Annotated in this window: 45 protein-coding genes and 2 tRNA genes (1 of these 47 cut by a window edge); 33 read left to right on the top strand and 14 right to left on the bottom strand. The window is 59.0% G+C overall.

Going from position 1 to position 55,552, the window contains the following annotated elements:
• The 4 genes from ARCT_RS0118310 to nagA form a co-directional block, all read left to right on the top strand.
• A protein-coding gene (locus ARCT_RS0118310; protein ID WP_027241372.1) for an alpha/beta fold hydrolase crosses the window boundary here: on the top strand, positions 1-936 show its 3' portion. The gene continues 30 nt to the left of window position 1, outside the view; only the last 936 of its 966 coding nucleotides appear in the window; the start codon falls outside the window, past its left edge; the stop codon is at positions 934-936.
• A 124-nt stretch (positions 937-1,060) separates the two neighbouring features.
• Positions 1,061-1,137 (top strand) — tRNA-Met (locus ARCT_RS0118315).
• 164 nt (positions 1,138-1,301) lie between these two features.
• Entirely contained in the window at positions 1,302-2,210 is a 909-nt protein-coding gene (locus ARCT_RS26490; protein WP_051360873.1) for a BadF/BadG/BcrA/BcrD ATPase family protein, read from the top strand.
• Positions 2,207-3,370, top strand: coding sequence for an N-acetylglucosamine-6-phosphate deacetylase (gene nagA, locus ARCT_RS0118325; RefSeq protein WP_027241373.1), 1,164 nt, complete (start codon positions 2,207-2,209; stop codon positions 3,368-3,370). Before ARCT_RS26490 ends, nagA begins: the two co-directional genes overlap by 4 nt.
• A gap of 111 nt (positions 3,371-3,481) precedes the next feature.
• Here nagA and ARCT_RS0118330 read toward each other — a convergent pair whose 3' ends face one another.
• Positions 3,482-4,372, bottom strand: a complete 891-nt coding sequence (locus tag ARCT_RS0118330; protein ID WP_240476338.1) for a LysR family transcriptional regulator — start codon at positions 4,370-4,372, stop codon at positions 3,482-3,484.
• 209 nt (positions 4,373-4,581) lie between these two features.
• Here ARCT_RS0118330 and ARCT_RS0118335 point away from each other — a divergent pair, with 209 nt between their 5' ends.
• The 3 genes from ARCT_RS0118335 to ARCT_RS0118345 all read left to right on the top strand — a co-directional run bounded on the left by ARCT_RS0118335 (position 4,582) and on the right by ARCT_RS0118345 (position 7,981).
• A complete protein-coding gene (locus tag ARCT_RS0118335) occupies positions 4,582-5,208 on the top strand; it encodes a glutathione S-transferase family protein (protein WP_027241375.1) in 627 nt (208 codons plus the stop codon).
• 144 nt (positions 5,209-5,352) lie between these two features.
• Positions 5,353-7,473 (top strand): 2Fe-2S iron-sulfur cluster-binding protein, encoded by a 2,121-nt coding sequence (locus ARCT_RS0118340; RefSeq protein ID WP_051360875.1) that lies wholly within the window; start codon positions 5,353-5,355, stop codon positions 7,471-7,473.
• A 40-nt stretch (positions 7,474-7,513) separates the two neighbouring features.
• Positions 7,514-7,981, top strand: coding sequence for a nuclear transport factor 2 family protein (locus ARCT_RS0118345; RefSeq protein ID WP_027241377.1), 468 nt, complete (start codon positions 7,514-7,516; stop codon positions 7,979-7,981).
• Positions 7,982-8,029: 48 nt separating this feature from the next.
• Here ARCT_RS0118345 and ARCT_RS26495 read toward each other — a convergent pair whose 3' ends face one another.
• Positions 8,030-11,134, bottom strand: a complete 3,105-nt coding sequence (locus ARCT_RS26495; RefSeq protein WP_051360877.1) for an efflux RND transporter permease subunit — start codon at positions 11,132-11,134, stop codon at positions 8,030-8,032.
• A 1-nt stretch (position 11,135) separates the two neighbouring features.
• On the bottom strand, positions 11,136-12,422 hold the full coding sequence (locus ARCT_RS0118355) for an efflux RND transporter periplasmic adaptor subunit (RefSeq protein ID WP_161631335.1): 1,287 nt from the start codon (positions 12,420-12,422) through the stop codon (positions 11,136-11,138).
• A gap of 460 nt (positions 12,423-12,882) precedes the next feature.
• On the opposite strand from ARCT_RS0118355, the gene ARCT_RS0118360 reads away from it, so the two are divergent.
• The 6 genes from ARCT_RS0118360 to ARCT_RS0118385 all read left to right on the top strand — a co-directional run bounded on the left by ARCT_RS0118360 (position 12,883) and on the right by ARCT_RS0118385 (position 20,295).
• Positions 12,883-13,908: a BMP family protein gene (locus ARCT_RS0118360; RefSeq protein ID WP_027241379.1), complete on the top strand. Its 1,026-nt coding sequence runs from the start codon at positions 12,883-12,885 to the stop codon at positions 13,906-13,908.
• 15 nt (positions 13,909-13,923) lie between these two features.
• Positions 13,924-15,468 carry an ABC transporter ATP-binding protein gene (locus ARCT_RS0118365; protein ID WP_027241380.1) on the top strand — a complete coding sequence of 515 codons (1,545 nt, stop codon included), beginning with the start codon at positions 13,924-13,926 and terminating at the stop codon, positions 15,466-15,468.
• On the top strand, positions 15,458-16,507 hold the full coding sequence (locus tag ARCT_RS0118370) for an ABC transporter permease (protein WP_027241381.1): 1,050 nt from the start codon (positions 15,458-15,460) through the stop codon (positions 16,505-16,507). Before ARCT_RS0118365 ends, ARCT_RS0118370 begins: the two co-directional genes overlap by 11 nt.
• 1 nt (position 16,508) lies before the next feature.
• A complete protein-coding gene (locus ARCT_RS0118375) occupies positions 16,509-17,453 on the top strand; it encodes an ABC transporter permease (RefSeq protein WP_027241382.1) in 945 nt (314 codons plus the stop codon).
• Positions 17,453-18,733, top strand: coding sequence for an amidohydrolase family protein (locus tag ARCT_RS0118380; RefSeq protein WP_027241383.1), 1,281 nt, complete (start codon positions 17,453-17,455; stop codon positions 18,731-18,733). The genes ARCT_RS0118375 and ARCT_RS0118380 overlap by 1 nt, the downstream gene beginning before the upstream one ends.
• 173 nt (positions 18,734-18,906) lie before the next feature.
• A complete protein-coding gene (locus ARCT_RS0118385) occupies positions 18,907-20,295 on the top strand; it encodes an MATE family efflux transporter (protein WP_027241384.1) in 1,389 nt (462 codons plus the stop codon).
• Between the two features lie 72 nt (positions 20,296-20,367).
• Here the strand turns inward: ARCT_RS0118385 and ARCT_RS0118390 are convergent, their stop codons facing one another.
• The 5 genes from ARCT_RS0118390 to ARCT_RS0118410 form a co-directional block, all read right to left on the bottom strand.
• Complete coding sequence (locus ARCT_RS0118390) at positions 20,368-21,057, bottom strand: ABC transporter ATP-binding protein (RefSeq protein ID WP_027241385.1); 690 nt, start codon at positions 21,055-21,057, stop codon at positions 20,368-20,370.
• A complete protein-coding gene (locus ARCT_RS0118395; RefSeq protein WP_027241386.1) occupies positions 21,054-21,818 on the bottom strand; it encodes an ABC transporter ATP-binding protein in 765 nt (254 codons plus the stop codon). Before ARCT_RS0118395 ends, ARCT_RS0118390 begins: the two co-directional genes overlap by 4 nt.
• On the bottom strand, positions 21,811-22,794 hold the full coding sequence (locus tag ARCT_RS0118400; protein ID WP_027241387.1) for a branched-chain amino acid ABC transporter permease: 984 nt from the start codon (positions 22,792-22,794) through the stop codon (positions 21,811-21,813). The genes ARCT_RS0118395 and ARCT_RS0118400 overlap by 8 nt, the downstream gene beginning before the upstream one ends.
• A gap of 1 nt (position 22,795) precedes the next feature.
• Positions 22,796-23,716, bottom strand: a complete 921-nt coding sequence (locus tag ARCT_RS0118405; RefSeq protein WP_027241388.1) for a branched-chain amino acid ABC transporter permease — start codon at positions 23,714-23,716, stop codon at positions 22,796-22,798.
• Between the two features lie 62 nt (positions 23,717-23,778).
• Positions 23,779-24,915: an ABC transporter substrate-binding protein gene (locus ARCT_RS0118410; RefSeq protein WP_027241389.1), complete on the bottom strand. Its 1,137-nt coding sequence runs from the start codon at positions 24,913-24,915 to the stop codon at positions 23,779-23,781.
• Between the two features lie 921 nt (positions 24,916-25,836).
• On the opposite strand from ARCT_RS0118410, the gene ARCT_RS0118415 reads away from it, so the two are divergent.
• A complete protein-coding gene (locus ARCT_RS0118415; protein WP_027241390.1) occupies positions 25,837-26,526 on the top strand; it encodes an NnrU family protein in 690 nt (229 codons plus the stop codon).
• 56 nt (positions 26,527-26,582) lie between these two features.
• Here ARCT_RS0118415 and ARCT_RS0118420 read toward each other — a convergent pair whose 3' ends face one another.
• From ARCT_RS0118420 to ARCT_RS0118430, 3 genes are read right to left on the bottom strand one after another with little or no spacing between them, the layout of a single operon-like run.
• Positions 26,583-27,281 (bottom strand): GntR family transcriptional regulator, encoded by a 699-nt coding sequence (locus tag ARCT_RS0118420; RefSeq protein WP_027241391.1) that lies wholly within the window; start codon positions 27,279-27,281, stop codon positions 26,583-26,585.
• The gene (gene argE, locus ARCT_RS0118425) at positions 27,282-28,436 is read right to left on the bottom strand and encodes an acetylornithine deacetylase (RefSeq protein WP_379574805.1); all 1,155 of its coding nucleotides are present in this window, start codon (positions 28,434-28,436) and stop codon (positions 27,282-27,284) included.
• 5 nt (positions 28,437-28,441) lie between these two features.
• Positions 28,442-29,626, bottom strand: a complete 1,185-nt coding sequence (locus ARCT_RS0118430; protein ID WP_027241393.1) for a M24 family metallopeptidase — start codon at positions 29,624-29,626, stop codon at positions 28,442-28,444.
• A gap of 163 nt (positions 29,627-29,789) precedes the next feature.
• On the opposite strand from ARCT_RS0118430, the gene ARCT_RS0118435 reads away from it, so the two are divergent.
• The 3 genes from ARCT_RS0118435 to ARCT_RS0118450 all read left to right on the top strand — a co-directional run bounded on the left by ARCT_RS0118435 (position 29,790) and on the right by ARCT_RS0118450 (position 31,848).
• Positions 29,790-31,166 carry an aspartate aminotransferase family protein gene (locus tag ARCT_RS0118435; protein WP_027241394.1) on the top strand — a complete coding sequence of 459 codons (1,377 nt, stop codon included), beginning with the start codon at positions 29,790-29,792 and terminating at the stop codon, positions 31,164-31,166.
• A 297-nt stretch (positions 31,167-31,463) separates the two neighbouring features.
• The gene (locus ARCT_RS0118445; protein WP_407691459.1) at positions 31,464-31,748 is read left to right on the top strand and encodes a hypothetical protein; all 285 of its coding nucleotides are present in this window, start codon (positions 31,464-31,466) and stop codon (positions 31,746-31,748) included.
• A 10-nt stretch (positions 31,749-31,758) separates the two neighbouring features.
• Positions 31,759-31,848 (top strand) — tRNA-Ser (locus ARCT_RS0118450).
• A 799-nt stretch (positions 31,849-32,647) separates the two neighbouring features.
• On the opposite strand, the gene ARCT_RS0118460 is transcribed toward ARCT_RS0118450, so the two are convergent.
• A complete protein-coding gene (locus ARCT_RS0118460; RefSeq protein WP_027241397.1) occupies positions 32,648-33,259 on the bottom strand; it encodes a glycine zipper 2TM domain-containing protein in 612 nt (203 codons plus the stop codon).
• A 789-nt stretch (positions 33,260-34,048) separates the two neighbouring features.
• Between ARCT_RS0118460 and ARCT_RS26505 the strand changes: the two genes are divergently transcribed.
• The 15 genes from ARCT_RS26505 (at position 34,049) to ARCT_RS0118540 (ending at position 52,597) form a co-directional block, all read left to right on the top strand.
• Positions 34,049-35,551, top strand: a complete 1,503-nt coding sequence (locus tag ARCT_RS26505) for a B12-binding domain-containing radical SAM protein (protein WP_051360879.1) — start codon at positions 34,049-34,051, stop codon at positions 35,549-35,551.
• Positions 35,538-37,217, top strand: coding sequence for an AMP-binding protein (locus tag ARCT_RS0118470; RefSeq protein ID WP_084300901.1), 1,680 nt, complete (start codon positions 35,538-35,540; stop codon positions 37,215-37,217). The genes ARCT_RS26505 and ARCT_RS0118470 overlap by 14 nt, the downstream gene beginning before the upstream one ends.
• A 2-nt stretch (positions 37,218-37,219) precedes the next feature.
• Positions 37,220-39,385, top strand: a complete 2,166-nt coding sequence (locus tag ARCT_RS0118475; protein WP_027241399.1) for a cytochrome P450 — start codon at positions 37,220-37,222, stop codon at positions 39,383-39,385.
• A 10-nt stretch (positions 39,386-39,395) separates the two neighbouring features.
• Entirely contained in the window at positions 39,396-39,653 is a 258-nt protein-coding gene (locus tag ARCT_RS26510) for an acyl carrier protein (RefSeq protein ID WP_084300902.1), read from the top strand.
• Positions 39,650-41,347: a carbamoyltransferase family protein gene (locus ARCT_RS0118485; protein ID WP_027241400.1), complete on the top strand. Its 1,698-nt coding sequence runs from the start codon at positions 39,650-39,652 to the stop codon at positions 41,345-41,347. Before ARCT_RS26510 ends, ARCT_RS0118485 begins: the two co-directional genes overlap by 4 nt.
• A complete protein-coding gene (locus ARCT_RS0118490; RefSeq protein WP_027241401.1) occupies positions 41,332-42,342 on the top strand; it encodes a hypothetical protein in 1,011 nt (336 codons plus the stop codon). Before ARCT_RS0118485 ends, ARCT_RS0118490 begins: the two co-directional genes overlap by 16 nt.
• Before the next feature lie 241 nt (positions 42,343-42,583).
• Positions 42,584-43,009, top strand: coding sequence for a MerR family transcriptional regulator (locus ARCT_RS0118495; RefSeq protein ID WP_027241402.1), 426 nt, complete (start codon positions 42,584-42,586; stop codon positions 43,007-43,009).
• 28 nt (positions 43,010-43,037) lie between these two features.
• Positions 43,038-43,367 (top strand): carboxymuconolactone decarboxylase family protein, encoded by a 330-nt coding sequence (locus tag ARCT_RS0118500; protein WP_240476340.1) that lies wholly within the window; start codon positions 43,038-43,040, stop codon positions 43,365-43,367.
• A 566-nt stretch (positions 43,368-43,933) separates the two neighbouring features.
• The gene (locus tag ARCT_RS0118510; protein ID WP_027241405.1) at positions 43,934-46,168 is read left to right on the top strand and encodes a NosR/NirI family protein; all 2,235 of its coding nucleotides are present in this window, start codon (positions 43,934-43,936) and stop codon (positions 46,166-46,168) included.
• Entirely contained in the window at positions 46,161-48,104 is a 1,944-nt protein-coding gene (gene nosZ, locus ARCT_RS0118515) for a TAT-dependent nitrous-oxide reductase (RefSeq protein WP_027241406.1), read from the top strand. Before ARCT_RS0118510 ends, nosZ begins: the two co-directional genes overlap by 8 nt.
• Positions 48,104-49,432, top strand: a complete 1,329-nt coding sequence (locus ARCT_RS0118520) for a nitrous oxide reductase family maturation protein NosD (protein WP_027241407.1) — start codon at positions 48,104-48,106, stop codon at positions 49,430-49,432. The genes nosZ and ARCT_RS0118520 overlap by 1 nt, the downstream gene beginning before the upstream one ends.
• Positions 49,407-50,291: an ABC transporter ATP-binding protein gene (locus ARCT_RS0118525; RefSeq protein WP_027241408.1), complete on the top strand. Its 885-nt coding sequence runs from the start codon at positions 49,407-49,409 to the stop codon at positions 50,289-50,291. The genes ARCT_RS0118520 and ARCT_RS0118525 overlap by 26 nt, the downstream gene beginning before the upstream one ends.
• A complete protein-coding gene (locus ARCT_RS0118530) occupies positions 50,291-51,118 on the top strand; it encodes an ABC transporter permease (protein ID WP_036785141.1) in 828 nt (275 codons plus the stop codon). The genes ARCT_RS0118525 and ARCT_RS0118530 overlap by 1 nt, the downstream gene beginning before the upstream one ends.
• Positions 51,115-51,678, top strand: coding sequence for a nitrous oxide reductase accessory protein NosL (locus ARCT_RS0118535; RefSeq protein ID WP_027241410.1), 564 nt, complete (start codon positions 51,115-51,117; stop codon positions 51,676-51,678). Before ARCT_RS0118530 ends, ARCT_RS0118535 begins: the two co-directional genes overlap by 4 nt.
• Position 51,679: 1 nt before the next feature.
• On the top strand, positions 51,680-52,597 hold the full coding sequence (locus tag ARCT_RS0118540; protein WP_027241411.1) for an FAD:protein FMN transferase: 918 nt from the start codon (positions 51,680-51,682) through the stop codon (positions 52,595-52,597).
• A 165-nt stretch (positions 52,598-52,762) separates the two neighbouring features.
• Here ARCT_RS0118540 and ARCT_RS0118545 read toward each other — a convergent pair whose 3' ends face one another.
• Entirely contained in the window at positions 52,763-53,959 is a 1,197-nt protein-coding gene (locus tag ARCT_RS0118545; RefSeq protein ID WP_027241412.1) for an NnrS family protein, read from the bottom strand.
• 152 nt (positions 53,960-54,111) lie between these two features.
• Between ARCT_RS0118545 and ARCT_RS0118550 the strand changes: the two genes are divergently transcribed.
• Positions 54,112-54,804 carry a Crp/Fnr family transcriptional regulator gene (locus tag ARCT_RS0118550; RefSeq protein WP_027241413.1) on the top strand — a complete coding sequence of 231 codons (693 nt, stop codon included), beginning with the start codon at positions 54,112-54,114 and terminating at the stop codon, positions 54,802-54,804.
• Here the strand turns inward: ARCT_RS0118550 and ARCT_RS27655 are convergent.
• Entirely contained in the window at positions 54,755-55,024 is a 270-nt protein-coding gene (locus tag ARCT_RS27655; protein ID WP_084300903.1) for a DUF1858 domain-containing protein, read from the bottom strand. The genes ARCT_RS0118550 and ARCT_RS27655 overlap by 50 nt on opposite strands.
• Between the last annotated feature and the right edge of the window lie 528 nt (positions 55,025-55,552).

A 55,552-nucleotide genomic window follows, 5' to 3' on the forward strand; every position in this document is an offset into this window, starting at 1 on the left:
GCCCTCGCTGCCCCTGCGGCGCTGATGGGGGCCTCGCATCTCAAAACCCGCAAACTGGCACGCGAGGCACGGCAATTGGTGCCGCCCATCGGCCAGTTCTGCAACACGGTGCAGGGGAAAATCCACTATATCGACATCGGTCCGCGCGATGCCCAACCTCTGGTGCTGATCCACGGGTTGAGCGGCCAATTGCAGCATTTTACCTATGCCCTGGCCGAAGCCCTGGCCAAGGATCACCGGGTCATCGCAGTGGACCGGCCCGGCTGCGGCTATTCCACCCGCGCCAGTGATGCGATGGCGCGCCTGCCGGAACAGGCAAAAACCCTGCTGGAGGTACTGGACAAGCTGCAGGTCCACCAGCCGGTTCTGGTGGGGCACTCGCTGGGCGGCGCCGTCTCGCTGGCCATGGCGCTGCAGGCCCCGGAGAAAATTCGCGGCCTGGCCCTGCTGGCACCGCTGACGCATCCCTCACAGCAGGGGGCCGAGGCCTTTAAAGGGTTGATTGTCCATACCAGCATCATGCGCCACCTGATGGCCCAGACTGTGGCAGTCCCTACAGCACAACGCACCGCAGAACCGGTTCTGCAACAGATCTTTGCCCCCGAGACCTGCCCGGATGATTTCCTGATCAAGGCTGGTGGCGCCCTGGGGCTGCGCCCCGAGAGCTTTGTCGCCGCCTCGGCGGATGCATCCTTTCTGTACCCGGCAATCGAGATCCAGGCCGCCCGCTACGCAAAAGAGCTCAGCACACCAGGGTCGATTCTCTTTGGGGCCGAGGACGCCATCCTCGACCCTCAGTCTCAGGGCAAAACAATGGAAACCTATGGTTTGAGCTGCCAAATCGCCCCGGAACATGGGCATATGTTGCCAATCACCGCCCCGGCGCTGTGTAATGACTTCATCCGCGCCACTTTGCAGGCCCTGCCCAGCACCTGACAACGGGTTGAAAACTCCAAAAACTGTCGGCGCAGGTGAAAAAACATTCCCGAAAGCCGGTTTCCCCTGCATTTGCGCCTTGACCCCAGAGGCGCCATTCCGTAAATCGCCCCTCACAGAAGATGGCGCGGTAGCTCAGTTGGTTAGAGCGATCGACTCATAATCGATAGGTCGGGAGTTCAAGTCTCCCCCACGCCACCATTTTTCCTCTGTAAGATCCCACTAGATTTCCCCTTTCAAATCAATGCGCTGCGCCTATTTCCCTGACCCAGGTCCGCTCCATTTTGTCCCGCTAGACCCCCTGCGGCCCGCTGCGGAAAATCTGGGACTGGCTCCCTTTTGGCCGGCCCCCTATACCTGTGCCCATGAAACAGAGCCCAACCACCGGAATACTTGCCATAGATGGCGGCGGAACCCGTTGCCGGTTCGCGCTGGAGCGGGCCGGTAAGGTCATTCGGGTCGACAGCGGGCCTGCAAATGTCTCCAGCGATTTTGACGGGGCTCTGGCGCAGATCCATCTGGGGCTGGAGCGCCTTTGCGCCAGCGCAGAGCTGCCGCTGGCGCAACTGGCCAAGCTCCCCGCCTTTGTTGGCCTGGCCGGGGTTGTCAGTGCTGACATTGCCCAGCGGCTGCAGCAGCACCTGCCCCTGACCCGGACCCGCATCGCAGACGACAGACCCGCCGCTCTGCGTGGGGCGCTTGGCCGGGCCGAGGGGGCAATTGCCCATTGCGGCACCGGATCCTTTCTGGCCAGTCAGATCAAGGGAGAGCGCCGCATTATTGGCGGCTGGGGACAGCAGCTTGGCGATCAGGCCTCGGCGCAGTGGCTGGGGCGTCTGGCCCTGGCGCGCACATTGGATATGGTGGATGGCCTGGAGCCCGCCGCGCCCTTAGCCACGCAGCTCCTCGCCAGGTTTTCAGGCTCTGCCGGGATTGTCGCCTTTGCCGCTCAGGCCAGCCCGATGGAATTGGGGGCACTGGCCCGGGATGTCACCCGCCATGCCAGCCAGGGCGATACGCTGGCCATTGATCTGATGCATCAGGGCGCGCGCTACCTTGCCGATACCCTGCCACGGATCGGCTGGACAGCCGGTCATGCGCTCTGCCTCACTGGCGGTCTGGCGCCGCAGTACCAGGCCTATCTGCCCCGGCAGATGCAGGATGCGCTGCAACCGCCCCAAGGCGACCCTGTGACCGGGGCACTGGCGCTGGCACGGGAATTCGCCACCGCCCCCCCTACTGTGGCAGATCCCGCCACCAGGACCTCACCATGAGCCAGCAAAGCATCGTTTACGGAGGTGGCCCGATCTTTGATGGCCACAGCCTGCAACAGGGCATGAGCGCCCGTTTTGAGGCCGGGAAACTGGTCAGCCTGACGCCGGGCAGCCCCCGCGCAGCAGATGCGCCCTATGTAGATCTTGCCGGGGATATCCTCAGCCCCGGGTATCTGGATCTGCAGGTCAATGGCGGCGATGGCATCATGCTGAACGCCGAGCCCAGCTGTGCCGGGCTTGCGCGCATTGCCAGGGCGCACCGGCGGCTAGGCGCGGTGCAGATCCTGCCGACGCTGATCACCGACACACCGCAGAAAACCGCCCAGGTCATCGCCACCACCCAGCAGGCCCTCACCGCCGGAGTGCCCGGTATTGCCGGGTTGCATCTGGAGGGGCCGCATCTGGCGCAGAGCCGCAAAGGCGCCCATGATGCGGCTTTGATCCGGAGGATGACCCCGGCGGATCTGGAGGTGCTTCTGGCAGCGGCAGAGCTCCTGCCGGTGCTGATGGTCACCCTGGCGCCAGAAAGCGTAAATCTGGACCAGATCAGAGCGCTGCGCCGTGCCGGGGTGATCCTGTCGCTGGGGCATACGGATGCGCCCTATGAACAGGCGATGAACTATGCCGAGGCCGGTGTCAGCTGTGTCACCCATCTGTTCAACGCCATGAGCCCGCTTGGCCACCGCGCCCCCGGCCTGCCCGGTGCGGCGCTCATCAATCCGCAGCTATATGCCGGGCTGATTGCCGATGGCATCCATGTGCATCCTGCAACGCTGCGCGCCGCCTGGGCTGCCAAGATGGGAAATCCCAGCCCCAGGGGCAAGATCTACCTGGTCAGTGACGCCATGGCCCCGGCAGGCAGTGAGATCACCTCGTTCCAGCTGGAAGGCCGCCAGATCCTGCGCCAGAACGGGCGGCTCACCCTGGGGGATGGCACTCTGGCGGGCGCGGATCTTGACCTCACCACAGCGCTGCGCGTGCTCGTCACCCACTGCGATATTCCGCTGGAAGAGGCCCTGACAGCCGCCGTAACCACCCCGCGACAGGTGATCGGCCAATGGGCACAGGACTGCTCCGTGCTTGGCCTGGCACAAAGCGATTTTATCCGTATTCAAAGCGATCTCAGCACGGCACAGCCTATCTGCGAGATCGCAGGCTAGCCGGACGGACAGCCTGATCCTGGCCCAGTCACAGCCCAGTCACGGCCCCGCTCACGGCCCCAGTCACAGCCCCGCTCACGGCCCCCAGTCACAGCCCCGCTCACGGCCCAGTCACGGGCCCCAGAGGTTCTGCTCGGTTGACTGGAACCATTTGGCCAGATGTTCGATCAAGGCCCGAATGCGCGCTGTGAGGTGGCGGCTTGGCGGATAGACCACATAGAGCGGCAGCGGCGCGTCTTCGCGATCTGCAAACAGCAACTGCAGGCGCCCCGCTTCGACCAAAGGTTTCACCGTGTAATAGGGGCAGCGGCCAATGCCCTGGCCACCTGCTGCCATATGGGCCACCGCGCGCGGAGAATTGGCCCGAAAGCTGCCGCTCACCAGCACAGAGGTCACTTTGCCTGCCTCGTTGAAGCGCCAGCGCTCAGGCTGCGCCGAGGATTGCAGCATCAGGCAGTTATGGGTCGCCAGGGCCTTGGGGTGGCCCGGCTCGCCGTGACGTGCCAGATAATCCGGCGCCGCCACCACCACCAGACGCATATCGCAGAGTTTACGCGCCACCAGAGTCGAATCCTGCAGCTTGCCAAAGCGAATGGCCAGATCAATGCCCTCTTCAACCAGGGGTGCGTGATAGTCCGACAGCAGCATTTCGATCTGCACCTTGGGGTGGCTTTGCTGAAACGGTGTCACCGCCTGCACCAGCTCGCGGCTGCCAAAACCCGTGGGCGCAGTGAGCCGGATTGGCCCGGCCAATTCGGACTGGCGCTCCTGGATGACCCCTTCCATCTCATCAATCTGGTCCAACACCGGCAGGCAGCGCTCCAGATAGGCCTGGCCGGTATCGGTCAGGGTGACCGAACGGGTGGTGCGGTTAAACAGCTGCGCGCCCAGGCGTTCTTCCAGCCGGGCCACATATTTGCTGGCCAGTTTGGTGCTGATGCCGATCTGGCGCGCCCCACCCGTAAAGGAATGCCGCGCTGCAACCGCAACAAAAGTTCGCATGCAATCCAATGTGTCCATCGCTTGGCCCCCGGCTCCTGTCCTGCCCCTTCTGGATAGTCAATTATCGCCTCCGCGTACATACTCACTCCACAAAAATGAGCATTATCACCTGTTCGTTCTGAATGTATCTCTTCCTCACCGAAACAGCGGCCCCACCCAGCCGCTCCCCGCTCCCACCGCATAAGCGGTAAACTTCTGAGGTACCTCCAATGTCCAATACTCTGCGCATCCACAGTTTCCCCCTCTCGGGTCACGGTCACCGGGTTGAACTTTTTGCCAGCTTGGCTGGCATCGCCCATGAGGTCATCACCGTCGATCTGGCCAAAGGTGAACAACAAGGAGAGGCCTTTCTGGCACTGAACCCCGTCGGCCAGGTGCCGGTGATCGAAGACGGCGATACCGTGATCAGTGATTCCAACGCCATCCTGGTCTATCTTGCCCGCAAATATGCCCCTGCCTATCTGCCCAGCGATCCGGTTGCCGAGGCCGAGGTGCAGAAATTCCTGACCCTGGCTGCCGGCGAAGTGGCCTTTGGTCCTGCCGCCGCGCGTCTGATCAATGTCTTTAACGCGCCCCTGGATGCGGATTTCTGCAAAACCATCGCCGCGCGCGTTCTGGGCAAGCTGGAGGCCCATCTGACAGGACGTGACTTCCTGGTCGGCACCGCGCCCACCATCGCGGATGTGGCGATCTACTCCTATGTGGCCCATGCCCCCGAAGGCGACATCTCGCTGGAGCCCTACCCGAATGTGCGCCGCCTGCTGAGCAACATCGAAGGGCTGAAGGGCTTTAAACCCATGCCCGTCACCCCGGTTGGTCTCTCCGCCGCGGCCTAGATCTGCCCCACTCACGATAGCCTCCGGGGCGGGTCACCCGCCCCGGATATATCCAGCCTGCAGACAGCCCGCAGACAGCCTGCACAGGCGCTCTCCTTCCCGCTTCCCCCGTGCCCCGCCCCACCAACCGTGACGAGATCCGCCATGCCCCCTGCCATCCCCGCCCAGATTGGCAACATCCAAACCGCCTCGCCCTTCCATGCCGGCGAGCGGCAATTGCAAAGCGAGAACGGCAGCCGCGAGAGGATGGAGCAATTTGGCAGCAAGGTGATCCGCCCCTACCTGCCAGAGCAGCACCGGGCGTTTTTTGCGCAATTGCCCTTTGTGGTGGTAGGAGTCGTGGATGCCGAGGGTTGGCCCTGGGCCAGCCTGTTTCCCGGCGCCCCCGGATTTGCCCAGAGCCCGGATAAAAGCCACCTCAACATTGCCTTGCAGGGCGCTGAGTCAGATCCGGTGCGACGTGCGCTGCACCCTGAGGCGCCGCTGGGGGTGCTTGGGATTGAGATGCACAGCCGTCGCCGCAACCGGATGAACGGGCGGATCTCCTCACTGGGGGAAAGCCAGATGCAGTTGCGGGTGGACCAGTCCTTTGGCAATTGTCCGCAGTATATCCAACACCGCGACATCACCTTTCTGCGCCAAGCTGATGACAGCACCCCGGCGCGGGCCTCAGCCGGGTTCCGCCAGTTGGATGCCGCCGCGCGCCGGATGATTTCCGGGGCAGATGTCTTTTTTGTCGCCAGCGCGGTTGCGGCCCGCGACAATCCCACCGTTGAGGGTGTCGATGTCTCCCACCGGGGGGGGCGGCCAGGGTTTGTGCAGGTTGATGGCAATAGCCTGATTATTCCCGATTTCCCCGGCAACAACTATTTCAACACCTTGGGGAATTTCCTGCTCAACCCCAAGGCGGGGCTGGTGTTTCCCGATTTTGAAACCGGCGACCTTTTGATGCTCACCGGCGGGACCGAGTTGCTGGCAAAAGAGGCGCCGGAAATGCGCGGCTTCCACGGTGCCGATCGTGGCTGGCGTTTCACCCTGGATCACGGGGTTTGGCTGCGCGATGCGCTGCCGTTTCGCGCCAAACTGGGCGCCTTTTCCCCACATTCGCTGATGGCAGACACCTGGGAGGAACGCGCCGCCCGCGCCCAACAGGAAGCGGGACGCAACGCCTGGCGCCAGTTCCGGGTGGCCCGCGTGCAACAGGAAAGCACGGTCATTCGCTCCTTCTATCTGGAACCTGCCGATACCGCGCCGCTGTTGTCGTTTGAGGCCGGTCAGTTTCTCACCCTGCGGGCCAGATCAAAGACCCAGGGGCCGGGACAAGCCAGCGGTCAGATCCTGAGCCGGAGCTACACCGTCTCTTCTGCCCCCGGCGAGCACTACTATCGGATCTCTGTCAAACGCGAAGACCAGGGGCAGATGTCGCGCCTGTTGCATGACCAGATCATGCCCGGCGATATTGTCGAGGTCAAAGCACCGCGTGGCGCCTTTTATATTGATCCCGCCGAAACCCGTCCGGCGGTGCTTTTGGCCGGGGGTGTTGGCATTACGCCGATGATTGCGATGGCCAACCATGTGCAGCGCGAAGCCATCCGTACCCGCCATCTGCGTCCGCTCACGGTGCTCCATGCCAGCCAGGACAGCGCCCAGCGCGCCTTTGCGGATGAGTTCCGCGCCCTGCAGCAGGCGACACAGGGGCAGATCCGCTACCTGTCTCTTGTTGCCACCGCTGGTGAGGGCGAAAAGCCCGGAGTGGAGTATAACGGCACCGGCCGGATCAGCGATGACACCCTGCGGCAGGTGCTGGCGCTGGACGACTATGATTTCTTCCTCTGCGGTCCGCCACCCTTCATGCAGGGGATCTATGACAGCCTGCGTCGCCTTGGGGTACGGGATGCCCGGATCTTTGCCGAAAGCTTTGGCCCCGCCGCGCTGAGCCGCGCCCCCGATGTCTCTGCCGCCTCCCTGCCAGCGGATCCCCCCGCCAAAGACGAAGCAGAGGCGGCCGATGTCAGCTTTGCCAGTCTTGCAGGGGCAACAAAATGGCGCGCCAAAGACGGATCTTTGCTGGAATTGGCAGAGGCCCAGGGGCTGACGCCCAGTTTCAGCTGCCGGTCCGGCGCCTGCGGCAGCTGCGCCACCAGGATAACCCAAGGCAGCGTCAGCTACCGCAGCCCGCCCCAAGCCGAGATCCCCCCCGGCAAGGCGCTGCTGTGTTGTGCCCGCCCCGCCAAGGGCAGCGCACCACTGAAACTCGACCTCTGATCTCACCTCCCCTTCTCACTTCACAAAAAGGACGCTCACCATGGATACCCGCCCACCCCTGCCGCCCTTCACCCGAGACAGCGCCATAGACAAAGTACGCCTGGCCGAGGACGGCTGGAACAGCCGCGACGCGGCCAAGGTGGCCCTGGCCTATACCCCGGATACAAAATGGCGCAACCGCGCCACCTTTGTCAGCAACCGCGCCGAGGCCCAGGCTTTTCTGGAGGCAAAATGGATCCGCGAGTTGGACTACCGGCTGATCAAGGAGCTTTGGGCCTTTACTGAAAACCGCATCGCCGTGCGCTATGCCTATGAGTGGCATGATGACAGCGGCAACTGGTATCGCTCCTACGGCAATGAAAACTGGGAGTTTGCTGAAAACGGCCTGATGCAGAACCGCTTTGCCTGCATCAATGACCTGCCGATCAAGGAGAGCGACCGCAAGTTCCACTGGCCGCTGGGGCGGCGCCCCGATGATCACCCCGGCCTGTCGGATCTGGGGCTCTGAAAGGCCAAAGGCGGCACCTCCATTGCGGGTGCCGCCTTTATGTTTGGGTCAGAACACATTCTCACTGCGCTGGAATTGATCCACCCATTTGCGCACGTCAACCACGTCAAAATAGACCGCAATCAGCGCCGGCAGAACCAGCAGGACCAACACCATCGAGGCCAACAGGCCAAAGGCCACCGAGACCACAACGGGAACCAGCGTCTGCACCTGTGGGCTGGTCTCAAACAGGATTGGCACCAGCCCCGCAATGGAGGTCGAGGTCGACAGCAGGATTGGCCGGAAGCGGGCGCGCACCGCATCCAGCGAGGCGGCGACATAGTCATCCCCCTCGAGGTGGGTCTGGAAAAACGTCAGGAACAAAATCGCGTTGTTGACCACAATCCCGGCCAACGAGGCAAAGCCGATGAGGCTGGGCATCGACATATCCAACCCCATTCCCCAATGGCCCAGAATGGTGCCAACCAGTGCAAAGGGGATCGACAACATCACCACAACCGGCAGCGAATAGGACCGGAACTGAAAGGCCAGAACCATAAAGACGCCCACAAGCCCCAACAGCAGGAGTTTCATAATCGAAGCCTGCGACTTGGCCTGTTCGGCAGTGGCCCCCGAAATGCCGATCTCGACACCGGGAAAGCGCTTTTGCAGCTCCGGGCCCAGCTCTTTGGTGATCACTGCCGAGACCTGCGCCGAGGTCACATTGGCCGTGTCGATCTTTCCGCGAATTCGTGCCAGCGCCTTGCCATTCTTGCGGGTGATCGTCGGATAGCCCTGCGACAGGGTTATCTCGGCGACGGTGGACAGCGCCACCAGCTTGCCGCCCGCCACCAAGATGGGAAAGCGCTCCAGCTCAACCAGATTGGCCACTGTGTCCCCCAGTTTGACTCGCACCGCCATATCGGACTGGTTGGAGCGGAAGCTGTCCGTCTCGGTGCCCTGAAAGGCGCTGCGCAGCTGGTCCGAGACCGCCTGGGGCGTCAGCCCAACCAGATAGCCATATTCATTCAGCGCCAGTTGCACCTCCTGTCGGCCGCCATAGAAATCCTGAAAGGCCTCAACCACATCAGAACGTGCCAGCAGATTATTGCGCAGCTCGGTCGAGGCCGCCTCCAGCTCTTCCAGATCATAGCCGGTGAGTTCAACATCCAGATCAAAGCCTCCCGGCCTCAGTTCAGCCTGCGCAAATGAAGACTGGACCAGATCCGGGATTGGACCCGCCGCCGATCTCCAGGCCTCAAGCACCGCATCGGCGCTCACATTGCGTTCAGAGCTGCTGAGCAGATCGACGGTGATCGTGGCGGTGTTGGAGCCATTGTCATAGACTTCGCTGTTGACCGCGTAACGCACCAAGATCCGCTCCACCAAGGGCGCGCCTCCTTGGGTTTTGGGGGTAAGCTCCGCATCCACCTGGCGCAGCCCCTCCAGCAATTGCTCAACGGTCGCGACAGTGCGCGCGCGGTTGATCCCGGAAGTCAGCGAAAAACGGATCGTCAGGGTGTCGCTTTCGGTGGAGGGAAAGCCGATCATCTTGACCGTACCGGACGCAATCAGGCTGATCGACAGGATCAAGACAGCAAAGACCGACCCCAATGTCATATAGCGCCAGGACACCAGCCAGGCGGCAATTGGCAAGACACAGCGCTCTTTGATCCAGTTCAGGCCCCGTTCGGCCAAACGGGTCTTGTGAACTGTTTGCTTTGCAAGTCTCCCATGGCTCAGGTGATGCGGCAGAATGAAAAAACCCTCAAACAGCGATATCGCCAGGGTGATCAGCAGCACCATCGGGATAAACCGCAGGATCTGCCCCATGTCGCCCGCAACAAACAGCAAGGGGCCAAACACGCAGGCGGTTGTCAGAAAGGACGACGACACACCGGGCAAGACTTCCAGCGCGCCACGGGACGCGGCCTCGGTCGGACCAACACGGGTGCGCCATTTGTCGATGTTTTCCGCAATCACGATGGAATCATCCATGATCAGCCCAACCGCCATCAGCAGCGCCACCAGGGAAATCATGTTGATGGTGATCCCCAGCAGGCTCATCACAAACAAGGTTCCCAGAAAGGAAACCGGCAGGGCCGCTGAAATCCACAGGGCCTCGTTCAGGGAAAAGAACAGCCACATGGTCAGAAACACCAGAACCAGACCAACGGCGATATTTTCCGAAATCAGGTTCAGCCGTTCCTCTACCAGCTCGGTCATGTTGTTGGTCACGGTGATCCGAAACGGATCGGGATTGGCCGCCCGTTCGGCGCTGAGGATCTGATCCACCGCCTCAAACACCCGGATACTGTCGGTGTTCTTGGATTTGGACACCGAAATGATCGCCGCCTGATCGCCATCAATATACGAGGCGATATTGTCGTCGGTATCCATCATCCGCACCTCGGCCAGATCGCTGAGCCGGACAAAGCTGCCAGAGTCGTTTTGCAAGACGATCAGATCTTCGAGATCGGCAACCGAACGACGGGTATCTGCGTAGCGCAGCACCAGGCTGTTTTCGTCCAGATCGGCACTGCCAAGTGGTTGGCTCAGGCTTCGGGCCTTGATCGCATCAACGATATTGCGCGGTGACAGGCCAAACCGGTGCAGCGCGCCCTGATCAAACACCACTTGCAGCTCGCGGTCGGTAATGCCCGAAACCGCGATCTCAGCCACACCGGGCAACCCGCGCAGACGATCCGCCAGCTGATCGGCATATTCTATCAACCCCTGTTTGCCAGAAATCCCGGAGACCGCCACCAGGGCCACCAGATCGCTGCGTGCCTGAATTTCCACCGTGGGAGTTTCAGCATTCAGGGGGAAATCATTGATGCTGGAGACCGCCGAAAAGACATCGTTGAAAAACAGCGTCAGATCGCCGCCCTCCTCCAGCTCGGCGGTGGCGGTCGCCATACCGTCAACCGACAGGCAGGTGAGCTCGGTCATTCCGGAGGTGCCGGTGAGCGCCGCTTCCAGCGGTGTGCAGATTTCCTCGTCCACATCCCGCGCCGAGGCGCCGGCATAGACAACTCTGGCCGCCACGGTTGAGGCGGTGAACTCGGGGAAGGTCTCGCGCTCCAGACTGCTGAGGACACCAATCCCCAGAATGCAAAGCAGCGCCATGATCAGGTTTGAGGCAACCGGGTGGCGCACAAAATAAGGGATCATGTCAATTGCCTTCCGCCGCAGCAAAAACCGGCACCAATGCCAGCTTCATACCCGGAACAGGCGGGCTGGGCAGGCCCAGCACCAGGCTCTCGCCGCCGGTCAAGCCAGACTGGATGGTCACCTCGCTGCCAATGACATGCCCTGGCAGCACCTCACGGATGGCCAGTCGGTTTTCCTGGTCGGCCAGATAGACAAAGGGCTTACCGTCATCACTCATGTGCAGCGCATGGCGGGGGATCGCAACGCTGTCCGGCTTGGGCGCGCTGGAGAAGACAACCCGCACAAAGCTGCCTGTATGCAGCGGCGGCCGCCGCAGCCCCTGTTCCGCCACCAGCGGATCTGCAACTCTGACAACAATTCCCATGGTTCCTGTCGCTGCATCCATCGTGCCACGCAGGCGCACAATTTCGGCCTCCCAGGGCTCAAACCGGTCCGGGGTCGAGAGCTCCACATGGGCGCGCACCCCGGCCCGGCGGAGGGCTTCGGTGAATTGGCTGGTATCAAAACTGCTATTTTGCACAAACGGATCCTGAACGCCTGACAAGACAACGGGACCAAAACTGCTGGGCTGAACTTCAGCCGTCACCTCGGCGGCGGCAGTACTGTCCAGGGACAAAAGCGTGTCCCCCGTTCTGACAAATTGCCCAACTTCGATGCTCTTGCTGGCCACCCGCCCCCGGAATGGTGCGGTGATAACAGATTTCTCCAATGCCCGCTCAGCCTCGGCCAATTCAGCCTGCCGCACCGCCAGAGTCGCAAGGAGCGCATCGCGCCGGGCAGGGAAAAGCGACAGCGTATTGGTCAGATTGGTCACCGAGGTCTGCTGCGCCAGATAGGATTTTTCTGCCGTATCCACGGTGGCTTGTGTTCCCGCCCCGCGGTCCAGCAAGGCGGTCACCCGCGCCAGTTCAGCCTGGGCCACCTCCAGGATGCGTTGCTCGACCAAAAGCAGCCGTTGCGCGTTCTCTTCCTCGCGGGAAAGTTCGGCCAGGTCGGCCTCGACGGCTGCAATATTGGCCAGTGTCTTTTGCCGCAACAGCTCGTTGTCGGTCTGGTCGATCTCAACCAGGACAGTGCCCGCTTCGACGATGCTGCCGGTGTTCAACCCCACAGCCACCGTCAAAACACGGCCCTGCACCTCAGAAATTGCCGCCCAGCTGTGTTCTGCCTGAACCCGGCCAAACCCCTCGGCGCGGACGATGATCGCCCGGCGCACCACCGGCTGAACGCGGACCGCCAGTTCGGCCTCGGGCGGCGCGCCAACCTGCGGGTCCGGGCGCGTGGTCATCCAGATAAAACCCAGAATACCTAGGGCAAGGGGCGGCAAGACAAGAAGAGGGCGGAGATTCATTACGGCTACCTTTATGACAGGCTCTGGCATGGCCCCAAGCGGGCAACAAAGTATAAACGGTAAACCAGGTGGTTTCCGTCGCTCGCAGTCTGGCCTTTTTCCGTGGGGATTCCTACCGTTAAACCAAACCCCGCCAAAACCTGCCCCGGCTGAAGAACCTGTTGCGGCCCTATGCGCTCCACCCGGCGTCCACGGAGATTTTTACCGGTGCCATCGGCGTGAAATTCTTTTGCAAAACACCAAAAATGCCAAACCGGGTACAGAGATGTGCAAAAATTGATCAACCTTCCCAAGATGCTACCGAATCTGCAAATGCGCCCTTGCCAGAACGGCGCGAAATTTTTACCCTTTGGACAAGATCTGCAAAGGGTCGACCTTTCAACACAGGGGAATTTTAATGACCAAATCCACTTTGGGCGCGCCGTCACGCCGTCATTTTCTAGCCAGCAGCGCAGCGCTCGCCCTCACAGCCGGTGCCGCACTCTCCCCTGCTAAACTCCTGGCAGCAGAGCCCATCAAAGTGGCCGGCATCTATACCGTCCCGGTTGAACAGCAATGGGTAAGCCGCATCCATGTGGCCGCGCTGGTGGCGCAGGATCGCGGCGACATCAGCTACAGCTATTCCGAAAACACCTCGAACTCTGACTATGCCCGCGTGATGCGCGAATATGCCGAGAGCGGCTACAAGATGATCATCGGTGAGATTTTTGGCGTCGAGGCCGAGGCGCGTGAAGTCATGGCGGACTACCCGGATGTTGCCTTCCTGATGGGCTCCTCCTTCAAAGAAGACGCCGCCGTGCCCAACCTGTCGGTCTTTGACAACTACATTCAGGATGCCGCCTACCTGTCGGGTATCATCGCCGGGGCAATGTCCAAATCCGGCAATATCGGCATGGTTGGGGGCTTTCCGATCCCGGAAGTGAACCGCCTGATGCATGCCTTCATGGCCGGCGCCCAGGAAATGAACCCGGAGATGAAGTTCCAGGTCTCCTTTATCGGCTCCTGGTTTGATCCCCCCAAGGCCAAGGAAACCGCCTTTGCCATGGCTGAAAATGGCGCCGATGTGCTTTATGCTGAACGCTTTGGCGTCTCGGATGCGGCCAAGGAAAAAGGCCTCCTGGCCATTGGCAACGTGATCGACACTCAGTCTGACTACCCGGACACGGTCGTGGCCTCGGCGATCTGGCATTTTGAGCCCACCCTGGACGCCGCCATTGCCGCTGTGCAGGCCGGCAGCTTCACCGCCAAAGACTACGGCATCTATTCCTTTATGGCCAAAGGCGGCTGTTCCCTGGCGCCCTATGGCACCTTTGAAGGCAAGATCCCGCAGGCAGCACTTGATCTCATTGCCACCCGCACTGCGGCGATCAAGGATGGCTCCTATACTGTTGCCATCAACGACGAAGAGCCCAAGTCTTCTTGATCTGGGCCTGATCGCATGACCACAGTAACAAAGGCGCAGGTTGTCCTGCGCCTTCAAGGCATTACCAAACGATTTGGTCCGGTCACGGCCAATGAAGAGGTGAGCTTTGATTTGCATCGCGGTGAAGTCATCGCGCTTTTGGGCGAAAATGGCGCGGGCAAGACCACGCTGATGAATATCCTGTTTGGCCAATATACCGCCGACGCCGGATCGGTTGAGCTGTTTGGCCAGCCGCTGCCCCCTGGTGCGCCCCGTGCGGCACTGGATGCGGGCGTCGGCATGGTGCATCAGCATTTCACCCTGGCCGATAACCTGACGGTCTGGGAAAATATCGTTCTGGGCGTTGATCACCTCGCTGGGCTGTCGCTGAAACCCCGACAGGTCAAATCCCGCATTCGCGCCCTGTCGCAACAGTTTCATCTGAAAGTGGACCAAAATGCCAAGGTTGGCCGCCTGACGGTGGGCGAACGCCAGCGGGTCGAGATCCTCAAGGCACTGTACCGCGACGCCAAAATCCTGATCCTGGACGAGCCCACCGCGGTACTGACCCCGCAAGAGGCCGAGGCGCTGTTTGCCACCCTACGCGAGGCGATTTCCACCGGCCTGTCGGTGATCTTCATCAGTCACAAGCTGCACGAGGTCATGGCGATCTCGCACCGTGTTGTTGTGCTGCGGCATGGCAGGTTGGTAGCGGAACGCGCCACCGATGCCACCAACCGCGAAGAACTGGCGGCGCTGATGGTGGGGGCGGAAGTCACCGCGCCCAGCATTGAAAACCGCGCACCCGGCGCGCCCCTGTTGTCCCTGCGCCGGGTCTGCACCCCGGATCACGGCGCGGCACCGGGGCTGAAATCGCTCACCCTCGACCTAGCGGCGGGGCAGATCACCGGGCTTGCCGGTGTTTCCGGCAATGGGCAGGCGGCGCTGTCTGATCTGCTCTCTGGCTTGATCAGCCCGGCGCGTGGCGACATGCAACTGGCGGGGAAGCTGGTGAAAAACTGGTCCCCCCGCACCGCCATCGCAAATGGCATCGCCCGCATCCCCGAAGACCGGCACAAAACCGGCACCATCGCCGATTTTGACCTCACCGAGAACGCCATTCTGGAAACCTATGCCAGCCGGTTCAGCCGTCGTGGCTGGATGAACTGGGCTGCCGCCCGCGCCTTTACCAAGGATCTGATCAAAACCTATGATGTGCGCTGCCCCGGCCCCGACATTCGCATTCGCCTGCTGTCGGGCGGCAATATGCAAAAGCTGATCCTGGGGCGCGTGCTGGAAGAAGCCCCCCAGATCATTCTGGCCAACCAGCCAGTGCGCGGCCTGGATATTGGCGCGGTGAACTATGTGCATGGCGAACTGGCCAAGGCCCGTGATCGCGGCGCGGCTGTCTTGCTCATCTCGGAGGATCTGGATGAAATCATGCAGCTTTCCGATGTGATTCACGTGATTTCTGAAGGGCGGCTTAGCCCAGGTTTTGCCCGTGGCACCAAGCGCCCCGAAGAGCTGGGCGCCTGGATGGCCGGCCATGGGTTTGACACGGAGGCCCCTGATGCGGCTTGAACCTATTGCCTCCCCCAGCCCGGCGCGGCGGATTGTGCCGCCTGCGCTGGCCATTGCCGCGACCTTTCTGGTCGCCGCGCTGTTGGCCCTGGTGGCCGGGGGCAATCCCTTTGCGGTCTTTGGCCTGATCCTGAAAGGCGCCTTTGGCTCGAAATTTGCCCTGCTGGAGACCCTCAACAGCGCCACGCCGCTGATCTTTACCGGGCTGGCCATTGCCGTCGCCTTTCGCGCCAAACTGTGGAACATCGGTGCCGAGGCGCAGCTATATGCCGGGGCGGTGCTGACCGTGATCCTTGGCACCGGTGCGCTGGGGCTGCCCAGCTATCTGATGCTGCCGCTCTGCGCTCTGGCCGCCATGCTGGCGGGCGCCTTGCTGCTGCTGGGGCCTGCCTTGCTGAAAACCCGGCTGGGCGTCGATGAGGTGGTGACAACCCTGTTGTTCAACTTCATCTTCCTGCTGTTTGTTTCCTACCTGCTCGAAGGGCCGCTGAAGGATCCCATGGGCATGGGCTGGCCGAAATCCGCCCGCCTGACACCAGAGGCCCGGCTGCCGCGTATCGTCGACGGCTTGCGGCTACATTGGGGCTTTGCCCTGGCGCTGGCCGCCGCCTTGGTGGTCTGGGTGATCAACACCCGCACCACGCTGGGATATGAGATGCGCGCGGTGGGCCAAAATGCCGAGGCCGCGGGGTTTGCCGGCATTCCCGTCACCCGCGTCATCCTGAAAACTGCGCTGCTGTCTGGCGGCCTGGCGGGGCTTGCGGGTTTCTCCGAGGTCTCGGGCCTGAAAGGCGCGCTGACGCTCGATCTGTCGCCCGGCTTTGGCTATACCGGCATCGTGGTTGCCATGCTGGCGCTGCTGCATCCCCTGGGTGTGGTGGTGGCGGCGCTGTTTGTCGCTGCCATTTTCGTGGGCGCCGACAGCATGAGCCGCGCCGTTGGCGTACCCAGCTATATTGCCGATATCATGCTGGCCTCGGCCCTGTTGTTCATGGTGCTGGCGATCCTGCTGACCAAATTCCGTGTGCGGAGAGACTGATATGGATCTGTTCGATATTCTGCTCTCTGCCAGTTTCTGGGCCGCCGCCATCCGCATTGCCTCGCCGCTAATCTTTGCCACCCTGGGCGAGCTGATCTGCGAGCGCGCCGGGGTGCTGAACCTTGGCATTGAGGGCATCATGGTGGCCGGCGCCTTTGCCGGCTGGATTGCGGTCTGGGCGGGCCTGCCGCTGTGGGGCGGTGTGGCGGTGGCGATGCTCACCGGCATGATGCTGGGGCTGGTGCATTCCATCCTCAGCGTGCCCTTTGGGCTCTCGCAACATGTGGTGGGCATTGGCCTGACACTGCTGGCGACCTCGCTGACCTTCTACACCTATCGCGTGGTGCTGCCCGAGGTGTCATCGCCGCCCAAAATCACCGCCTTTCAACCCTATGAAATTCCACTGCTGTCGGATCTGCCGCTGGTTGGCCCGGCGCTGTTTTCGCAAACGCCGCTGACCTATGCCGGGTTTATCCTTGCGGCGCTGACGGCGCTGGTGCTCTACCGTACCCCGCTGGGGCTGGCAGTGCGCGCCGCCGGAGAGAACCCCGCTGCCGTGGCCGCACAGGGCCTGTCGGTGACCGCAATCCGCATGGGGGCGGTGATTGTTGGCTCTGGCTTTATGGCTGTGGGCGGTGCGTTTTTGACCCTTTCGGCCTTTGACAGCTTCTTTTTCGATATGGTGAACGGGCGCGGCTGGATCTGTATTGCACTGGTGGTCTTTGGCGCCTGGAAACCCGGCAAGGCGGTGATGGGCGCCATTCTGTTTGCCGCCTTTGATGCGCTGCAAATCCGCCTGCAACAGACCGGCATTGGCGCCGTGGTCCCCTATCAGGTCTTTTTGATGTTGCCCTATTTCCTGTCCATTCTGGCCCTGGTGGTGATGTCACGCCGCGCCGAGATCCCAGCGGCGCTGATGGTGCCCTTCAACAAGGGAGAGAGATGATGTTTGACCTGCTGATCAAGGGTGGCACCCTGCCCGACGGCGCCCAGCGCGATATTGCCATCACAGGCGACCGGATTGCCGCCATCGAGCCAAAGATCGAGGCGCAGGCGCAAGAGGTGATCGACGCGACGGGCGATCTGGTGGCGCCGCCCTTTGTCGATCCACATTTCCATCTGGATGCAACGCTGTCTTATGGGCTGCCACGGGTGAATGCCTCTGGCACCCTGCTGGAAGGCATCTCGCTGTGGGGAGAGCTGCGCGATCAGACATCGGTTGACGAGATGGTCGAGCGGGCCCTGACCTATTGTGACTGGGCTGCCAGCCTCGGCCTGTTGACCATCCGCAGCCATGTAGACACCACGCCGGATCACCTCAACACCGTCACCGCCATGCTGGAGGTGCGCGATAAGGTGAAAGACTACATCGACCTGCAATTGGTCGCCTTCCCACAAGACGGGTTATACCGCAGCCCCACGGGGCGGGAAAACCTGCTGCGCGCACTGGATATGGGCGTCGAGGTTGTCGGTGGCATCCCGCATTTTGAGCGCACCATGGCCGATGGTGCCGCTTCGCTACGCGATCTATGCGAGATCGCTGCCCAGCGTGGCCTGATGGTGGATATACACTGCGACGAGAGCGATGATCCCCTGTCGCGCCATATCGAGACCCTCGCCTATGAGGCTCAGCGGCTGGGACTGCAAGGACGGGTTGCCGGGTCACATCTGACCTCGATGCATTCGATGGACAATTACTACGTCTCCAAACTGCTGCCGCTGATCGCCGAGGCCGGGATCTCTGCCATCCCCAACCCGCTGATCAACATCGTTTTGCAGGGCCGCCATGACAGCTATCCCAAACGGCGTGGATTGACACGGGTGAAGGAAATGCAGGCGCTTGGCATCCCGGTTGGTTGGGGGCAGGACTGCGTGCGCGATCCCTGGTACTCTCTGGGCACCGGCGACATGCTGGACGTGGCCTTTATGGGGCTACATGTGGCGCAGATGACCCACCCGGATGAAATGGCCCGCTGTTTCACCATGGTGACCGAGACCAACGCCCAGATCACCGGTGCGCAGGACTACGGGCTCAAGCGCGGCGCGCAGGCCTCTTTGGTGGTGCTGGACGCCGCCAATCCCACCGAGGCCGTCCGTTTGCGCCCCGCCCGTCTGGCGGTGGTGGCAAAGGGCAAGGTAATCGCCCGCAGCCCCCGTGGTGATGCCAAGCTGTCGCTGCCCGGTCGCCCGACCTCAGTACGGCGGCGTCATAGCCCCGGGGCTTGACCCCTCAGCAAATGCAGCCTAGCTAAGAGGCAGGCCGTAGACGCCTGCCTCCCGCTGACGCTTTGTCTTGGTAAAGCTCTACAACGTCCAATGACGATCTCTTTCCGCCAATCGCGCGGATGGCAACGCGGGACCCATCTTCACCTAGGCGATTGACTTGAGAGATATGGGATATGACTGACACCCCCACCAATACCTTCACCAATGGCCCATTGGCGGCCATCTATGTCAAAACTGCGCTGCCGATCATTCTGGTGATGGGCATGAATGGCCTGCTGTCGGTGACCGATGCGCTGTTTCTGGGCATCTATGTCGGGCCGGATGCGCTGGCTGCCGTCACCTTGATGTTTCCAATCTACATGCTGATTGTGGCGCTTTCGACGCTGGTCTCAAACGGCATGTCCAGCCTGCTGGCGCGGGCCTTTGGGGCGCAAGACCTTACCCGCGCGCGCGGCATATTTGCCGGCGCGCATGGGCTGGCGCTTGGCCTTGGGCTGGGGCTAATTACTCTGTTCTTCTTTCTCGGCCGCCCCATGGCGCTGCTGGTTGCAGGGGGGGCAGAACACTTGGCCCAGATGGGGCTGATTTACCTGCAAATCACCGTGTTTTTCTCGCCCCTGCTGTTTGTGCTCTCGGTCAATTCGGACGCGCTGCGCAACGAGGGGCGGGTTGGTTTTATGGCACTGATGAGCCTGCTGGTCTCGATCGCCAATATCGGCTTCAACTATGTGCTGATTGCCCTGCTTGATATGGGCGTGGCCGGGTCGGCCTATGGCACGGCGGCGGCGCAGGCGCTGGCCTTTGCCATCATCCTGTGTTTCCGCCTCATCGGCCCAACCGAGCTGCGCCCGGCAGTGCTGCTGCGCAATTCCATGCTGCGCCACTGGGGGCGAATTCTGGCGCTGGGGGCACCGCAAAGTCTCAACTTTCTGGGGCTCGCGCTGGGGTCTGCGGCGATCATCACGGCGCTGCAGTGGTTTGGCGGCGCCAACTATCCAGACACGGTATCGGCCTATGGCATCATCACCCGCGTTATCACCTTTGCCTTCCTGCCGCTTTTGGGCCTGTCCTTTGCGATGCAGACCATCACCGGCAACAACTATGGCGCAGAGCTGTGGCACCGCTCTGATGCCAGCCTGCAGATCGCGCTGGTCGCCGCCTTTGTCTATTGCACCCTGGTCCAGGTGGTGGTGATGAATTTGCCGGCGCAGATCGCCGGTGCCTTTGTCGAAGACCGGGCCGTGATTGCCGAGGTGGCCCGCATCCTGCCGGTGATGACCTGTGTTTTCTTCCTGATGGGGCCGCTGATGATGATGGCCAGCTATTTTCAGGCCATCGGCTCTGCCACCAGAGCCGCCATCCTGGGGCTCAGCAAGACCTATGCCTTTGCCATCCCACTCACCTTTTTGCTGCCGCTGCAGTTTGGCGAGATCGGCGTCTGGTATGCCGGGCCCCTGGCCGAGGTGATGCTCTGCCTTCTCACCGTGCTGGTGCTGTGGAAACTGGCGCAAGGCAGCCCGCTGCGGTGGGGGCTTTTTCATCCACACAACGGCGCGCCTTAGGCCCAGCACAAAACAGAATAACGGCCGTGGGAGCCTATGCCCCACGGCCGTTCTGATCCGTCTGTGGAGGTGTCAGACGCCGAGGAAACGATCCGTCAGCTCGGGCGTCAGCTCTGCCATGCTGCCCGACCAAACCGTTTCGCCCTTGTTCAGGATCACTGCGGTGTCCGCCACCTGGGCCAGCTCTTTCAGGGTCTTATCCACCACCAGAATCGACATCCCGGTCTGCGATTTCAGCTGTGCAATCGCCGCCCAGATCTCTTGTCGCACCACCGGGGCCAGACCCTCGGTGGCCTCGTCCAGGATCAACAGGCGCGGGTTGGTCATCAGGGCGCGCCCGATGGCCAGCATCTGTTGCTCGCCCCCCGACAGCGAGGCCGCCTTTTGATCGCGCCGCTCTGCCAGACGTGGAAACAGCGCGGCCACCCGGTCAAAATCCCAATCCCCCGGACGCGCCGCAGCACTCAGGTTTTCCTCCACCGTCAAGGGCGCAAAGCAGCGGCGCCCCTCGGGCACCAGGCCAACCCCGAGCCGGGCAATGCGATGTGATTTCATCTGGCGCAGATCGGCCCCGGCAAACTGCAGCTCCCCGGTCGCGGCCGCCAGCATGCCGCAGATCACCTTGATCGTGGTGCTTTTGCCCATGCCATTGCGCCCCATCAGCGCCAGAACCTCGCCCTCACCAATCGACAGATCAACACCAAACAAGGCCTGCGACGGACCATATGAGGCCGTCAGCCCCAGAACTTTCAACAGGCTCATGTCAGCTCCTCCTCCCCCAGATAGGCCCGGCGCACCTCTGGGTTGTTGCGGATCTCATCGGCGGTCCCGGTGGCGATCACGGTGCCATAGACCAGAACCGAGATCCGGTCAGCCAGGGCAAAAACCGCGTCCATATCGTGCTCTACCAGCAGGATCGGAGCCTCCTGGCGCAGACTGTCCAGAAAGGTGGTGAGATCTTTTGACCCGCTGGCGCCAAGTCCTGCCATGGGTTCATCCATCAGGAACAAACGTGGTTTTAGAGTCAGCGCCACCGCCACCTCCAGCTGGCGGCGCTGGCCATGGGACAGATCAGCGGTACGTTGCTGCCCGGCCTGCGCCAACCCGACCCGCGACAGGGCCTCCTGCGCGGTGGCCAGCAAAGCCGCGTCCTTCATTACATTGCGAAACAGACCCAGCCGACCGCCGCGGGCGCGGCGCGCGCCAAGCGCGCCAAGAACCGCGTTTTGCAGCACCGAGAATTCCATCGCCAACGAGGAAATCTGGAAAGTCCGCCCCAGCCCCATCCGCGCCCGTGCAACGGTATCCAGCGCGGTGACATCCCGCCCCAGCACCTCGATACGTCCGGAATCTGGGTGCAGCCCGCCCGAAATCTGTTTGATCAGGGTCGATTTCCCAGCCCCGTTGGGGCCGATCAGCGCGTGGATTTCTCCCGGGCGCAGATCCAGTGAGACATCATTGCTGGCTTTCAGCGCGCCAAAGCTTTTGCACAGGTTGTGGACCTGCAGAACCGGATCAGTCATGCGCCACCTCCCGGCCCAGCAGGGCACCAATCAACCCACCGCGCGCAAACAGCACCATGCCCAACAGCAGCAGCCCCAGGAAGATCTGCCAATATTCGCTGATCCCACCAAGAAGATGTTCGAGCAGGATATAGACCGCCGCGCCCACAACGGGTCCGTAAAGCCGCCCCACCCCGCCAAGAATGACAAAGATCATGATCTCACCGCTGGTGTGCCAGCTCAGCATCGTCGGGCTGACAAACCGGTTGAGATCAGCAAACAGCGCCCCGGCCAATCCGGTGATCGCGCCCGAGATCACAAAGGCCATGAGCCGCAGTTTGAACGGCGCCAGGCCAACAGTTTGCACCCGGTCCTCTGATTGACGGGCGGCAGAGAGCGCCAGACCAAAGCCAGATTGCGCCAACCGCGCAGAGATCCACAGCGTCAGATAGAGGAGCCCAAAGGCAACAGCAAAGAACTGGATCGGGTCAAGCGTATTCAGCCCCGGCATCTCGTTGCGGACCCAGATCGACAGGCCATCCTCGCCGCCATAGGCAGACCAGCTGATGGCGAAATAATACAACATCTGGCCAAAGGCCAAGGTGATCATGATGAAATAGACCCCCGAGGTGCGCAGCGACAGCGCCCCGATCACCAGCGCCGCGGCGGCGCTTGCCAGCACGGCCACCAGCCAGATCAGCGGCATCTGATTGCTGCCCTCAAACAAAAACGGCCAGGTAAACAGCGGCTCATAATTCTGCGCATGCGAGGCCAGAATGCCCATGGCATAGCCGCCGATGCCAAAAAACGCCGCGTGGCCAAGGCTGACCAGGCCGCCCAGCCCCAGGGCGATGTTCAACCCGACGCCCGCCAGCGCCAGGATGGCAACCTTGGTTGCCAGGGTGATGACAAAGGGGTCGTCCATTTGCCAGGCCATCAGCGGCACCGCCAGCAGCGCCAGCAGCATCGCTGCATTAAACAGTCTCTCGCGCCCCATCTTATGCGCTCCCCCCGAATAGGCCGGATGGGCGCACCAAAAGCACAGCCGCCATCAGGATATAGATCAACATAGAGGCCAAAGAGGCCCCCAACGAGGCAGCCGCAGCAGGCTCCATCAACAGCGCAAACAGCCGTGGCAGGAACACGCCGCCCAGGGTATCCGTCAGCCCCACCAAAAGCGCGCCAACCAGCGCCCCCTTGATCGAGCCGATACCGCCGATGACAATGACCACAAAGGCCAGGATCAGCACCGGCTCCCCCATGCCAACCTGCACCGACTGGATTGCGCCAACCAGCGCCCCCGCCAGACCAGCAAGCGCGGCGCCCAGCGCAAAGACCAGCGTGTAGAGTTTGGAGATATCAACGCCCAGTGCCGCAATCATCTCGCGGTCGGCCTCGCCAGCGCGGATTTGCACGCCGATGCGGGTCCGCGCAATCAGCCAGAACAAGCCAGCACCGACCACCAGACCAATGACGATGATCGCCAGACGGTAGAGCGGATATTGAATTCCCCCCGGCAGCATCACCGGGCCAGACAGATAGCTCGGCACATCCAGAAACAGCGGAAAGGAGCCAAACAGCCAGCGGGTGCCCTCAGAAAAGATCAGGATCAGCGCAAAGGTCGCCAAAACCTGATCCAGATGGTCGCGATCATACAGGCGACGGATGACCGTGACCTCCACCAGCGCACCAGCAGCAGCGGCAGCGGCAAGACTGGCCATCAGCGCCAGCACAAAGGAGCCGGTCCAGCCTGCCACAGCGGCGGCGGCAAAGGCTCCCACCATATACAGCGCACCATGGGCGAGGTTGATCAACCCCATGACACCAAAGACCAGCGTCAGACCAGCAGCCATCAGGAAGAGCATGACCCCGAACTGCAAACCGTTCAGGACCTGCTCAAGAATGAGAATAAGAGACATGAGGGGATTTCTTTCCTTGGGTCGGGGCCACGACAGCGCGCGGCCCCACCTTTCAAGGTCGTTTACATATTGCACTCGGATGCGTAGGCGTCCGCGTGATCGGTCAGGCCGGTGGCGATGATCTTGTTGGTAAAGACATCGCCTTCCTGGATCACTTCGCGCACATAGATGTTTTGCACCGGGTGGTGGTTGTTGCCAAATTTGAAATCACCACGCACCGAGTCAAACTCAGCAGCTTCCAGGGCCGCGCGGAAGGCGTCCTGATCTTTGACATCGGCCTTGTCCAGCGCGCTGAGGATCAGGTTGGCGGTGTCAAAACCCTGGCTTGCATAGAGCGACGGCAGACGGCCGTATTTGGCCTGGAAATCCGCAACAAAGGCCACATTGGCCGCATTGTCGATATCCTTGTTCCACTGCGAGGTGTTCTTGATGCCCAGCGCCGCGGCGCCCACCGCCTGCAGGATACCCTGATCAAAGCTGAAGGCCGGGCCGACAACTGGCAGGTCGACGCCGCTGTCGGCATATTGCTTGAGGAAGGAAATCCCCATGCCACCGGGCAGGAAGAAATAGACCGAGTCCGCACCTGAGGCCCGGATCTGCGCGATCTCGGCGGCATAGTCGGTCTGGCCCAGCTTGGTGTAGATTTCACCCGCCAGTTCCCCGCCATACATGCGCTTGTAGCCGGTCAGCGCATCCTTGCCCGCCGGATAGTTCGGCGCCAGAACAAAGCTGTTTTTCAGGCCCGCATCATTGGCATAGGCACCGGCAGCTTCGTGCAGGTTGTCATTCTGCCAGGCGACGTTGAAATAGTTCTTGTGGCAGCGCTTACCCGCCAGCGCCGAAGGACCGGCATTCGGAGAAAGGTAGAACACCCCCTGTGCGGTTGCCGCAGGCACCACCGCCATGGCCAGGTTCGACCAGATGATCCCGGTCATGATATCGACCTTTTCGGACTGGATCATGCGGTCGGCAATCTGCACGGCGCTTTCGGGTTTGCGCTGATCGTCCTCGATCACCACCTCAACATCGTCGCGCCCTGCGGCCTCAATGGCCAGCATAAAGCCATCGCGCACGTCAACGCCCAGCCCAGCGCCACCGCCGGACAGGGTTGTGATCATGCCAATTTTGGTATCGGCCTGCGCCGAAAGCGCCAGGGTCGACACAGCCGTTGCCATCGCAAGTGATTTCAGGATTCTCATTATTCACATTCTCCCATAGTACTTTAGTGTGCTTGCCCTGCGTTGGTCGCAGGTGCCATGACGTTACTATCCCCACATCAGGTGAGGGGCGCCAGTTATTCTTGCCCAATCCGGTGCCCTCAAAGCTGGGGCCTGACGAAAACCGGGCAGCCCCAAGATGTCGCAGGGCAGGTCTTGTTGAAAACTGTAAGCGGCAAATGTCGATTGTTTCAAGGTTAAAATATTGAACCCTAAAACACCAACCCGGAATTCACGCCTGTCGAAAGTCCCGGGGCCAACTAATCTACACCTATAATGGTCCGACCTATGAGAGTTTGAAAAGCACCCTCCAAATCAGAGAGACAGCAAAACCTCTCCCCGCTATGCGGCCAGGTCGCGCGCAGAAACACGTACAGGAACATGACCCCTGGAAACCATTTCCCCTGCTCCTGCCCAGCGCTATTATTGTGTCCTGATAAGGGATTGAAACAGTTTTCACCGCTGGATCTGATCGCTGCAACGCCGCGTGTTCATGCCGCGGCCAGGACAAACGCCGCCGTGACAACAGGGCAAATGACACATCCCAAAGAACGCCAGACGGATGGGGGTGGTCACACCCGGCCAGGGGCAGGACATTTCCCGCAAAGCGCGCCGGGGTCGCCAGCACCAGGCGCACAAAATATAAGCTCAAAACCCGTCCGGCAACCAGGGCGCGGGCCGCAGGGCCAAGCGATACACATATCAGCCCAGCCATGGCCCTGTCTCCAACCGCACCGATTCCCAGCGGATGCACAGCCAGGCCGGCACCACACTCCGCACAAAGTCCTCCACTGATTTACGCAGTTTGTCCCCTGTCCGGGTGTTTTCTAAACCCAAGCTATGATCTATCAACATGACGCGGCCCAGATTGCTGATCCAGCACCTAGAGGGAGTTTGATTAAAATGAATGATTGGCTGAACTTTGCGCTTTCCCTTGCTGCTTTCCTGAGCAGCCACATCATCCCCCGCATTGGTAGCCTGCGCGACAGGCTGATCGCCAAGCTGGGGCGGCAGATCTATTTCTCGCTCTATGGCGCGCTGTCGCTGGTCCTGTTTGCCTGGGTGATCGTCGCCGTTGGCGCGGCACCGCGGGTCGAGATTTGGCCACAGTACCCCTGGATGCGCTGGATCCCCAATCTGGCCATGCCGCTGGTCTTTGTGCTGGTCTTTTGTGGCTTGGGCCTGCGCTGCCCCAATACTTTGGGCTCCAAACAGGGGGCGGAATTTGACCCCTCGAATCCCGGCATTGCCGCTGTGAGCCGCCACCCCTTGCTGCTGGCTCTGCTGATCTGGGCTGGCGCGCATCTGGTGGTCAATGGCGAGCTGGCCCATGTCATTCTGTTTGGCACATTTGCCAGTTTCCCGCTTATTGCCATGTGGGGTTTTGACAGGAAATCCGCGCGCCTGATGGGAGAGCACGCAGAGACGTTTTTTGCGCTGACCTCCTGGCTGTCATTCAGACCCTTGATACGCCGCCACTGGTGGCGCCAGAACCTCGGCGCTTTGGCACCGCGCTGCCTGCTGGGGCTTCTGTGCTGGGCCGCGCTGTTGCCGCTGCACGAAGCAGTGATTGGCGCCTGGCCGTTTCCCTGATGGGGATTGGGCTGGCTTGCGAGAACAGCTGGCGGGACTGGCCCGTCAAAGGCGCCCTAACGGCTCTTGAGCTGAAGCCGTTTGAGGCTCATCGAGATATGCGCCCGCTGGATATGCGCAACGGCCTCGACATCACCGGCGCGCAGGGCCAGCTGAATGGCCTCCAGCTCATGCTGGAAGATGCGGAACTCTTCTTCCAGATCCAGCTGGGCCTCTTCCGCCGCCCGCAGCCATAGCCGCTTGGTCTGGAAATAGAACCGTTCAAGGGTCTGTCGCAGGGGCAGGTTGGCGGTCAGGTGCAGCAGCACCTGAAACACATCTATGTCAAACTGCGTAAAGGCCCGGGCTGTACCACTCACGACGATATCCGCGCCGCGCTGCACCAGCTGATCAAACGCGGCGATAAAATCCGCATCCGGCAGCACCGGATCCAGCCGCGCGGTCAGGGCGATCAGCTCAACCCGCAGGCGATAGACCTGCTCAAGCTCGGTCAGGTCGGCATCCGTGACTACGGTGCCCACACCATGAACAGACTGCACCAGGCCCTCGTCCTCCAGCCGGGCCAGAACCCGGCGGATCGGCGTGCGGCTGGTGCCAAACTCCTCCGCCAGGGCTGCCTCGGAGAGGCGCATTCCCGGCAGGTAGTCCAGCAGGCAGATCCGCTGACGGATCTCGTGATGCATCAAGGCATGACGGTCCCGCACCGAAAGACCTGCATCCTCCAAAGCCTCTTGTGGTGACAGTGTATCGCTCACCTAAAGATATCCCCTCAATCGCTGCAAAACAGTGAGGCACTGATCCAATTGATCCAGGGCCAGATACTCATCCGCCTTATGCGCCTGAGCGATGGAGCCCGGACCACAGACCACCACATCCATGCCAAGTGCCTGAAAAATACCCGCTTCGGTGCCAAAGGCAACCAGATCAGCCCCGTTGGCTCCTGTCAGCTCTGCCATAATGCGGCGGGCCTCGTTCTGCTCCATAGGCACCAACCCGGCGACCTCACCGATGGTCTCCAGGGTGATATCCGCCTCGGGAAAGATCTGGCGCATTTCCGGCAGCAGCTCATTTTCGCAGAGCTGGCGCAGGGCGGTTTTTACAAAATCAGCATCGCTGGCGCAGACCGGGCGCATTTCCCAATCCACCTGCGCCTTTGAGGCGATGACATTATGGGCGACTCCGCCCTGCAGCGCCCCCACATTGACTGTGGTCCAGGGCGGGTCAAACCGGCTGGCCGCAGGGGCCATGCCGCGCAGGCGCTGCTTGAGCTGCAAAAGCTCCGCCACATAGCGCACCGCATATTCCACCGCATTGATACCCAGATCCGGGGCCGAGCCATGCCCTTCGAGCCCATGAAAATGGGTGCTGTATTCATAACAGCCCTTGTGGCCCTCGATCACCCGCATTTCTGTGGGCTCACCGATGATGGCCACCCCCGGCGTCAGCCCGCGGCCCTGCAGATCTGCTGCCAGATGCTGGGCGCCAAAACAGCCAACCTCTTCGTCATAGGTAAAGGCAAAATGTATCGGCCGCGCGCTGACCTGCGCCGCGTAGGACGGTGCCAGGGCCAGGGTGGCGGCGATAAAACCTTTCATATCGCAGGCGCCACGACCATATAGCCGCCCCTCCCGCTGTGCCATGACAAAGGGATCGCTGCTCCAGTCCTGATCCGTCACCGGCACCACATCGCTATGGCCCGACAGCAAAATGCCGCCGTCCACCTCTGGCCCCAAGGTGGCAAAGAGATTGGCCTTCCTGCCACAGGGGGAGGAGGTGATATCAACCTTGGCGCCGCAGTCCTCCAGCAGCCCTGCCGTATAGGCAATCAGCGCCTGATTGCTGTCGCTGGACAGGGTGGGAAAGGCAATCAGATCACCCAGGATCTCGCAGGTGCGATCCCGCAATTCCACCGGCCTCACCCCTTGACGAAGAGCTTGCGCTCAACATCACACAGCGTCTCTGCCGCGCCATCTTTGGTGATCAAAATGGTCTCGGTGGTCTCTAATCCCCAGGTGTCCATCCAGAGAGCCGGCATAAAGTGAAAGACCATGCCCGGTTCCAGTACAGTTGTGTCCTCGCTGCGGATCGAAGCACTGCGCTCCCCCCAGTCTGGTGGGTAGCTGAGCCCGATGGGATAGCCGCAGCGCCCCTCGCGGTGGATGCCATGGCTTTTCAGGACATCAATAAAGGCATTGGCGATGTCACAGGTGCGATTGCCCGCCCGCGCCGCCTGCAACCCGGCCTCGATGCCCTCCAGCTGCGCCGCCTCGGCCCGCAGCACCTCTTCTGGCGGTTTGCCCAGATAGACCGTCCGGCACAGCGGCGCATGATAGCGGCGGTAGCAGCCAGAAAGTTCAAAAAAGGTCGCCTCTCCCTCGCGCATCGGCGCCCCATTCCAAGTGAGATGCGCCGCCGTTGCATCCAGCCCCGAGGGCGTCAGCGGGACAATGGCCGGGTAGTCGCCCCAGAGATCATCCACCCCGGTGATCCCGGCATGATAGATATCCGCCACCAGATCGTTTTTGCGCAGCCCCGGTTCAGCCCGCTCAATCGCGACCTGCATGACCTTTTCGGTGATCCGGGCGGCATTGCGCACAAAGGCAATCTCATCCTCGGATTTCACCAGCCGCTGCCAGTTGACCAGAGCGGTGGCATCCAGCATCTGCGCCTGCGGCAGCTCGGCCACCAGCACGGCATGGGCCTTGGCGGAGTAGTAGTAATTCTCCATCTCGACACCAATGCGCGCGCCCTCAAAGCCAAGCGCGCGAATATGGCCTGCCAGATCCTGCATCGGGTGGCGCTCGGTCGATTGCACATAGTGGTCGCCGTAACCGTGGATATGCTCAGCGGACATCCAGCAGGTGCGCCCTGCCCCGATACTGTCCATATGCCGCCCCCACCAGATCGGCTCCCCTTCGAGCCCCAAGAGCACCCCCTGATGCACATAGAATGACCAGCCATCATAGCCGGTCAGCCAGGCCTGGTTTGACGGGTCAGTCACAAACAGCAACTCGATCCCGGCCTGGTGCATGGCCGCACGGGTCTTGGCGATGCGGCGATCGTATTCAGCGCGGCTGAACGGGGCATTTCCTGGGGCCAATGAGGTATCCTTCCTGAGGTATAAGGAGTTGTGATGTGTACAACAGTAAAAACATCATGGAGTTTCTTCCCGATTACTGCCAAGTTTCACCCCAAAGGCAAGTGATTCATTTGTCGTTGTACACAAATGCGTAAATTCTACGCGACAGATACGGGAAGATATGATGCTGAAGAACGATCAATTAGACAGCTGGGACCGCGACAACTTCTTTCACCCCTCCACCCATCTGGCACAACACGCCCGTGGTGAAAGCCCCTCGCGGGTGATCAAAACCGCCAACGGCGTCCATATCGAAGACCGCGATGGCAACCGGCTTCTGGATGCCTTTGCCGGGCTTTACTGTGTCAATGTCGGCTATGGCCGCCCCGAAATTGCCGAAGCCATTGCCGCCCAGGCCAAAGAGCTCGCCTATTACCACTCCTATGTGGGCCATGGCACCGAGGCCTCAATCACCCTATCCAAGATGATCCTGGACCGTGCACCGGCCAATATGTCCAAGGTCTATTTTGGTCTCGGCGGCTCGGACGCCAATGAAACCAACGTCAAACTGATCTGGTACTACAACAACATCCTGGGCCGCCCCGAAAAGAAAAAGATCATCTCGCGCTGGCGCGGCTATCACGGCTCGGGGCTGGTCACCGGCTCGCTTACCGGGCTTGAGCTGTTCCACAAGAAATTCGATCTGCCGCTGGCCCAGGTGCTGCACACCGAAGCGCCCTATTATTTCCGCCGCAAAGATCAGACCCAAAGCGAAGAACAATTTGTCGCCCATTGCGTCGCGGAGCTGGAAGCCATGATTGAGCGCGAAGGCGCCGACACCATCGCCGCCTTTATTGGCGAACCGGTCCTGGGCACCGGTGGCATTGTTCCGCCCCCCGCAGGCTATTGGGCCGCAATTCAGGCCGTTCTGAAAAAGCACGACATCCTGCTGGTCGCCGACGAGGTGGTCACCGGCTTTGGCCGTCTGGGCACCATGTTTGGCTCTGATCACTATGGGCTGGAGGCCGATATTATCACCATCGCCAAAGGCTTGACTTCGGCCTATGCCCCCCTGTCCGGCTCCATCGTCTCTGACAAGGTCTGGAAAGTGCTGGAGCAAGGCACCGATGAAAATGGCCCCATCGGCCATGGCTGGACCTATTCCGCCCATCCCATTGGCGCAGCGGCCGGGGTGGCCAACCTCAAGCTGATTGACGAGCTGAATCTGATCGAGAACGCCGGCTCAACCGGCGCCTACCTGCAGCAAAGCATGCGCGACGCCCTGGGCGATCACCCCCATGTTGGCGATATCCGTGGCGAAGGCATGCTCTGTGCCGTGGAATTTGTACAGGATCGCGACAGCCGCACATTCTTTGACGCCGCTGACAAGATCGGCCCCCAGATCTCTGCCGCTTTGCTGGCGCAGGACAGCGTCATCGCCCGCGCCATGCCGCAGGGCGACATCCTGGGCTTCGCGCCCCCCTTCTGCCTCAGCCGCAGCGAGGCCGACACCGTGGTGGCAGCAACCAAACGCGCCGTCGAGGCCGTGCTCCCCAGCTAAACCAACAGTGCCGGGCCAAGGTTCTCCCCTGAGAACAGCCCCAGCCTGATGAAAAACAAACCGGCCCGCATTGCCGCGGGCCGCCTCCGCCACCCCGGTAAATCAAGCGATCTTGCCCCCGAGATGCGCACTGAACCAAGTCACCCAAATCTGTCAGAGCCTGCAGCAGACGCGCCTTTCATGCTTCGCGTCTTTCGTTGCGAGGAGGTGTGAAACTGTCGGATCTGGCGCTCTACGGACCTGTGGTCTGGCGCGCAGGAACCTCGCCATCCATGGTATCCATGGCATCGTCGCGCTCTGGTCGTGGGCGGCGCGGTGGATGTTATGGTCGCTTTGCCAGGGCGGCTATTCTGTAGCTTACGAATTCCAGCCTGTGTCTGGATTCTGGCCCGTGTCTGGATTCTGGCCCGTGTCTGGATCCTGGCCAAGGACAAATCAAAAAGCATCGCCAGGACAGCCACGCTGCGCGACCAGCGCGACAAAGTGCTGCTCATCGAGGCGAAAAACACCTGGATCAGGCATTTTTCAAGGCGTCCAGAAATATGTGATTTTCTCCTTGTCTCCCTGGGCAACCTTCTCTAAACGGGTCCGCGGAGATGTGGCCGAGTGGTCGAAGGCGCTCCCCTGCTAAGGGAGTAGGCCCGGAAGGGTCTCGAGGGTTCGAATCCCTTCGTCTCCGCCATTACATCCAAATTTACGGCGCTATTTCAACCAATTGGGGCACCCACCCAACCGGGTACCTCCCAATTTTCCCGCCATTCCACACGAAGATAAAACCCAATAGCGCCACTATTCACAGTCCTGAAAAAACGCGCGGCCTCATTTACGTCCAGCGGGTGAGCATAGTTTTGGATGAACTCAACATTAGTTTTCTGCTCAAACCATTTGATTCTTTGCCGATGCTTTTCATATGTCCGCCACCACATGCCAGAAGGCTTGCGCGCAATGCAGTGGGCAGCCCCCGGCGCGCCGCCCAGCGCCATGCGCAGTTTGTTGGCGCGCCTCGATAGCCTATCATGACGCTCTTCTGATTGACTGCCATAAGCGCAATTCGAACTTGGCCAGAGACCGCTTCCGCGCCTGACAAATCTCAACTCGGAGTTCCACCGCGGGTCACCTCGGGCAGGGCTGTGTAGTGGATCCTGGAGTATTTAGTGTCGTAGCAAAAGCCTGCAACCTGCTTTTGGCCGCGTCAAAGCGCGAGGGCGAAGCTCCCGGAAATCGGCTTCGGTGACCTTGTCAACACTGCGTGACTTCCCCCTCCATTTGGTTTGGCGGTCGCAGCGAAGGGCCGGTTTGGCAAAGCTGCATTGCTGCATCGAACCTGTCGGTGAATGTCAGCTCAGGACCGGGTCCCGCGCTCCGCCGCGCACGTGCCCGACACCCCTCCAAGGGGCGCTTTCAGAGCACGGGCTGCCCTTGGTGGTGTTCAGCGCCGACCAAACCGAGGCACCGCCGCCTGGATGACAGCGCCCGGTGCGTCACTTCAAATCAACAAAGATTTGCGAGGCAACACCAGCTTCAAGCAGGGCATCCTTGATTTCGTTGATTGCACCGATGTCGGCTGAGCTGACGATGACCACATCGTTGACCACCAGCGAATATAACGGCGCGTCGGGCTCAAGGTTGGCCAAATATTTCTCGGCGGCCAGTTGAGACTTCGGGCCCCATTTGCCGTCATAGCTGACGCCAATTGTATACTGCGCGTCCATGGTCATTTCTTTGCTGACGGAGTTGCCGTCGTTCAGATCCAGCAAGACCTTTTGAAGCCTTGCTTCATCCGTGATGCGCTCTGGGATGAACACGTTCGTGCACGTTTCGACCTCTCTATATTTGGTGACTGTATTTGTGCTGGTTTCATTGGCGATGGCTCCGCCAACGATAGCACCGACGGCAGCGCCGGCATTTTTATCGGTCACGACCTTCCCGATCACGCCGCCAACAATCGCGCCGCCGATTACCTTTTCGGGGCTTCCGCCTCTCACGGTTGCCTGATACGGCACCGTTTGTGTCTCACATTTTACCTCATATGAACCGGCAAATGCCTGAGATACCATCAGAACAGCCGTCGCTGTTGTCGCCAAAAGTTTCATGTCTCGTTCCTCCTTATGCAGGTCAACCTAAGTCTAGCCCCTCCTGGCACCTTACGGCTATCAGCTGTTCTGCCTTTGGCGGCGCAAACGCTTTTGCCGGTGATCCAGTCTATTCTCTTGATCTTAGCTATGCCCTCCACTGTTATTCAATATCATGGCAGGATTCCGCGCGTTCCGAGGAATGAAACGGGGGGTCGTAGCGCCCCGATAAAGTTCAAACACTCTCACTTTGAAGCGCGCGATCATTCACGTACGGCACAGCATTTTCACGGGCGGAATGATCGCTCTGAAGAGCGGGCCGGACCTTACTGTGATGTTCCTTAGGGGCGGCGAGGCTCGACCTCTCAACTTCGGCCCTGCGTCGCAGGTTGAGAGATCGTCGCGTCAGGTCCGTTGCCTCCGACCGCGCAACGTGGACAATTGCTTTAGCTGTAGTACAAGTAGCCTACGGTCCCGGAAACAATTGTTCAAACCTCCGCATCCGGTTGGCAGAAGTGAAATACCCACCAGGCCAAGGATCATGAATTTAGACGACACTTTACAAAGTATACAGGCATTCAAAGTAAATTAAAGTCAGAAAATGGAAACTGCGGGAGAGACCAAAATGGTAAACTTGCAGGCGGGAATCGGCGGATAAATATAAATCACAATATCGCCGGGTACTTTGCCCCCGCACCCACACAGTAACGGCTCTTATTTTAAGGGAATGAATGTGCTGAAACCACCTAAAATGCCAAAAATCCGGCACACTAATTTCAACAAAACCATGCCGCAAAACTGGACCGTATTATGAAGATTTACCTAATTGCCCCTATATCACGATCAGCGGATGATGGTACCCTGGAAAATGCTATTTCAACACCACAATCACAATATGCACTTCTTGCATCAGCTGGCATTGCATCCATAGCGGGCTGGTTCCCCAAAGACCTGGACATTCGGTTATGTGATGAAATCGTTGAAGATGTTGATTTTGACTATGAAGCAGACATTGTTGGTCTAAGCATAAATGTCTCACAGATGGAACGGGGACTAGAAATAGCCAGGGAGTTTCGACGTCGGGGGCGCAAAGTTGTCATTGGTGGCCCTCATGTGTCTCTGGCACCACATTTGTTTCAGGGAGAGGCCGACCACCTTGTGATTGGTGAGTTCGAGCCAATAGCTGATAGGTTTATCAAAGATTTGACAGCAGGTTTGCTTGCGCCAAAATACCATGGCGGACAAGCGGATTTGGCCAAAATGCCGGTTCCAAGGTGGGATATTTACCCAAACTCAAAGACCCTGGCGGGCGTGATTCAAACAAGCCGCGGATGCCCTTTTGAGTGTAATTTTTGTGATGTCATTCAATATGTGGGGCGCAAACAGAGACACAAACCGGCGGATTCGGTAATTGCGGAAGCAAATACTCTATATAAATTTGGCTATCGGCATATTATGCTGAGTGACGACAACTTTACAGTTTATCGACGCCGCAGCATGGATCTCTTGAAAGAGATTTCAAAGTGGAATGGTTGCGACAATCGGGATCCTGTCAGCTTCTCGACACAGGCCTCAATTGATCTTGCGCGGAGTCCCGAATTGTTGAAGGCCTGCAATGATGCCGGGCTACGGATGATTTTTGTTGGCATTGAGACCGATAATGAAGTTGCTCTTGAAGCCGCCGGAAAACGTCAAAATTTGCGTATTGACCCCAGAGTGGAGGTTGAAAAAATTGTCGCTGCCGGAATTAGCGTCAGGGCAGGTATAATGGTTGGATTTGACTCCGATGATTTGACCTGTTTCGAACGTCAGTTTGTGTTTGCTCAGTCACTGCCTGTCGCACTCTTCAATGTCAGCGCATTAGTCGCCCCCATATCGACGCCCCTCTATGATGAGATGAAGAAAGCAGGTCGCATCATTGAGGAAGAGGCTGGCGCAACAACGGTCGCATCCTCGGCGTTGAGCAACCTCATTCCGGTTCAAATGACGCGCGAGCAACTCGCCCAAGGTCGGATGTGGCTCAAGAATGAATTGCTGGACCCTGACAACACAATCGCGCGTTTTGAACGCATCGCGACGCTGCTTGGCGCACCGTCAATAGGGTCAACGAACAGTGGTTCGCAACAGGTAAGCAATACTCCAATGCTTGAGCTGCTGCGCGCCTCTCATCGTGACCGTGGTGCACGTCGCGTAATCGAAGCGGTGAACGAGCTAATGCGGCAACGACCTGAGATTGCACCTGATTTAGGATCTCAATTGATGATACATCTGAACGAGTATCGTACGGCCCAAGGCGAATATGACAGAAAATAATAACACCATGACCAAAGAGATAGCATCACAGTTCGATTTGAAGGCCACGCTCCGTGCTGCTTTTGAGATGCAGGGCAACAAGGAAGTTATTGCGATTTGGTCACGCAAGGGACAACGTGACGCCTATACATCTGCCGAGCTTGCGGGCATGGCCGAAACGATTGCATTGGAGCTAAGAGCCTGGCTTGGAGAGGGCTCGCATACCCTGGTGCTCGCTTTGCCGATGGGGATAGAATTCATAGGCGTTATGTTGGGGGCCTTTTGGGCCGACATAACGATTGTTCCTGTGCCTTTGCCCAGAATGGGCGCACAGTCAGACCGTTTTCAGCAAATCGTCAAGGACAGTCAGGCAAGTGCAATTCTGTGCTTGCCCAGGCACGTGGAACTTCTCAACTCTGTATTGCGCGCGGGGTCGGCGCAGCCATGCCAGGTTGTCCCATTGCCGTTGTCTTCCAGCACCTGTGCCCCTGTGCTTTTCAGTCGAGACACTACCCCGAGCGCCCCGTCCCTAATTCAATATACCTCTGGCTCCACCCGTGCCCCCAAAGGGGTAAGGGTTCTCGGAGGCAATATTGTCGCGAATTCCAATCTTGTCCAACGGAGTTGGGGACTCAACCAAAACGCACGTGTTGTGAACTGGCTGCCTCATTATCACGACATGGGGCTAATGGGCGGCATTTTGTACCCACTCCTGGCGGGCGGTTTTTCCGCGCAGATTGATCCTTTGGACTTTATCCGTCGTCCTTCCTTCTGGTTAGAGGTCATCGATGCAGAGCGTGCAAATTTCAGCGGTGGTGCCACATTTGGATATTCTGAAGTGCTGCGGCGTGTGCCAGCAGAAAAGACACGGCAGTTAGACCTGTCATGCTGGACAAATGCTTATTGTGGCGCGGAACCGGTGCCGGCAAATTTGCTGCCGACATTCCACGCACATTTAGCTGCAACGGGATTTCCACGTGACGCGCTCTTTGCTTGCTATGGGATGGCGGAAATGACGCTGTTCGCTGCAGGCATTCGCGGGGATGCAGAACATCATGCAAAAGTTGCGCCCTGCCATCTGACCCCAGAGCTCGCTCAGATGTGTGCCATAGTGGACCCCGTGAGTGGTGCCCGTTTGGCTGACGGTCAGGAAGGTGAAATTTGGTTGCGTGGCCCATCGCGCGCAGAAGGGTATTTAAACCAGCCCAATGAGACCGGAACGACGTTTGGCCAGAGCCTTGACGGCCAAGCAGACTGGCTTCGCACCGGTGATATTGGCTATAAAACAGGAGAGGCCCTATTTGTCATAGGGCGGATCAAAGACATTGTGATCTGCAATGGTCGTAATATCGCAGCGCCCGAGATAGAGTGGCACGCGTGCCAACAGCATGAAGCACTAAATGCGATGTCTGCGGCCGCCTTTGCACCTGATCCCAATCAATCAGGAGATGCTGTTTTGATCGCAGAGCTACACACTAAAAACCTGGCAAGCCAAGAACGAGAGCACATATGCCAAAACATTCGGAAGACTCTGCAGGGGGAGATGGGCCTCAACATGGTGGACATAATCCTGGTTCCCAGAGGCCGACTTGAACGGACCAGCAGCGGAAAAATTCGCCGCAGTTCAGTCGCCGCAGCATGGCGGGCAGATTGTTCGAGTTACACGCCCACCGACGAAGAGGTTTGAACGTGGAAACGGATATCAAGTCGGCGTTTCACACCGCTGGTGAAATCATTGGAGATCCCCAAATGGTTTCCGAAATCCTCAGAAGCACTGACTTTCAGGTGCCTCAGATTGAGGCGCACATCATCGCTCTGCAGGAACAAAGTGGAATTTCATTTGCCAACATCCTACAACTCACAAGATCAACGGCGGTGTTTCAAAAAAATCCGGCGCACCTTGCAACACGTCGTGCCATTGCCCCGTTTTTCACGGCCAAGGCGGTCAAGATCTGGACGCCAACAATCGATGCTGCGGTCGAAAAGGCCATCGGACATCTGCTCACCGTCAAAGACCCCGACCTGGTCACAGATTTTTGTGACCCCCTGTTTATCACTGTTTTTGGTCAGATTATCGGTCTTAAGATGGCCAACCTCAACCGACTGAGCGCGGTGATCAAATCAATCGGCAGGCTGTCTCAGCCGATGCTTTCGATAAAGGTGCTGAAGCAGATCGAAGCCGAAATACAAGAGATCGATACATATCTTCCCAAAGCGCCCTCACTCCGCTCCGCAACTCTTCTCTCATTCCTCCAGACGGCTCAGCTAAACGAAAACCCCGTGCTGGACCCGCGCGACACCTCGATTTGGCTGCTCGTGGCAGGGTACACTGCTTCGCAAACCTTGGGATTTATCCTGAGCGACCTTCTGCAGCGAGAGAAGGGCGTATGGATGGAACTTGCGAAGAAAGGTCTGCCCGCCGAGGTGCTTGAGGATCTTATCGCGCGTCTTCCATCTACGCGAACATTGGTGCGAACGGCCAATGCTTCCGTGCAGGTGTCTGGATGCCCGTTCCACCAAGGCGACATTGCAGTTATGGATGTCATCAAGGCAAATGAACAACTGAGAACAACATCTGCCAACGGCAATGCCCATCTGTCCTTCGGCAAAGGTGCTCATAAATGCCCAGGCGCCGAAGTTTCAAGACTGCTGCTGACCCGAACACTCCCGGCGATGGCACGTGCGCTTCCATACCTCACTTTGCATCGCGAACAGGTTCGGTTTGAAGTTAGACCTATGGTTCAATTCCCGACCCATTTGCCTGTGACGCTGACCAATCAATCGGAAAGACAAAGCGCTCGGCTGATCGAGGTCAGATCGTTTGAGGAGGCACGGCAGGTTGTCAACGATGACAAAAACTGGGGGCCGCCGGAACTAGAGCCCCATCTGCGTGCATTGGCAGATCGCTCAGGGCGAAATATGGATACCGCCTTGCAAATCGCGCGTAATGCCATGTTTTTCATGTCCGGCCCCCGCCATGCCGAAATCCGACGTGCTGTGGCGCAATCGCTTGGCGGCAACCGCATCGGCTTGTGGGATGATCTCATCGCGCAACAGGTATCGGCGGCTTTGGATCACTTGGAAAGTAAGGCTGATCCTGACCTGATCACTCATTTCGCAGATCCCATTTTCCGCAACATCATGAAGCCGGTACTGGGGGTCCATTCCAGTGACCACACCCAATTCGATGCGCTGGCTCCTGTGCTCCAGGATGTTCTGGAACCCTGGTTGAGATTGCGAGAACTAGAGCGCCTTCAACTGAAGTTTGAGGAAATTCTCAACTTGATGCGGCCTCCGGACGAGGCCACCCTATCGGCACCCTCCATTTTGAGCCAGCTTCTGTCAGCAGATTTGCCATCGTTCACGGAGGCCGATCTAAAAGCGTTGATTCTGGTCCTGTACGGGGCAAGTTTCAACCTGTCACACACGATCGGAAACGTCCTACATCATGTCATTTTATTGGGCGCCGATGCCCGAAAATCTGCGGCGGATGCGGCCTGGGTTGATCAGCACCTGGAAGAGTTGATCGCAATTTGTGGTTCACCAAAGTACATCTATCGCATGGCCAGAACTGCGCAAACTCTGGGTCAGATATCGGTCAACGAGGGTGAAACTCTGCGCCTTCAATTACCGGTCCTCAACAGGGGACAAAGGGCTGGAAACCTTGCCTTTGGGCATGGGTTGCACCGCTGTGTTGGCGCCGCTCTAACCAAAAAGATACTGCGTGTCGCAATCCCTAAGTTTTTCGACCGTTTTCCAGCTGCGCGTCTTGAACCTTCGGGGGTCGTCACATATCCAATGTCGCAAACCCTTGCGTACTCCCATCTATTTTGCACTTTGCAGCCAACTGGTTGAGAGGAAAACTATGTCAGGATTAACCTTGGACACCACAGTGATGTCGTTTTTGATCGCAAAAATTGCGGGGGTTACAAAACAGGATGCTGCCTCAATCTCTGGCGAAGCGAACCTGGTCGACCTAGGGCTGCAGTCCATTGACGCGGTGATTTTGTCTGGTGATATCGAAGATGAGTTCGAGATCGAATTGGATCCGGCCACAATTTTTGAACACGAGACGCTGAACAGCTTTGCCTTGGAGATTTCACGCCGCCGCGATCTGCCATGAGGACCTTCTATCTGGGCCTCTCCACGACAGGGCACGATCCCAGCCTCGCATTGGTTGATCACGCCGGGCGCGTCGTGTTTGCAGAAGCAACAGAGCGCTTTGTAAAAGATAAGCGCGCTTGGGGGTTGGCCCCTGACAACCTGAATCATTTAGCATCAGCTTTGCATCACGCAGGTGTTGGTCCTGATGATAAAATCAATGTGGCAACAACCTGGTCCTCCAGCAAAGAGGCGACCGGGACAAAAGTGCACGATGCCCTGCTGCCCGCAAGTGACACCCTGTGGATGCTGCACATGCAGGCGAGTCTGCAACAAAGCGCGGGCGCATCTTTGCTGCGGCTTGGATATGCGACAGAAAAGCCCCAGGTTCAGCGGTTCGATCACCATCTATGCCATGCAGTCACCGCCTGTTCGTTTGCCCCGGTGTCAGATGCGGCTTGTCTGGTGATCGATGGCGAAGGCGATGTGGGGGCAGTATCTTCGTTTACCTTGCGAGACCGCACCCTGAAACGCGCCTGGCGATCCTGGGGACCAGGCAGTTTGGGAACCTTTTATGGATGGCTCACGGGTCTTTGCGGCTTTGATTGGCGCAAAGGTGAAGAATGGAAAGTGATGGGGCTTGCCGCCTTTGGTGAAGTTGATCCAGACCTTGTCGAAACACTGTCACAGCTTCTTACTGTGGATCGCGGTCGATTGAGGTTTGCCGATTCCAAGCAAACTGCGCAGATTCAAAAGGTGATGGTCCAACATACACGCAAACCGGGATCGCCAATTCTACAAGCAGCAAATCTAGCGGCAACCGGACAGGCATGTTTTGCCAAATTTGCGGATCAAATCCTGGCTTCTGCCGAAAACGATACAACCGGGAACTTGATACTCTCTGGCGGCTGCGCTCTCAATTCCTCGTACAACGGGACGATCGTGGACAGGACTGGATTTGACCAAGTCTTTGTTCCCCCCTGCCCGGCAGATGACGGAAACGCCATTGGCGCGGCTCTTTTGGCCTGGATGTACGATACAAATACCGCCGAAATACCCTTCAATGGAGGCAGCCCCTTCTTAGGAAGCAGCGCCAGCCCAAAAACGCTCGCGGCCTGCCGTGCAGCAGCTGCGCAGGGGCTGAACGTCACCGAGTTAAACGGGCAGTCGGCTGGAATTGTGGCCGCTGAGCTGGCCAAGGGACATGTTTTGGGAGTCATGAGGGGACAATCCGAATTTGGCCCGCGCGCCCTGGGTAACAGATCAATTCTTGCCGATCCACGCAGCCCCGAAATGAAAGACCAAATAAATGCGCGCGTGAAGGGGCGCGAAGCATACAGGCCTTTTGCGCCTGTTGTCTTCGAATCTGAACTCGCCAATTGGTTTGAACAGCCACAGCCCTCTCCCTATATGGCAAAAACGCTCCCTTTCAAGAAACAGGTTACAGATCGCATACCGGCTGTTGTGCATGAAGACGGCACTGGTCGGGTCCAAAGTGTCACGCCCACCATGTACCCGTGGATGTCAGATGTGCTGCAAACCTTTGGGCGCCTCACCGATGTACCCGTTCTGCTCAACACGAGCTTCAATATTATGGGCAAGCCAATCGTACACGATGTTGAAGATGCCATAGGGGCGCTGATGACCACCGGGCTGGATGGCGTCGTTTTTGACGAGTTTTTGATTGGGAAAAAAAATATATGTCCGCCGAGTTGACTGCAAACAGCGCCTTGGTTCCGCTAGAACGCAAAGTAAAATTGCTCAAGAATTTCATGTCTTCATGTGCCGGACAGGCGGTAGATGAAAACGGGTTGATACGTATCCTGAATGCGACAGGGTCCAAACCACCTTTGATCTGGTCATTCAACGCGCTGAGTGAATTTCCCGCACTGGCCATTGCGCTTGGCTCTGACCAGCCTGTTATTGGCATCAGATCTCTTAACGCGGTGGTGGACTATACACGAAAATTGATTCAGGAAGATACGGAAATTGCCGCGTATTACGCCAAACTTCTACAAGAGCACTTTGATTTAACCACATTTTGGATAGGCGGAAACTGTCAGGGTGCTGCTGTGGCTGCTGAGCTCGCTTCACACCTATCTTTACAAGGGAAGCACGCCCTGGGTTTGTTTCAAATGGAATGGCAAAATTCAACGCCCTGGCCTGGACCCTGCCATTTTTTGTTTGGTGCGGAAAGTGTGGAATACAACCCATTATTGGCGGGCAAAGACCCTTGGCCACTGTGGCGTAAAACATACCAAGAGGTTTCCTGTGACTTCTTGCCTGGTACTCATGGGCTGTATTTCACCCCAGAAAACCTACCCGACCTCACCTCCAAGCTACAACGCTATATGTACCAAAAACCATCCGTGCACCAAATCCCGAAGGATTTAGGCCAAGGTACTGATTTGCATTGGCTGCCACCCACCGAAATTGAAACCAACGCACCAATACATTTAGAAGCACAAACGGACGTACCCAGTAGTTCAGAACTTGAAGTCCTCTCTTTGTGGGTGCCACACACGCCGGGTCAGATCATCAAAACGGAAACCTGCAGCATTGCGCAGCACGACGACGTCTTGCAGATATTACTCCACGCGCCATCGGATGTTGGCCAATGGTCCCTACAGATTTTTCGGTGCAATGACCAAAACGGACCCCTGTTTTGGAAAAAGGATGTGGGTCAATCATGGACCATCCAAATTTGTTGACCCACTTGTCTGTGTTGCACAGATAGACGGAGGGGCTTCACTCTATGAATCCGGCGTGACCCCTGAAGCTATGAAACGGTTTTAGTCTTTGTCAGCCCGCTCGGCTCCGGAAACGGGTATCTTCTGGCCGGGTGGCAAGGGCTGCATGTTTCAGCCACCCAACATATGTGTAGACTCATCTTGACTTAGAGCGCGCTCAAACCCCTATGGTCAAATGCGTCTTGATGAGAAAAGGGGCCGCATGAAAATTGGTGAACTCGCGAAACGCACGGGGGTAACGGCCCATACGATCCGCTATTATGAACGGATTGGGCTCCTTCCATTTGCGGATCGCGATGCAGGTGGGCAACGCGACTATGACGAATCGATCCTCGTTTGGATTGAATTTCTCAAGCGTTTGAAAACAACCGGCATGCCGATCCGTGAAATGCTCCGCTATGCTGGACTGCGCGCACAGGGTGATCACACCGGCCCCGAGCGACGCGCCCTGTTGGCGGCGCACCGCGACAGGGTGCGCGCGCATCTGGCCAATTTACAGGCCTCTCTTCTCGTCCTCGACACCAAGATCGACAGCTATGTCGAAACTGAGAAAAGGACGCATTCCCATGACGATACAAGAAAACCCATCAACAGAAAGCCGACTCGAGCGAGGCCGGCGCGCACTTGACGCCATCGACGGGCAAGCCGGGCGAAACGTGATCGACGCATTGGCCGGGGTTGCTCCGGATTTTGCCAACTATCTTTTTGAGTTCCCCTTTGGCGATATCTATTCCCGCCCCGGGTTATCGCTGCGAGATCGCGAAATAGCGACTATTGCGGCTCTGGCCGCTATGGGCACTGCGCAGCCGCAGCTCAAGGTGCATATCGAGGCCGGGCTGAACGTGGGGCTCTCCCAGGAGGAAATCACCGAAATCCTGATGCAAATGGCTGTCTATGCGGGCTTTCCTGCGGCGCTGAACGGGCTCTTTGTTGCAAAGGACGTTTATACCGCTCGTGCGTCCGAATTTGCGGAAGAACAGACATGAAGCCGACAGGCCGCATGATTGTTGCTCCCCCCGGACGTCATCCTGCAGACCAGTGGCGCGGCTGCCAACGGCGGCGCGGCTGAACACCCTGTTTAAGGGGGGGGGCACGACAGTCCCCCCTTACCTTTTTGCGCCAATATTGTTCCAGAACAAACTTCACGATTTTCGGAGCTCTAATGTGTGCCACATGAGACGTTCCTTGATTCTATCCGTTAGATGCATTCTGATCGCGAGCCTTCTGCTCGCGACATCCGTCAGCGGTTTTTTTGGTGCATCCCATGAACTTGCACGGGTCGGGCAAAGCACCCTGGTGATCTGCGGCCAAGACGGCACAAGCGTTATAACGCTCGACCGGAACGGCACCCCGGTTACGCCCGCAAGCACCAGCTGCGGACATTGTGCCGACTGCTCTCTCATATCCGTCTTCGACCTGCCGGTTTTCACCGCGATTGCACGTCAGGCCACCCAGGCGCAACTGACTGCGCGCGCCGACACAGAAACAATTTTGACCTCGGGTTTTGCACGGCATTTGCCGCGCGGCCCCCCAAACACGTTCAGGTCCTAAAATGATCGACACACTCCGCTCTTTGGTATTTCTGCGCCTGTTGGGACCCTTGGCCTTGGCAATACTGGCCAGCTTTGCGGCCAATCCGGCACTCTCACAAACCGCACAATCGGTTCTGTCCCACTATATTTCAAAAATCGCCCCCAACGATATCGTCGAGGGGAGTGACGCGTTTGGTCCTATCCGCGACGACGTGCCCGTGGCGCCGCTGCTGAAGCAAGGCGTTGAAATCGGACATGTCTTCATAACCTCTGACTTTGTCGGGACCACCGGGTATTCCGGCAAACCAATCCACACCATGGTTGCCGTCGACGCCGACGCGCGGGTGCTGGGCGTCGAATTGGTCAAACATTCCGAACCGATCGTGCTGATCGGCATTCCTGACAGCAAAATCAAGGCGATGGTACATGGCTATCGTGGCGTGGACCTGGTGGCAGAGGCGCAGGAACGCGGCTCGGCCCATGATCTGAACATCATTTCCGGCGCGACTGTCACCGTCATGGTGATCGACGATGGGATCATCCGCGCCGGGCTAAAGGTCGCGCGCGCCCTGGGCCTGGGCGGGTTGCAGGCAGCAGCCGCAGCGGATCACAGCTTTGAAATCGCCCCCGACGCCGTTGCACCAGACAGCTGGATGGAAATGGAGGGCGATGGGACCCTGCGCCGCCTGTCACTGGACGTGGGGCAAGTCAACGCCGCCTTCGCCATGATGGACGACCCGCGCGCCGCCAAACGCGCTCTGACAGAGCCGTCAGACACCACATTCATTGACATGCAAACCGCGCTGGTCAGCGTGCCCGGCATTGGGCAGGCCATTCTGGGCGAAGCCGAAAACCGCAATCTGCGGGATTGGCTGAAGCCGGGCGAACACGCCATCGCAATTGTCGGTCGTGGGCTGTATTCCTTTAAGGGTTCGGGCTATGTGCGCGGCGGCATTTTTGACCGGATCGTACTGATACAGGACGATGTGACTGTGCGGTTTCGCGACCGCGGCCACCGCCGGATGGGCCAGATAGAAGCCGATGATGCGCCCGAATTCACCGAGCGTGATCTGTTCAAAATCCCGGCTGACAGCGGTTTTGACCCAACCCTGCCATTCCGCATCCAGCTATTGGTGCATCGCGAAGTCGCGGCCATCGAAAAGGTCTTTACCACCTTTGAACTGGGGTATCAGCTGCCACCGCAATACCAGCGCAAAACCGCGCCTGACCCGGCGCTGCAAGCCCCCCTGTCGCAGTCACAGGATCTGGCCGAAGAAGATGCGCAATCGGCGCTTTGGAAACGGATATGGGAGGATAAGACCGCCGAAATCATCGGGCTGCTGGTGATGCTGACCGTCCTGACTTTGGTGTTCTTTTTTCAACATTTTTTCACCCGCTCGGCCCGGTTCTATTTCTGGTTCAGGATATCCTTTCTGACGGTCACGCTGGTCTTTCTGGGGTGGTACGCCAATGCGCAGCTTTCGGTTGTGAACCTGATGGCGCTGTTTGGGGCCCTGGTGACGGATTTCAGCTGGCAAGCCTTTCTGCTGGACCCGCTGACCTTCATTCTGTGGTTTGCGGTTGCAACGGCACTGCTGTTCTGGGGACGCGGGGCCTACTGCGGCTGGCTGTGCCCCTTTGGCGCCTTGCAAGAGCTGACCAACCGCATCGGCCAGGCGCTCCACATCCCACAGGTCCAACTGCCCTGGGGTCTGCATGAACGGCTGTGGCCAATCAAATACATGATCTTTCTTGGGCTGTTTGGCGCATCGCTGTATTCCATCGAGCAGGCCGAACACCTGGCCGAAGTGGAACCCTTCAAAACCGCCATCGTGCTGAAATTCATGCGGGCCTGGCCTTTTGTCGCCTATGTTGCGGCGCTTCTGATGGCCGGGCTGTTCGTGGAACGGTTCTTTTGCCGCTATCTCTGCCCATTGGGGGCCGCCCTGGCGATCCCTGCCCGGCTGCGGATGTTTGACTGGCTGAAGCGGTATCGCGACTGCGGCAACCCCTGCCAGACCTGCGCCAATGAATGCCCGGTCGATGCCATTCATCCCACCGGCGAAATCAACCCAAACGAATGCATCAACTGTCTGCATTGTCAGGTGCTGTACCAGTCTGAAGTGAAATGTCCCGTTGTCATCAAAAAGATGAAGCGGCGCGCCAGAGCCGGCTCACCAAATGCGGCTTTGGACGCACAAATTGCAAATCATCCAAATGTGAAGAACTCAAGAAAGGAACTTCAAGATGTCTGATCAAGACAAACAAGGCCTGAGCCGACGCGGTTTCATGGGAGCCACGGCCACCGGGGCAGCATTGCTGGGGGGCACCGGCGGCAAGCTGGGTCTTCTGGGCGGTGCGGCGGCCATTACCGCGGCCAGCACCAGCGCATCCTGGGCAGCAACAGGCGATCACGCGACACCTGCCCCTGGTGAGTTGGACGAATACTATGGCTTCTGGTCATCGGGCCAGGCCGGCGAGATGCGCATCCTGGGCGTTCCCTCGATGCGTGAACTGATGCGCGTACCGGTGTTCAACCGCTGTTCCGCCACAGGGTGGGGGCAGACCAACGAAAGCCTGAAAATCCTGACGCAAGACATGCTGCCGCAGACCAAGGAATACCTGGCTGCGCAGGGCAAGAAAGTGCACGATCAGGGTGACCTTCACCACGTCCACATGTCCTTTACCGAGGGCAAATACGACGGCCGCTTCCTGTTCATGAACGACAAGGCCAACACCCGCGTCGCGCGTATTCGCTGCGACGTGATGAAGCCCGACAAGATCATCGACATCCCCAACGCCAAGGCCATCCACGGGTTGCGCCCGCAAAAATGGCCCCGCACCAACTATGTATTCGCCAACGGCGAAGACGAAGTGCCGATGGTCAACGATGGATCGGTTCTGAACGAGCCGGAAAAATACGTGAACTTCTTCTCCGCGATCAATGCCGACGAAATGACTGTCGCATGGCAGGTTATGGTGTCGGGCAACCTTGACAACACCGATGCGGATTACGAGGGCAAATGGGCCTTCTCGACCTCTTACAACTCGGAAATGGGGATGACCCTGCCCGAGATGATGGAGGCAGAGATGGACCACGTCGTCATCTTCAATATCGCAGAGATTGAGGCAGGTATCGCCGCTGGTGACTATATCGAACTCAACGGCGTCAAGGTGATTGACGGGCGCAAAGGGCAGAACAAGAAATACACCCGCTATGTGCCAATCCCCAACAGCCCCCATGGCATCAACATGGCACCCGACAAGAAACACCTCTGTGTCGCTGGCAAACTGTCGCCCACCGTGTCGGTGCTGGACGTGACCAAGTTTGATACCCTGTTTGAGGACGACAGCGTCGACGCACGCGAAGCCGTGTTGGTGGCAGAACCTGAACTGGGTCTTGGCCCGCTCCACACCTGCTTTGATGGTCAGGGCAACGCCTTTACCACTCTGTTCCTGGACAGCCAGGTGGTCAAATGGAACATTGAAAAGGCGATCCGGCTTTACAATGGTGAAGACGTCGACCCGATCATCGTCAAGAAGGATGTGCATTACCAACCGGGCCACAACTCGACCACCATGGGCGAAACGCTGGAGGCAGATGGCAAATGGTATCTGTCGATGAACAAGTTCTCAAAAGACCGGTTCCTGAATGTTGGACCGCTCAAACCCGAGAACGAGCAGCTTTTTGCGCTGAATGGCGACGAAATGGAACTGGTGCATGATGGTCCGACCTTTGCCGAACCCCATGACAGCATCCTTGTGCACCGCTCGGTGGTGAACCCGAAAAACGTCTGGGATCGGAATGATCCGATGTGGGCGGACGCCCGTGCGCAGGCCGAAATCGACGGTGTGGACATTGACGACTATCAAGACAGTGTGATCCGCGATGGCAACAAGGTCCGGGTTTGGATGTCCAGCCAGGCACCAGAATTCAGCCTGTCGAACTTTACCGTCAAACAGGGCGACGAGGTGACTGTCTATGTTACCAACCTTGATGACATCGACGACCTGACCCACGGCTTTACTCTCAACAACCATGGCGTCGCGATGGAAGTTGGACCACAGGCAACCGCCTCGGTCACCTTCACGGCGGCGAAACCTGGCGTCTACTGGTACTATTGCCAGTGGTTCTGCCACGCCCTGCACATGGAAATGCGCGGTCGTATGTTTGTAGAGCCTGCTGCCTGATGACACGTCTCGTCTCTCTTGTTTTTGCATTGATGCTCGCCGCCATGCCCGCCTGGGCGGCACGGATTGATGTGCACCCCGGTGACGGTGCGCTTGCGCGTGCCTTGCTGGGGGCAAGCGCGGGGGACGAGATTGTCCTTGCACCGGGCCTTTATACGGGCCCGGTGCACATTGAAATTCCGCTCACCCTGCGGGGCACCACAGGTGCCGTCATCGACGCTGGCGGCATCGGCTCTGTGGTCATGGTTGACGCCCCCGATGTGACCGTTCAGAGCCTGACACTGATCAATTCCGGCCGGGTGCATGAACCTGGTGATGCCGGTGTCAAGCTGACCACAAAGGCCCGCCGCGCGCGGGTGCTGGACAACCACCTGAAGGGCAACCTGATCGGGGTCGATGTCCACGGTGCCCGCGATGCGCTGATCAAGGGCAACCGGATCGAAGGCCTGCAGCTTGCCCGCATGAATGATCGCGGCAACGGTATCTATGTCTGGAATGCCCCCGGATCAGTCGTCGAAGACAACGAAATCCGATATGGCCGCGACGGGATATTTTCCAACGTTTCCAAGCGCAACATCTATCGCCGCAACCTGTTTCGCGACCTGCGGTTTGCGGTGCACTACATGTATACCAATGACAGCGAAATTGCGGGCAACATCAGCATCGGCAACCATCTTGGGTTTGCGATGATGTATTCGGACCGGATCGTGGCGCGGGATAACATCAGCATCAACGACCGCGACTATGGCATAATGCTGAACTACACCAACAAATCCGATGTCTTTGCCAATCAGGTCCTCGGAGGGGCGGAAAAATGCGCCTTTGTCTATAATTCACACCGCAACCTGCTGGCCGAAAACAGCTTTGACAATTGTGACATCGGGATTCATTTCACCGCCGGATCAGAGCACAACACAATCACCGGCAACGCCTTTATCGGCAACCGTACACAGGTCAAATACGTTGGCACACGCGATGTCGAGTGGAGCTTTGATGGCCGTGGTAATTTCTGGTCAGATCATCCCTCCTTTGATCTGAATGGGGATGCACGCGCCGACAGCAGCTATCGGCCCAACGACTTGATGGATCACATCCTGTGGTCGCAGCCCGCCGCCAAACTGCTGATTGGCTCACCCGCCGTTCAACTGGTCCGCTGGAGCCAGGAACAGTTTCCAGCCACCACCCCCGGCGGGGTGGTCGACAGCCATCCGCTGATCGCAGCACCTGATCTGTCGGTACCACAGAACCTATCGTTACTCGCCCAGGCGACACCGCATTGGGCAACCGGAGCAAGCGACGACGATGCTACACATTTCCAACCTGACTAAGCGCTACGCCAGTCAAACCGCATTGGACCGCGTGGACCTATCCATTGCACCCGGCGAACGGGTTGCGCTGCTGGGCCACAACGGCGCGGGCAAATCTACCTTGATGAAAATGGTGCTGGGCCTGCTCACGCCATCGGATGGTGGCATCACCGTTGCCGGACAGGCGCCGGGGTCACGTATCGCGCGCGATGTGACGGCCTATTTGCCCGAAAACATCGCCTTTCATCCCGCACTGACCGGCCGCGAACAAATCCGCCATTTCCTGCGCTACCGGGGCCGTCCGGTAGCCGAGGCCGACGCACTGTTGGCCAAAGTGGGGCTCGGCGATGCCGCGCGGCGCCGGATAGGGACATATTCCAAAGGCATGCGCCAGCGTGTTGGCCTGGCGCAGGCCCTGATCGGCAGCCCCGCCCTGATGGTTCTGGACGAGCCCACATCCGGGCTGGACCCGGTGTCGCGCCGCGAGTTTTATACCCTGCTGGATGAGTTGGCAGCACATGGCACCGCCATCCTGATGTCCTCACACGCGCTGTCCGAAGTCGAGGTGCGCACGGATCGCATCGCCATTCTCTCCAAGGGCCAAAAGGTTGCTGACGGCTCCCTGAGCAGCCTGCGCAGCGACGCGGCTCTGCCTTTGACGGTACAGTTGCGCCCCCGGCAGGGATGCACAGCCCAGGTCTTCGCCGCGTTTCCAGAGGCAAAACAGGTGGGCGACAGTCTGACAATGACCTGCGCGCAGGCCGACAAGCTGGGCATTCTGACCCGGATCACGGCAGTGCGCGATACGCTCCAGGATTTTGATTTCCTGCCCCCCAGCCTTGACGATATCTATGTTCAAATCAGCAGGAGCGCTGCGTGATGCTGTTGCGTGTTCTGTCCACATTCCACATCGAATTTGCCATTGCCCTGCGCAATCGCTGGCTGAGCATCGCGATTGTCATGATGGTGCTGTTTTCGCTGGTTCTGGCCATTGCCGGATCGGCCCCCACCGGTGGACTGGGGGCGGACCGCCTGTCGGTCACCGTTGCCAGCCTGACCTCATTATCGGTCTATCTGGTGCCGCTGATGGCGCTGATCATCTCTTTTGATGCCATTGCCGGCGAAATTGAGCGCGGCACCCTGCCGCTGTACCTCGCCTACCCTGTCAGCCGGGGCGAATTGCTGGGCGGCAAACTGGCCGCGCAATTGGTGCTGATTACAATTGCCGTCTGCCTTGGCTACGGCGCGGCGGCCATTGTCGCCTTTTGGTTCAGCGGCTGGGGCGCGATGGATGGCATGCCGGCCTTGCTGCGCCTGATCTGGACCTCGGTTTTGCTGGGCGCCGTGTTTTTATCGCTGGGCCAGATGATTTCCGGCCTGTCACGCCGCCCCTCTGCGGCGGCGGGGCTGGCCATCGGACTGTGGCTGGTGGCTGTGGTTCTCTATGATCTGGGTCTGTTGGCGGCCATTGTCGCCGATGATGGCGGGGCATTCACCACAGAGGTATTCCCATGGTTGCTGGTCGCCAACCCCGCCGATGCGCTGCGGATTTACAACCTGGCCGCATCCGACGCGGTTGGCGCCGCCTCTGGTCTGGCCGGGGCAGCACAGTCCATCGCCCTGTGGAAGCCGCTGGCATCGTTGCTTGTCTGGGTGGTTCTGGCCGCCGCGCTGGCACGGATTGCATTTGGAAGGGTCAAACCATGAAACCAGGTATCCTCATCACCCTTGCGGCGCTATTGCTCTCGGCTTGCAAAGAAGACGAGACCGCGCTGCCGCTGCCCATTGAGATGACAGCCGAGGCCGTTGGCTATTATTGTCAGATGGACCTGCTGAACCATGAGGGCCCCAAGGGGCAAATCCACCTTGCAGGGATGGCCGCCCCGATCTTTCTGTCACAGGTGCGGGACACAATTGCCTATCTTCACATGCCCGAACAGAGCCACGCGGTGCAGGCAACCTATGTTCAGGATATGGCAAATGCTGAAAGCTGGGCAAAACCCGGCTCATGGATCGCCGCCAACAAAGCCCTTTATGTGGTGGGCTCCGACCAGATGGGCGGCATGGGCGCCCCCGAATTTGTACCCTTTTCCGATGCGACTGCAGCGGCAAACTTTATCGCCAATCATGGCGGCGCTTTGCTGCGATTTGACGAAATCAAACCACAGGATGTGCTGAGTGGCGCAGCCCCCGAACTGGCAGCCGCTGATCAATCCGACATCGCCAACCGATTGCGCGCATTGGCGCCCGCAGACAGGACCAACTGATATGACCCTTTCCCGCCGTCGTTTTCTTTCGCTGGCTTCCGCCTCTTGCCTGATCGCCCCTGCGGCGCAGGCGTTCCAATGGCAGGGGACCGCATTGGGGGCTCATGCACGGATCATCCTTGATCATCCAAACGCCGAGCAGATTACCCAGCGGGCGCTGGCGGAAATCACCCGGCTGGAGGATATCTTTAGCCTCTATCGCGTTGACTCCGAAATAACCCGGCTAAACACGCAGGGTCATCTGAATGCCCCATCGTTTGAGCTGTTGGAATGCCTGTCCACCGCCCGCTACGCCCATCGCCTGACCGAGGGCCGGTTTGACCCGACCGTACAGCCACTTTGGCGCGTTCTGGCGGATGCCTATGTTGCAGGCCGCCCGGCGGATGTTGCCGCAATAGCCGCCGCGCGGGCACGGATCGGGTTTGACCAAGTGATCTTTGACAGCACGGCTGTTGAGCTGTCTGCGGGTCAGCAACTCACCCTGAATGGTATCGCCCAAGGCTATATTGCTGACCGTGTGGCGCTATTGATGCGCGCCGAAGGGGTCAAAGATGTGTTGATTGACACCGGCGAGATCCTTGCGATGGGTGCCCCGGACGGGCACGCCGCCTGGCCAGTCACGATTGTCGGCGAAGCACAGGCGCGCGCCCTGACCGGGCGGGCCCTGGCCACCTCTGCGCCCTATGGCACCATTCTGGATGCCGCGGGCGAGATCGGCCATATCCTTGATCCGCGCAGCGGGTCGGCGCTGGAAACCGACATCCGGCAGGTCTCTGTCAGCGCCCAAAGCGCGGCGCTTGCGGATGCTGTTTCAACGGGGCTTTGCTCGGCCCGTGACGGCGATGAGGCGCGGCGTTTGTTGCGCAATGTGAATGGCGTATTTCTTGAAAGCGTGCAGACAGCAGCTGACGCAGCATGAGATCAAACGAACAGCCAGGAAACCGGGAAACGTCTTGGCGACAGATCCACAAAACCGCAAATGACCTGCGCGCGTGAATGAGGGTGGTGCCATTGTGGCTGGATAGGCCGCCATGGCACCACCCTCAATTTTAGCCCGAAGGTCCAGGGTCAGGGCCCGAAGGCATCAGGCCGAATTGGGCTGCGAAGGCGCCTTGCGTTTAGCCGAAGGCAAGGCCAGCCACGGCACCAGACGTATGGCCAGAATGGCAAAACCCAAAGTCCAAAGTATTGCCGAAATTTCGATACCACTACGGCCTGCAAAAAAGACCTCCGGCAGGGCCGACCGCATGATAGCCGCTCCGCAAATCAAGGCAAAAACCAGCGTAAAAGCAGGTCCCGCGACCAACGCGCGTCCAGTATGCCCCAGCGTCGCACGTATCATCACCGCAACGGTCATGCCACCGATCGCACCAATCCCCAACATGTGCATCCCTGCCGCTGTGGCAATCCAACCGATCGCCGACGCCCCGGTCATCATCAGCCCAGCAGCCAGGATCCCATAGGCAACATGAAGCATAAGCAAAAGCGGCGAACGCCAGGTCGCCACTGCCCGCCAACGGGACAGCCGGGCGAAATGCATCACGCCGCTCAGGATCAATACCCCTCCGGTGACCGCCGCCTCTGGCCGCGCAACCCATATCAGCAAAGCCGCCGCCCCAAAGGCCACAACCACGGCGTCAAACCGCCCAAAGGGCACCGGAAACCGGGTTTCCCCCTGTTTGACCAGCCAGTTGCGGGTAAAGCTGGGAATGATCCGCCCGCCAATAAGTGTGATCAAGAACAGGACCAGCGCCAGACCAAACCTGCGCCCGATGTCCGCCTCGCCGGCCAATATAACCTCGATGTGGTAGGTGATATTCGCAGCACACAGCAGGCCCACCGGAAGCACAACCTTCAGATTGCGCCAGTTTTGCCCGGCCACAATCTCGCGCGCGACGATTACGGCAATAGCCAGCAGAAATGCGCAATCCGCAAAGGCCACCCCAATGGGCCCCAGTGGCAGCAGTCCGGCAAGAGCGATCCGACCAATCAGCCAAATGACCGAGAGGCAAAGCAAAGGCCAGCCCTGGATCGGCATTCGCCCGCTCCAGTTGGGGACCGCTGTGAACAGAAACCCCGCAATCACTGCTGCGCCATAGCCAAAGATCATCTCGTGTATGTGCCAGTCCATGGGCGGAAAGGAGCTGACCAGCGTCCATTGGCCCTGCCAGACCATCCACCAGACCGGTATGACTGCAGCAGCAAACAGTACGGCAGCCAGGAAGAACGGGCGAAACCCTGCGCTTAGGGCTGCGGGGCCATTATAGTTTGTGCGGCTCATGGATGATCCCTTTTTTACACTTGGCAAGAGGGGTGTTATCGCAGGCAAAGCTGGGCTATCTCTTGTCCATATCCGTCTTTGGATGTCTCCGTATGGTTTATCGCACAAACAACGGGTCATCCTTGCCATTCAACAAACTCGGCGAAAATTCAGTGTCCAAGCTCGACGAAAACCTACTCCGGAAACTACCGCCCTTTTCGCAGATTTCCTCATCAGAAATCAGCGAGATACTGGCCCTTTCGACCAAGAAGACCTGGAACGAAGGCGACACCATATTTTATCAGGGTGCAGAGGCTGAGAGCTTTTATTTGTTGCTGGATGGTTCAATCCGCGTGGTGCGCCTGACACCGGGGGGCGACCAAATTGTGCCGTTGCACATTCCCGCTGGCCAGCTTTTTGGTATTGCGCCTGCATTGGGCCATCAGACCTATCCTGCTGACGCCGTTGCGGTCGTTGATTGCCTCACGCTGTGTTGGCCTTCGCGACATTGGGCAGAGTTTGTCAAACATTACGATGGTTTTGGATCTGAAACCTGGCGTACGATTGGTGCCCGGATGACGGAGCTACACGAACGTATTGATGAAGTGTCTACCCGAGCCGTGGAACAAAGGGTTGCAGCCGTTATTTTGCGACTGGTCAGGCAATATGGTCGAACCGTCGAGGACGGGATCGAAATCACCTTTCCCATCACCCGTGCCACGATCTCCGAGATGACAGGCACCACGCTTCACACTGTCAGCCGGATGCTGTCTGCCTGGGAGAAAAAGGGCATCGTCGCCAGCAAACGCAAACATATCACGGTGACCGATCCCCACCGGATGGTTTTGATCGCGGATGCGGATTGAGCTCAGGGGCGGACCCGGCAGCCACCTGGCGCAGCTTGGCGCCAAAAGCGTCAAGATCAAAGTCGTAGGCCGCGCAGGCATCCGCAATCGTGTGAAAGGCTACAATCGGGCAGCCAACACAGCGCATCTTGTAGTTAAAAAACACAGTTGCTGTGTCCGGCCAGTAGCGGAACATGTCTTCGAGAGTTAAATCCGGGTTATTGATATCCCGCTCACACACTGCCCTGACCCCATATCATTTCGTCGAGCATACCAAAATTCTCTGGCAGCCATGTTGCGATATAACAAACTAAGGTGAATTGGCTGCGCCAAAGCCTGCGCAGCATTCCGAAATGGCGCGTCACCGAATACGGCCCCAGCTTCTACAAATCGGGCCGTTCCGTAGGCTAGCCCTGCCCTGTCAAAGCAAGCCACATAAGCGCTCGACCTTTTCCCGGTCGGGCGCTTTTCATTTGGGCCTGGCCCAAGCGGCTAACAGTGCTGACAGCATCGACGGTGGGTTGTGCTGGTTTTATATGTGGGGATTGTATTGGGAGGGAGATTTGCGCTGTGTTTCGCGCGCAAACTGCTTCCAGAGTGCTTCCACGGGTTTGGAATGCGGGTAGCGAGCTTAGCTGTTGTTTGCTGTGGCGCGTAGCACCGTTGTAGCACTGCGCATATAGCAGCAACGCGTAAAGCCACCCGTAGGTGGCTGCAAGTATCTGTTATTGATATGTAAATTTTGGTTGCGGGAGTAGGATTTGAACCT

It is taken from the genome of Pseudophaeobacter arcticus DSM 23566 (genome assembly GCF_000473205.1).
In the GTDB taxonomy this organism is placed as follows: domain Bacteria; phylum Pseudomonadota; class Alphaproteobacteria; order Rhodobacterales; family Rhodobacteraceae; genus Pseudophaeobacter; species Pseudophaeobacter arcticus.

What these genes read in the sequence shown, in the direction of transcription:
- ARCT_RS26490 (WP_051360873.1), top strand. Translation starts at nt 1,302, where the DNA reads ATGAAACAGAGCCCAACCACCGGAATACTTGCCATAGATGGCGGCGGA.
- nagA (WP_027241373.1), top strand. Translation starts at nt 2,207, where the DNA reads ATGAGCCAGCAAAGCATCGTTTACGGAGGTGGCCCGATCTTTGATGGC.
- ARCT_RS0118330 (WP_240476338.1), bottom strand. Translation starts at nt 4,372, where the DNA reads ATGCGAACTTTTGTTGCGGTTGCAGCGCGGCATTCCTTTACGGGTGGG.
- ARCT_RS0118335 (WP_027241375.1), top strand. Translation starts at nt 4,582, where the DNA reads ATGTCCAATACTCTGCGCATCCACAGTTTCCCCCTCTCGGGTCACGGT.
- ARCT_RS0118340 (WP_051360875.1), top strand. Translation starts at nt 5,353, where the DNA reads ATGCCCCCTGCCATCCCCGCCCAGATTGGCAACATCCAAACCGCCTCG.
- ARCT_RS0118345 (WP_027241377.1), top strand. Translation starts at nt 7,514, where the DNA reads ATGGATACCCGCCCACCCCTGCCGCCCTTCACCCGAGACAGCGCCATA.
- ARCT_RS26495 (WP_051360877.1), bottom strand. Translation starts at nt 11,134, where the DNA reads ATGATCCCTTATTTTGTGCGCCACCCGGTTGCCTCAAACCTGATCATG.
- ARCT_RS0118355 (WP_161631335.1), bottom strand. Translation starts at nt 12,422, where the DNA reads ATGACCACGCGCCCGGACCCGCAGGTTGGCGCGCCGCCCGAGGCCGAA.
- ARCT_RS0118360 (WP_027241379.1), top strand. Translation starts at nt 12,883, where the DNA reads ATGACCAAATCCACTTTGGGCGCGCCGTCACGCCGTCATTTTCTAGCC.
- ARCT_RS0118365 (WP_027241380.1), top strand. Translation starts at nt 13,924, where the DNA reads ATGACCACAGTAACAAAGGCGCAGGTTGTCCTGCGCCTTCAAGGCATT.
- ARCT_RS0118370 (WP_027241381.1), top strand. Translation starts at nt 15,458, where the DNA reads ATGCGGCTTGAACCTATTGCCTCCCCCAGCCCGGCGCGGCGGATTGTG.
- ARCT_RS0118375 (WP_027241382.1), top strand. Translation starts at nt 16,509, where the DNA reads ATGGATCTGTTCGATATTCTGCTCTCTGCCAGTTTCTGGGCCGCCGCC.
- ARCT_RS0118380 (WP_027241383.1), top strand. Translation starts at nt 17,453, where the DNA reads ATGTTTGACCTGCTGATCAAGGGTGGCACCCTGCCCGACGGCGCCCAG.
- ARCT_RS0118385 (WP_027241384.1), top strand. Translation starts at nt 18,907, where the DNA reads ATGACTGACACCCCCACCAATACCTTCACCAATGGCCCATTGGCGGCC.
- ARCT_RS0118390 (WP_027241385.1), bottom strand. Translation starts at nt 21,057, where the DNA reads ATGAGCCTGTTGAAAGTTCTGGGGCTGACGGCCTCATATGGTCCGTCG.
- ARCT_RS0118395 (WP_027241386.1), bottom strand. Translation starts at nt 21,818, where the DNA reads ATGACTGATCCGGTTCTGCAGGTCCACAACCTGTGCAAAAGCTTTGGC.
- ARCT_RS0118400 (WP_027241387.1), bottom strand. Translation starts at nt 22,794, where the DNA reads ATGGGGCGCGAGAGACTGTTTAATGCAGCGATGCTGCTGGCGCTGCTG.
- ARCT_RS0118405 (WP_027241388.1), bottom strand. Translation starts at nt 23,716, where the DNA reads ATGTCTCTTATTCTCATTCTTGAGCAGGTCCTGAACGGTTTGCAGTTC.
- ARCT_RS0118410 (WP_027241389.1), bottom strand. Translation starts at nt 24,915, where the DNA reads ATGAGAATCCTGAAATCACTTGCGATGGCAACGGCTGTGTCGACCCTG.
- ARCT_RS0118415 (WP_027241390.1), top strand. Translation starts at nt 25,837, where the DNA reads ATGAATGATTGGCTGAACTTTGCGCTTTCCCTTGCTGCTTTCCTGAGC.
- ARCT_RS0118435 (WP_027241394.1), top strand. Translation starts at nt 29,790, where the DNA reads ATGCTGAAGAACGATCAATTAGACAGCTGGGACCGCGACAACTTCTTT.
- ARCT_RS0118460 (WP_027241397.1), bottom strand. Translation starts at nt 33,259, where the DNA reads ATGAAACTTTTGGCGACAACAGCGACGGCTGTTCTGATGGTATCTCAG.
- ARCT_RS26505 (WP_051360879.1), top strand. Translation starts at nt 34,049, where the DNA reads ATGAAGATTTACCTAATTGCCCCTATATCACGATCAGCGGATGATGGT.
- ARCT_RS0118470 (WP_084300901.1), top strand. Translation starts at nt 35,538, where the DNA reads ATGACAGAAAATAATAACACCATGACCAAAGAGATAGCATCACAGTTC.
- ARCT_RS26510 (WP_084300902.1), top strand. Translation starts at nt 39,396, where the DNA reads ATGTCAGGATTAACCTTGGACACCACAGTGATGTCGTTTTTGATCGCA.
- ARCT_RS0118485 (WP_027241400.1), top strand. Translation starts at nt 39,650, where the DNA reads ATGAGGACCTTCTATCTGGGCCTCTCCACGACAGGGCACGATCCCAGC.
- ARCT_RS0118490 (WP_027241401.1), top strand. Translation starts at nt 41,332, where the DNA reads ATGTCCGCCGAGTTGACTGCAAACAGCGCCTTGGTTCCGCTAGAACGC.
- ARCT_RS0118495 (WP_027241402.1), top strand. Translation starts at nt 42,584, where the DNA reads ATGAAAATTGGTGAACTCGCGAAACGCACGGGGGTAACGGCCCATACG.
- ARCT_RS0118510 (WP_027241405.1), top strand. Translation starts at nt 43,934, where the DNA reads ATGATCGACACACTCCGCTCTTTGGTATTTCTGCGCCTGTTGGGACCC.
- nosZ (WP_027241406.1), top strand. Translation starts at nt 46,161, where the DNA reads ATGTCTGATCAAGACAAACAAGGCCTGAGCCGACGCGGTTTCATGGGA.
- ARCT_RS0118520 (WP_027241407.1), top strand. Translation starts at nt 48,104, where the DNA reads ATGACACGTCTCGTCTCTCTTGTTTTTGCATTGATGCTCGCCGCCATG.
- ARCT_RS0118525 (WP_027241408.1), top strand. Translation starts at nt 49,407, where the DNA reads ATGCTACACATTTCCAACCTGACTAAGCGCTACGCCAGTCAAACCGCA.
- ARCT_RS0118530 (WP_036785141.1), top strand. Translation starts at nt 50,291, where the DNA reads ATGCTGTTGCGTGTTCTGTCCACATTCCACATCGAATTTGCCATTGCC.
- ARCT_RS0118535 (WP_027241410.1), top strand. Translation starts at nt 51,115, where the DNA reads ATGAAACCAGGTATCCTCATCACCCTTGCGGCGCTATTGCTCTCGGCT.
- ARCT_RS0118540 (WP_027241411.1), top strand. Translation starts at nt 51,680, where the DNA reads ATGACCCTTTCCCGCCGTCGTTTTCTTTCGCTGGCTTCCGCCTCTTGC.
- ARCT_RS0118545 (WP_027241412.1), bottom strand. Translation starts at nt 53,959, where the DNA reads ATGAGCCGCACAAACTATAATGGCCCCGCAGCCCTAAGCGCAGGGTTT.